The following is a 57,671-nucleotide window of genomic DNA, read 5'->3' as shown; positions in this document are numbered from 1 at the left end:
GCGATAATAACAAGGCTGACTGGCAATTACTTGCTATTCGTTCCCTGTTGCAGGAAGGGAAAGCCCCTCAGGCAAGCCAGCAGTTCAACGCGCTGCCAGAAAAATTGAGCGCGGCGCAAAAACAAGAACAGCAGCTCCTCAGTGCGGAACTGTCCATCGCCCAAAACACTATGGATGCGGCCAAGGCAGCACTGAGCCAGCTTGATGTGGGTGCGCTTTCCGATCAGCAGAAACAGCGTTACTACCAGGCGCAGATCAAAACCGCACAAGGGCGTCCTTCAATTGAGCTGCTGCGCGCCTACATCGCTCAGGAACCGCTGTTAAAAGGCGACGAGCATCAGGTCAATCTCGATCAGACCTGGCTGACGTTGACGCAAATGTCACCGCAGGAGTCCAGCTCGCTGCTGATTAATGCAAATGAAAATGTGCTGCAAGGCTGGGTCGATCTACTCAATAACTATCAGGACAACCGGACTTCCCCCGATCAGTTAAAGAGTGCGATTCAGGACTGGCAGACCCGTTACCCGCATCACCCTGCGGCGAAAACATTGCCTACGCAGTTGAATCAGGTACTTAACTACCAGCAGTCATCAGTGAACAGCATCGCGCTGCTGTTGCCACTTAACGGTCAGGCGCAGGTTTTCGCTAATGCCATTCAGCAAGGCTTTAACGCGGCCAAGAACGGTCAGATAGCCACCGCCCCCGTATCCGCGCCGACTGCACCTTCAGCGGACGCTGCGCAGGACGGACAGGTAACCCCATCATCCGATGGTCAGAATGCCCAATCGCCCGCGCCATACAGCAATCAGGCGGCAGCCTCTCCGGCATCCGCACCGGAATCACAGGCGACAAGCGCGGGGCTGTCCAGCTCGCTTCCGGTCAAAGTGTATGACACCTCTTCACAGCCGCTGGCGAATATCCTCACACAGGCACAGCAAGATGGTGCATCGCTGGTCATCGGTCCACTGCTGAAAAATGAAGTGGATCAGTTGGCAAACAGCCAATCACCGCTGAATATTTTGGCATTGAACCAGCCGGAACACGTCGAAAATAGCCCTAACATCTGCTATTTCGCGCTCTCTCCGGAAGATGAAGCCAGAGACGCCGCAAAATTCATCCATCAGCAGGGTAAACAGCAGCCGCTGGTCTTGGCTCCTCGCGGTGCACTGGGTGACCGTATCGTCAACGCATTTGCTCAGACCTGGAACCAGCAAAGCGGCACCAGCCCTCTGCAACAGCGTTTTGGCAACACTGCGGAGTTAAAACAGGCCATCAATAGCGGCGCAGGCTTAAGCCTGAGCGGCCAACCCGTTAACGTGTCGCAGCAGCAGGCACCGTCGGGCACCACCATCGGTGGCTTAACCATTCCGTCACAGGTTCAACCGACGGTCAGTTCATCCGTTAGTGGCAATATCGATGCGGTCTACATCATCGCAACGCCAGACGAGTTGGCGCTGATTAAGCCGATGATCGACATGCGTACCACCTCACGCGCACGTCCAGCGCTTTATGCCAGCTCACGTAGCTTCCAGGCCGGATTAGGCCCTGACTTCCGTCTCGAAATGGAAGGGTTGCAGTTCAGCGATATCCCGCTGTTAGCAGGCGCGAACCCGGCACTGATGCAGCAGGTCAGCAGCCAGTTTAAAAACGATTACTCGCTAGTCCGCCTGTATGCCATGGGGATGGATGCCTGGACGCTCGCCAGCCACTTTGGTGAAATGCGTCAGATTCCGGGTCACCAGATTCCCGGCGCGACAGGGATGTTAAGCTCAGGGCCGGATTGCACGATCAATCGGCAGTTAACCTGGCAGCAATATCGCCAGGGTCAGTTGGTACCGGTTCTCTGAATCAGCGGGCCGCTGGCGCAGTTTATGAACAACAGGCCCGTCGTTATCTTGAACGCGCGGGTCTGACCTTCGCCGCCGCAAATGTTACGCTACGCGGCGGTGAGCTGGACTTAATCATGCGTGACCGTCATATCTGGGTGTTTGTTGAAGTGCGCTATCGGCGCAACGCCCAGTTTGGCGATGCGGCAGCCAGCATCACCCGACGCAAACAGCAGCGGTTGCTGCATGCCGCCGCCGTGTGGTTGGCACAGCGAGGTGCCAGTTTTGACACGGTAGACTGCCGTTTTGACGTGCTGGCCATTACGGGCGACCAGTTCGACTGGTTACCGAACGCCTTTGCCGCTCAGGGATAATTCATCCTTATGAATTTTAATTTACGTAGGTTAACTCAACGTGCTGGATAGAATAAAAGTTTGTTTTACCGAGAGTATTCAAACGCAGATTGCAGCGGCAGAAGCCTTGCCTGACGCCATTTCCCGCGGCGCGATTGCGATGGTGCAGTCTCTGCTGAACGGCAACAAGATTCTGTGCTGTGGCAACGGAACATCGGCAGCCAATGCGCAGCATTTTGCCGCCAGCATGATTAACCGCTTCGAGGCGGAACGCCCTAGCTTACCGGCCATCGCACTTAATGCGGATAATGTGGTCTTAACTGCGATAGCAAATGACCGCTTGCATGAAGAAGTCTATGCCAAACAAGTCAGAGCATTAGGCCAGGCAGGCGACGTATTACTGGCGATATCAACCCGTGGCAATAGTCGCGATATTGTTAAAGCCGTAGAGTCTGCCGTTACCCGCGACATGACGATTGTCGCCCTGACTGGCTACGATGGCGGCGAACTGGCTGGGCTGCTCGGGCCACAGGATGTGGAGATTCGCATCCCGTCACACCGCAGCGCCCGTATTCAGGAAATGCACATGCTGACAGTAAATTGCCTGTGCGATTTGATTGATAACACACTTTTTCCACACCAGAACGATTGAAGGAGCACTACATGAGGATAAGTTCTGCATTTGCCGTGCTGTCTATCGCCCTGCTGCTACAAGGCTGTGTCGGGGTTGTTGCGGTTGGCAGTGCCGTGGCGACCAAAACAGCCACAGACCCGCGCACTGTTGGCACGCAGGTTGACGATGGCACACTGGAAGTCCGCGTGACGAATGCAATCAGCAAAGACGAGCAGCTGAAAAAAGAAGCCCGTATCATTGCGACGGCTTATCAGGGGAAAGTCTTGTTAACAGGGCAAGCTCCGAACACAGAAATGGCAAACCGGGCTAAGCAAATTGCCCTCGGCGTGGAAGGTGCAACCGAAGTCTACAATGAGATACGCCAGGGCAGTCCGGTTTCAATGGGAACCGCTTCCATGGATACCTGGATTACCACCAAGGTTCGCTCACAGATTCTGGCAAGCGACACGGTTAAATCCTCTAACGTAAAAGTCACAACGGAAAACAGCGAAGTCTTCCTGTTAGGCTTGGTAACACAGCGTGAAGGCACCTCCGCCGCAGAAATCGCCAGTAAGGTTGGCGGCGTGAAACACGTGACAACGGCCTTCACCTACCTGCAATAACGCTTATCTCTTTAATATTTTTGTCTTTTTAAAAACAAAAACCGCTGATGAAAACATCAGCGGTTTTTTTATCTCGATTCGACAGACGTGTACCGTCACCCGGTGGAATCAGGTACAACCAAATTACGGTGTAGCAGGATTCAGCAGCCAGAGCGCACGGCGGGTTTCTACGCTGACATGGCTTGGTTCTTTATCTCGCTCGCTAGCTGCACCAGTGAGTAGCTCCGCAAAGCCCGCCTGCCTGATTTGCGTCTGGTAACGCGGCGCTTTCAAACCGTGCTCCGCCTGCAATAACAGAGGAATGAGACGGCTGCTTTGCCTGTCCAGCGTCTTACGCGGCCACGCCTTGTTTTCATCCAGATACGGTGCCATGAAATCCAGCGCCTTTATCACACTACTGCCCTTCGGCGTGTGGTATTGCCAGATATTCTCCCCGACACGCGAAGCCAACATCGCCATATCCGTTATCGCCTGAAGGTTGAAGTAGCTGTAATGGAAAGAGCGAGTGCGCGCCAGCTCCTCAGGCTGAGAACCATCCGGTTGCAACTGGTGATCCAGTTTTTCACGCTGCAATTGCACCATAGACTTCACCACGTCGATTTTTCCCAAATACCAGGCAATTCCCGCTACCTGCACGGTATACCAGCTACCGTGGTTGTTCTGAGCTGTTGCCTCTTTTTTCCCCAGCTTACTGGTTTGCAGCCAGTGCAAATAATCGCTCATCCATTTCTGCATCTGTTGCTCATCCTGCGTCGTCCAGCCCGGAGCATGACGCAGCATAATCAGGGAATCGACAATACGGGTGGAAAAATAGCGTCCGTCCAAGACGCCCGCGCCTCTGCCCGGCGCAATGCCCGGCACGCCTTGCGCGAAATCGAGATTAGGGTTCATGCGCGTAGCGGGGTCGATAAACCAGGTACGGATCATCGAGATGGCCTTATCGGCATAAGCCTGTTTACCAGAGAAATACCACGCCAGCGTCAATGCCTGCGTTTGGGCGGTAAATTTTGCCAGTCTAACGCCGTCCGTCTCCTCATCCTTGCTAGCAGGGTTTACCTGCCCATCACGACGAATCCAGGGCAAACCATCAGCTTTGTCGGGATCGGGCCACCAGTAGGCGCTGAGGCTCAAATAATCATGCTTTGAACCGCTAGGAGGCGTGGATTTTTTTTCCGTCACGCTAGGGTTCTCAATTTTCAGTGCACGATCGGCTTCTGAAATGAGCTGCTCGTACGCCATGCGCGTCTGCGGCTTTTCCGTTTTCTGCTGTAGCTGCTGTTTTACCGAGGATAGCTGGGGCTGCTGCAAGAAGGCGTAGGGATTATCGAGGGGTGACGCTTTAGGCTCCGCATCCGCACGGGCAACGGAAGCCACACAACACAATGCAACCAGTAAACCTGACCAATAACGTAACCGCATACTTTCTCCTGATGTCGAAAACACGACCGTTAACGCAAAAATTTCTCGGTATACTAACGAACAACACTTATTAATTCAGATTGTTATCTCACAACAAATGATATCTCACAGCAGATCGTTATCTCGCAAAAATGCGTCGCCGCCCATCTGTCTCATCTGACGTAAAATCCACTGCTGGCGTTGAATAACATAGCCGGAGGGGGCATTCGCACGAAAGCGAATAGGGTTCGGTAACACCGCCGCCAGTAAGGCGGATTCGCTTGCTGTCAGCTTGCTAGCTGGCTTGTTGAAATAACGTCTGGCAGCGGCCTCTACGCCAAAGATACCGGGACCAAATTCGGCGATATTCAGATACACGGTAAGGATCCGCCGTTTTGTCCAGACCAGTTCCACCCCGGTGGTAATCCCCGCCTCAAGCCCCTTACGTACCCAGCTACGTCCATCCCACAGGAACAGATTCTTCACCATCTGCTGTGAGAGCGTAGAAGCACCGCGAATCCGCTGTGTATTGCGCTCGTTGTGCTTCAATGCCTGACCAATCGCATCCAGATCGAAGCCCCAATGCTGAGGGAATTTTTGGTCTTCCGCCGCTATCACCGCCAACGCCATTTCCGGTGCGATATCCGCCATCGAAACCCAGTCAGAATGGGCAACATAGGAGAATTCGCCTTTTAGCCATGCGCTGATTTGCCTGTCGACCATCACCGCAGAAAACGGCACAGGCAGGAAGGAAAACAGCAGGATGCCAGCCAGCCACGCACCGATGACGATCAGCATACTGCGAACAATCAGACGCTTCAGCCACGTTAGCACGCCTCCACGCCCTCTGCTCCACCTCATTCGGTGAGATCCAAAACGCGGGCTACGAGCTTATCAATGCCTTTTGCCGCTTCGCTGATGGAGTTAGCCAGCATGTAAGCCGGTGTCGTCACGATTTTATGTTCCGCATCAACCACGATGTCATCGACCGGACAAACAACATGGATACCGCCCATCTCTTCGACTGCCTCAGCGGTGTCAATATCGTTACCAATGGTTACGCGTACAGGTTCACCCAAAATCTTCGGCAACAGCGCAGGTGAGATGCAAATAAAACCAATTGGTTTATTTTGCTTATAAATTTCCTGTGTGAGCAATTGCAGTGTTTCATCAATCTGACAGGCCGTTCCCTGCATCGCAAAGTCACTTAAATTTTTCGCGGCGCCAAAACCACCCGGCACAATCAGCGCATCTAAATCTTGCGCATTCGCCGTAGAAAGCGGCTGGATTTTTCCTCTGGCGATCCGTGCCGATTCTGCTAAAACGTTGCGATTCTCACCAGTTACGTCACCCGTCAGGTGATTAACCACCTGTAATTGCGGCTTATCTGGTGCAAAGCAAACCGCTTGTGCACCCGCGCGATCCAACGCAAGTAACGTCAATACGGCTTCATGAATCTCGGAACCGTCATAAACACCACAGCCACTAAGGACAATGCCGACTCGTTTCATCATCTTTTCCTTCATTTCATTACATCAACTAATTGATTTTTTAATTGACAAACACTAATCTACATCACACATTTTAATGATTCTTGTAACAAAGATTTCTACATTTGCTATTTTGTTGCTTGATGAAGATGTACAGTAGTGAGGTTTTAATCACTGTTGTAAGATGTACTTAGAGACTAAGCTCTGCTTAGAAACATCGTTAAGTTAGAAACATAGTTAAGACACGAATATCCGCACTTGCGAGTTTACAAAACCTGAAATCTAAATGCAGGTGCATGTTTTCCTTGGTGTTGGCGCATAATTCGCGCACCCCGGCTTCGGCCGGGGTCATTTTTTTCTACCGTATGAAAACGTGCAAAACCCCGTATTCCCTACCTCTCTCCACCCGAACACCCTGCTCAATCTGCCGCCTTTTTGCATGATATCGCATGAGACGAAAAAAATTTTCTCGCTGTTTTACTCACCACGTCCCTGTGGCCACAACAAACCGTATCAGGATTCTTTTTCCGCTTTTGCCACCCAATCTCGCAGTACCTGAACATCATGACGCCAGTCGTGCTTAAGTTCATCGACCCATTCCTGCACGTTATCCCACCATGCCGGTAACGATGAGGTCTGAATCTGCTGGGCGACCTGCTGCAAATGCCGTAACCCGACAGAACCCGCCGCCCCTTTGATTTTGTGCCCTTCTTCCGTAATACCTTTCTGGTCACGCGCCGTCATGTTGGAATCCAGAATCGCCAGATAGCCCGGCATCATCTGTTCAAACATCTCCAGGCTCTGATGAATCAATTTCGGGCCCACTAAATCCAGATACTGTTCCAGCATCGGGATATCCAACAGATCTTCTTCTGCTTTTGCCATTTCATCACCTTCCTCCGCCGCCGGTTCTTCCGTCCACACCGTGTGAGTGTCCCAGAATTGTTTGATGACGGCCGTCAGCGCGGGCACCGATAGCGGCTTGCTGAGCACGTCATCCATCCCCGCATCCAGATATTCGCGTTTATCTTTCAGCACGTTCGCCGTCAACGCCACCAGCGGTGGCAGGCTGCGGTTGCCATAGCGCGAACGCAGCTGACGCGCGACGTCCAGCCCGGTCATATCCGGCAGTTGAATATCGAGCAGCACCAGATCGAACTCATCGGGATCGAACATATCCAGCGCTTCCTGTCCAGTCATGGCGACATCGACGCTATTACCCAATTTTTCCAACACGGAACGCGCGACCACCACGTTCAGTTCGATATCTTCCACCAACAGAACGTGCAGCGCCGGTAGCGGCAAATCATCGTCGTCGTCCAGACCGCTTCCCACTTCATCGACGCTCGGCGCAATGACCGTCAGGGTAAAGCAGGAACCTTTGCCCTGCGTGCTGGAAACCTGGATATCGCCCCCCATGTTCTGCGCCAGACGCTTCGACACGGCAAGACCGATTCCCGTCCCTGTCGCTGGCTTGCCGCCATGCTGGTCTTTGACCTGATAATACATGGCGAAGATTTTTTCCAGTTCATCCGCCGGAATGCCCATCCCGGAATCTTCCACTTCAAAGCGCAGACGATCGCCTTTTTCATGCCAGACGCGCACCACAATTTCACCTTTCGGTGTAAATTTCACCGCGTTACTCAGCAGGTTCCACAGAATCTGTCGCAGGCGTGTTCCATCGGTAATCACTTTCTGTGGCAGAGGCTGGTGCTGATCCATAATCAGCTTCAGGCCTTTCGGTTCCGCCAGCAGGCCGCCGAGGTTCTCCAAATCCACCAGGAAGCCGGTGAAATCGATCGGCTGGTTATCCAGTTGCACCTTGCGGCGCTCCTGTTTGTCCATCTCAATCACGTCGTTAAAGATATTGCCGAGCGTAATCGCGCTGACGTGGATGGTTTTCAGGTATTTTTGCTGTTCAGGGTCAAGTTGTGTATCTAGCAGGATGCGACTTAACCCGACAATGCCATTAAGCGGCGTACGAAGCTCGTGGCTGATTGTTGAGATGAAGGTAGTCTTCTCCCTACTGGCGTTCTCTAACGCGTCCTGGTAACGCTTACGCTCCGTTATATCGCGTCCAAATCCCATCAGCCCGTGACGTTTGCCCATCCGGTCATAAAATGGCACCTTACGCAGCTCAAAACAGGCTTTACGGCCATCGGGATAAACCAGCCACTGTTCATAGGTCAGAGAAACGTTATGACGGAACACTTTTTCGTCCGTCTCCATCACTTTCTCGGCAATATCGGGGGTGTAAACATCCTGCGGCGTCAGGCCAATGAGCTGCTTCTGACTTTTGCCCACCAGCAGTTCCATCGCGCGGTTACAGCCGGAGAACTCTTTATCTTCGTTACGGTAGTAAACCAAATCCGGTGAGGCATCGAGGAACGAACGCAGCAACGCCGACTGTTGCTCCAGTTCAATCTGCGCTTGTTCGCGGCGGGACATCTCGTCTTTCAGTCGGCTCATCACTAGCGCGCGAGCATCTTCTGCTTTGATACGGTCGGCGATTTCCTGATTGAGCTGTGCGATGTTCTCCTGAAGCTGCGCATTCAGCTCCAGATCCCGATGGCGCATTTCTTCCAGCTTCGCTACCAGCTTCGACAGCCGCTGGCGCGACTCTTCGAGCTGTTCCACTACCACAGAGAGAAAATAAACGGCCCAGGGCGTAATCAGCAGCCCGAAGAAAATAGAGCGGACAACGTCGATGTTCTCGACCTCTCCACTGAGCAACAGGGTGACCGCCATTTGCACCACCATCGCCAGCAGCACCAAGACTGAGGCCAGCAGCAGTGAAAAACGGACAAGCCCCAGTTTTACCATCAAATCAACATAGTACTGAGCCAACAGACGAATTTGCTTCATAGCGATTTCCCTTAGTCACCCACCCGCGCATCATAACGTAAAATGGGAGCTTATACGGTGCCGCCGCACAGATTCACGGCACGAAATACCCGCATCTTCTGACACGTCAGGGCCCATCGTAACGGTAAGGTGTGCCCAGCGCGGAACCTTGTACGCCATGCGTTTGCAGATAGCGATCCAGCTCTACCATGCCCGTCCAGCGGTTTTCACACCAGAGCGGAGCCAGTAAGGTCGGACGGCGCGCGCTGGCGGAAATGCGATGATAAATCACCTCCGGTGGCGTATGGCGAATCATCTCTCCCGCCGTCTCCACGTAGCGATCCAGCGCCAGCTCGGGGAGCCTTCCCGCTCGCCAGGCTTTCGCCATCGTGCTGCCTTCCACGATATGGAGCGGGTGCAGCTTAATGCCCTCCACGCCGGTCTCAACCACCTGCTCCAGCGTCGATAAGCAGCGCTGTGCGTCTTCTCCCGGTAAACCGACAATCAGATGGCTACACACCTTCAGACCACGCGCACGCGCGCGTCGGGTGGTTTCCTGATAGCAGGCGAAGTCATGTCCGCGATTAATCCGGTGCAGCGTTTTATCACTCGCGCTTTGCAGCCCTAGCTCCAGCCAAACCTCATAGCCCTGTTCGTGGTAGCGAGACAATAAATCCAGCACTGCATCAGGCACACAGTCGGGGCGCGTGCCCACACAAAGTCCCACCATTTCAGCCTGTTTCAGCGCTTCCTGATACATGCTTTCCAGCACCTGAACTTCAGCATAAGTGCTGGTGTACGCCTGAAAATACGCCAGATAACGTTTGGCGCGATTCACCTTTCCCGCCTGCGTTTCCAACTGCTGCGCAATACTGCGTTGTTGCATCTGTTCATCCGCAAACGAGGCCACATTGCAGAACGTACAGCCACCTCGCCCCAGCGTGCCATCGCGGTTTGGGCAATTAAACCCGCCGTGCAGCGTCAGTTTGTGGATCTTCTCGCCATAGCGACGCTGAAGATTTCCGCCAAACATATTGATTAATTTTTGCAATTGCATATTCTAACCTGCTCCCTTGAGGAACAGCAGACTACCTTTCTCTTGCCCCCTTCGCGATGACCGCGATCAATCACACACACCCAACGAAATGCATTTTTATTCGCTTTTAGTGAAAATAAACTCACGTCAGTGCTAATTAATTTTTCTTATCCCCTGTATGCGCTTGATGAAAAGATGAAGCAATACTTAAAAATAGTTTCATGAAATCTAAAAGTAGTCATATTCAGCATAATATGCTGAAACGCAGAAATAATGCAGCATGGATAAGGGTTCTCGCGCTTTTGTATAGTGATACAGCTCACACTTCAATTAAACGCCATAGTCATTTACCGAGATAGTTTTTCTAAAAAAATCATTATCTTTCATAGGTATAATTAAAAATTATCGTTTATCAGCACATTTTGCACTGGTATTTGACCTGAACAGGCTTTCTCGCTAATTTGGAAATCCGCTGGAAGCTTTCCTGACGGGTCCATGATTCGTCATATTTATGCAGTAAATGAAGACTCCCTCTAAAAACAAGTCATTTACCACTTGTGAGACCGTCACGAGAGGCCGAAGAAGAGAGCGTAATACTAGCCGCTCGACGCCACGGTGCTTTCTCGCAGTAGGTTGTGAGAGTCACACAGAGCCTGGGGAGGTTCACTAATATGTTGTACGATGCATCCCAAGAGAGAGATAACTGTGGTTTCGGATTAATCGCCCATATAGAAGGTGAGCCGAGCCACAAAGTAGTGCGTACCGCGATTCACGCGCTCGCACGTATGCAGCACCGTGGCGCAATCCTTGCTGACGGCAAGACTGGCGACGGCTGCGGTTTATTACTTCAGAAGCCCGATCGCTTCTTTCGTCTGGTGGCGGAAGAGCACGGCTGGCGTTTAGCCAAAAACTACGCCGTTGGCATGATGTTTCTCAATCAGGACGAAGATCTGGCTCGCGCCACCCGTCGGATTGTAGAAGAAGAGTTGCAGAACGAAACGCTGTCTGTATTAGGCTGGCGTGAAGTGCCGACCAACCCGGACGTACTGGGGGAAATCGCCCTGTCGTCCATGCCGCGTATTGAGCAAATTTTCGTTAACGCCCCGGCAGGCTGGCGTCAACGTGATATGGAACGCCGTCTGTTCATGGCGCGTCGCCGTATCGAAAAGCGTATCGAAGACAAAGAGTTCTACGTTTGTAGCTTCTCCAATTTGGTCACGATCTATAAAGGTCTGTGTATGCCGGCGGATCTGCCGCGCTTCTACCTCGATCTGGCCGATCTGCGTCTGGAATCCTCGATCTGTCTGTTCCACCAGCGTTTCTCAACCAACACGGTACCCCGCTGGCCGCTGGCGCAGCCGTTCCGCTATCTGGCACATAACGGTGAGATCAACACCATCGCTGGTAACCGCCAGTGGGCACGCGCGCGCGCTTACAAATTCAAAACCCCGCTGATCCCAGATTTGCAGGATGCCGCGCCGTTCGTCAACGAAACCGGTTCTGACTCTAGCTCGCTGGATAACATGCTGGAACTGTTCCTGAGCGGCGGGATGGATATCATCCGCGCGATGCGCCTGCTGGTTCCGCCAGCCTGGCAGAACAACCCGGATATGGATCCTGAACTGCGCGCCTTCTTCGACTTTAACTCCATGCACATGGAGCCGTGGGATGGCCCTGCCGGTATCGTCATGTCCGACGGGCGCTATGCCGCCTGTAACCTGGATCGTAACGGCCTGCGCCCTGCGCGCTACGTCATCACCAAAGACAAGCTGATCACCTGCGCGTCTGAAGTCGGTATCTGGGATTATCAGCCGGATGAAGTGGTTGAAAAAGGCCGCGTCGGTCCGGGTGAACTGATGGTCATCGACACCCGCAGTGGCCGTATCCTGCACTCTGCTGAAACCGATGACGATCTGAAAAGCCGCCACCCTTACAAAGAGTGGATGGAGAAAAACGTTAAGCGCCTCGTGCCGTTTGAAGAGTTGCCAGACGATCAGGTCGGCAGCCGTGAATTCGACGATGAACTGCTGGAGACCTTCCAGAAGCAGTACGGTTACAGCAGCGAAGAGTTGGATCAAATCATTCGCGTGCTGGGCGAAAATGGTCAGGAAGCCACGGGGTCGATGGGCGACGATACGCCGTTCGCCGTGCTATCCAGCCGTCCACGCATCATTTATGACTACTTCCGTCAGCAGTTCGCGCAGGTAACCAACCCGCCGATCGACCCGCTGCGTGAAGCCCATGTGATGTCGCTGGCGACCAGCATTGGTCGTGAAATGAACGTGTTCTGTGAAGCGGAAGGTCAGGCTCACCGCCTGAGCTTTAAATCGCCGATCCTGCTTTACTCCGACTTCACCCAGTTGACGTCGCAGGATGAGCTGCACTATCGCGCCGACACGCTGGATCTGACGTTTGATCCGTCACAGCAAACGCTGCAACAGACGATCGAGAAACTGTGTGACGAAGCAGAAAGCAAAGTCAGAGACGGTGCCGTTCTGCTGGTGCTGTCCGACCGCGGCATTAGCGAATCACGCTTGCCAGTCCCTGCGCCAATGGCCGTCGGTGCCGTTCAGCGCCGTCTGGTCGAAAAGAGCCTGCGTTGTGATGCCAACATCATTGTCGAAACTGCCAGCGCACGCGATCCGCACCACTTTGCCGTGTTGTTAGGCTTTGGTGCGACGGCTATCTACCCTTACCTCGCCTACGAAACGCTGGCGCGGATGGTGGATAACCACACGATCGACAAACCTTATCGTGCCGTGATGTTGAACTACCGTAACGGCATCAACAAAGGCCTGTATAAGATTATGTCCAAAATGGGCATATCGACGATTGCGTCTTACCGCTGCTCCAAGCTGTTTGAAGCCGTGGGCCTGCATAAAGATGTATCGACACAATGCTTCCTGGGTGTCGTCAGCCGCATTGGCGGGGCAAATTACAGCGACTTCGAACAGGATCTGCTGAACCTGTCCAAGCGCGCCTGGCTGAAACGCAAAACGCTGGAACAGGGCGGCCTGCTGAAATTTGTTCACGGCGGCGAATATCATGCTTACAACCCGGATGTCGTCACCACGCTGCAAACGGCGGTGAAAACCGGGGAATACAGCGATTACGAACAATACGCCAAACTGGTTAACGAGCGTCCGGCGGCTACATTACGTGACCTGCTGGCGTTGAAACCGCAGGAAGGCGCAGCCATCGCGCTCGACGACGTTGAACCTGCATCTGAAATGTTCAAACGCTTCGATACCGCGGCCATGTCCATCGGTGCACTCAGCCCCGAAGCCCATGAATCGCTGGCTGAAGCGATGAACGGACTGGGCGGCTTCTCCAACTCCGGTGAAGGCGGCGAAGACCCCGCGCGTTACGGTACCAATAAAGTTTCCCGTATCAAGCAGGTTGCTTCTGGTCGCTTTGGTGTGACGCCAGCCTATCTGGTTAACGCCGATGTGATTCAGATTAAAGTGGCGCAGGGCGCGAAGCCGGGCGAAGGCGGTCAGTTACCGGGTGATAAAGTCACACCGTACATTGCCCGTCTGCGCTATTCCGTGCCGGGCGTGACGCTGATTTCACCACCGCCGCACCACGACATTTACTCTATCGAAGATCTGGCTCAGCTGATTTTCGATCTGAAGCAGGTCAACCCGAAAGCGATGATTTCGGTAAAACTGGTGTCCGAACCGGGTGTCGGAACTATCGCTACAGGTGTTGCCAAGGCGTATGCCGACCTGATTACCATCGCTGGTTACGACGGCGGTACCGGTGCCAGCCCACTGTCTTCCGTGAAATACGCGGGCTGCCCGTGGGAACTGGGTCTGGTAGAAACACAGCAAGCTTTAGTATCCAACGGTTTGCGCCACAAAATCCGCCTTCAGGTGGACGGTGGCCTGAAAACCGGTTTGGATATCGTCAAAGCAGCGATTCTGGGTGCGGAAAGCTTCGGCTTCGGTACCGGGCCAATGGTCGCGCTGGGCTGTAAATACCTGCGTATCTGTCACCTGAACAACTGTGCGACCGGCGTTGCAACGCAGGATGAGAAACTGCGTCGCGATCACTACCACGGCCTGCCTGAGCGTGTAACCAACTACTTCCAGTTCATCGCACATGAAACTCGCGTGCTGATGGCAGAGCTGGGCGTCAGCCGTCTGGTCGATCTGATTGGTCGTACCGATTTGCTGGTTGAACTGGACGGTTTCAGCGCGAAACAGAACAAGCTGGATCTGTCGCCGCTGCTGCACGCTGCACAACCTCAGTCGGGCAAAGCGCTGTACTGCACGGAAAGCAACCTGTCGTTCGATAAGGGCTTGCTGAACAAAGAGCTGCTGGCACAGGCACAGCCGCACATCGATTCGAAACAGGGCAAAGCGCTCTACTTCGATATCCGCAACACCGATCGCTCTGTCGGCGCGACGTTGTCCGGTGCGATTGCCGAGAAACATGGCGATCAAGGGCTGGCTGGCGATCCGATCAAAGCCTACTTCTCTGGTACCGCAGGGCAGAGCTTTGGCGTCTGGAACGCCGGCGGCGTGGAACTGAAATTAACCGGCGATGCCAACGACTACGTGGGCAAAGGCATGGCGGGTGGCAGCATCTCCGTGCGTCCCCCGGTGGGTTCCGCCTTCCGCAGCCACGAAGCCAGCATCATCGGTAACACCTGTCTCTACGGTGCGACTGGCGGTAAGCTGTTTGCCGCAGGCCGTGCGGGTGAACGTTTCGCCGTACGTAACTCCGGCTGTATCACCGTAGTAGAAGGCATCGGCGATAATGGCTGTGAATACATGACGGGCGGTATCGTCTGCGTGCTGGGTCGTACTGGCGTGAACTTTGGCGCAGGCATGACCGGTGGATTCGCCTACGTGCTGGATGAAGACGGTGAATTCCGCAAACGCGTTAACCCGGAACTGGTGGAAGTGCTGGATGTGGAAGAGCTGGCTATTCATGAAGAGCATCTGCGTGGTCTGATCACCGAGCACGTACAGAATACCGGTTCACACCGCGGAGAAGAGATCCTCGCTAACTGGCCGACCTGGGCACCGAAGTTTGCTCTGGTGAAACCGAAGTCAAGTGATGTGAAGGCATTGTTGGGTCACCGTAGTCGTTCCGCAGCCGAGCTGCGGGTTCAGGCGCAGTAAGAGGTCATCATGAGTCAGAATGTTTACCAGTTTATCGACTTACAGCGCGTTGATCCGCCCAAGAAACCGCTAAAGATTCGTAAAATTGAATTTGTTGAGATCTACGAGCCGTTCTCAGAAAGCCAGTCCAAAGCTCAGGCAGATCGCTGCCTGTCCTGCGGTAACCCTTACTGTGAGTGGAAATGTCCGGTACACAACTACATCCCGAACTGGCTGAAGCTGGCGAACGAAGGCCGCATTATCGAAGCGGCTGAGTTATCGCACCAAACCAACAGCCTGCCGGAAGTCTGCGGTCGCGTGTGCCCGCAGGATCGTCTGTGTGAAGGTTCCTGTACGCTGAATGATGAGTTCGGCGCGGTCACCATCGGCAACATCGAGCGCTATATCAATGATAAAGCGATCGAAATGGGCTGGAAGCCAAGCGTTGCCAACGTCAAACCGACCGGCAAGCGCGTCGCCATCATTGGTGCTGGCCCGGCAGGGCTGGCCTGTGCCGACGTGCTGGCACGCAATGGCGTACAGGCCGTCGTTTTCGATCGTCATCCAGAGATCGGTGGCCTGCTGACCTTCGGTATCCCCTCTTTCAAGCTGGAAAAAGAGGTAATGGTGAAACGTCGTGAGATTTTCACCGAGATGGGCATCGAATTCCGCCTGAACACCGAAGTCGGCAAAGATGTGCAGATGAAAGCGCTGCTGGACGAATACGATGCCGTCTTCCTCGGCGTCGGCACCTATCAGTCTATGCGTGGCGGATTGGACAATGAAGACGCTCAGGGTGTCTACGATGCGCTGCCGTTCCTGATCGCCAACACCAAGCAGTTGATGGGCTTTGAAGCCGCAGCAGACGAACCTTACGTCAGCATGCAAGGGAAACGAGTAGTGGTGCTGGGCGGTGGTGACACCGCAATGGACTGCGTGCGCACCTCAATTCGTCAGGGTTCAACGCACGTGACCTGTGCCTATCGTCGCGATGAAGAGAACATGCCGGGTTCCAAACGCGAAGTGAAAAACGCGCGTGAAGAAGGCGTCGAGTTCAAATTCAACCTGCAACCGTTAAGCGTCGAGATCAACGGCGCTGGCAAAGTGTGCGGTGTGAAAATGGCGCGTACTGCACTGGGTGCACCAGATGCCAACGGGCGTCGCCGTCCTGAAATCGTAGAGGGTTCCGAACACGTTCTGGAAGCCGATGCGGTCATCATGGCGTTCGGCTTCCGTCCGCACAAAATGGCGTGGCTGGCAGAGCATGACGTCAAACTGGACGATCAAGGTCGCATTGTCGCACCAGAAAGCTGTGATAACGCCTTCCAGACCAGTAACCCGAAAATTTTTGCGGGCGGCGATGCGGTACGTGGTTCCGATCTGGTGGTCACCGCCATCGCAGAAGGCCGTAAAGCGGCTGATGGCATCATGAACTATCTGGAAGTGTAAGAACGACTCACTTCTCTTAAGGGCAGCACTGGCTGCCCTTTTCTTTTTCCGCCCTTACCTGAAATTTCGGTTAGCAGCCGATGACAATCAGCTCATCTCCCTGCGGAACATCACACCATAAAGTCCAATAAAACCTTTATCTTTCCACTTCTCCCTAAAGAACTTTTCGTAATAAATCCTGCAATATCACGTTAAAGGCCTACACTTACCTCCGGCATTTACTTGTCTTTATTGAGATTGGATTTCATTAAGGAGGAACTATGACAGTCGAAGTGGCCCTTGTAACAGGAGCCGGTCAAGGTATTGGCCGCGCTATTGCTCTCAGACTGGCGGCCGACGGTTTTGCCGTCGCCATCGTGGATTACAATCAGGAAACCGCGCGCAGCGTGGCGCAAGAAATCGAAAAAGCTGGCGGACAGGCTATCGCATTACAGGCAGACGTCGCGGATCGTGAGGCCGTTTTCGCAGCCGTTGCCGCAGCTAAAAAGCGCTTTGGTGACTTTAACGTCATCGTCAATAACGCTGGCGTTGCCCCTTCAACGCTGATTGAAGACATCACGCCGGAAGTCATCGATCGCGTTTATAACATCAACGTCAAAGGCGTTATCTGGGGGATTCAGGCTGCGCTCGACGCCTTTAAATCTCTGGGTCACGGCGGAAAAATCATCAACGCCTGTTCGCAGGCCGGACATGTGGGCAACCCTGAACTCGCCGTCTACAGCTCAAGTAAATTTGCGGTTCGTGGTCTGACGCAAACTGCCGCACGCGATTTAGCGCCGTTAGGCATCACGGTCAACGGTTACTGCCCGGGTATCGTAAAAACACCAATGTGGGATGAAATCGATCGGAAGATCTCTGAATCCGCAGGGAAACCGCGTGGCTATGCGACAGAAGAATTCGCCAAACGTATTACGCTGGGTCGCCTTTCTGAACCAGAAGATGTCGCTGCCTGCGTATCCTATCTGGCCAGCCACGATTCTGACTATATGACGGGGCAATCGCTATTGATTGATGGCGGAATGGTATTCAGTTAAGGGCAATTTCAGTTAACACTATTTTCAGCTAGCAACACGAAAAATAAGAAAGGGCACCGCAGTGGTGCCCTTGAAAGTGCATTATTTAACCACCCTCAGCGACGGTCTGCCACCTTTAGGCGGCTGTGGCGGTTCATCATCAGAACCGGAACCATCGTTAGGGGTTTCAGAATCAGGCGGACTCTCGACAATCGACATTACCGTCCCTGAAGAGGGGGCGCCTTCCTGGAAGTCTTCAAATTCACCTGCGGATTCTTCGTAAGCAGGCTCGGGCTCAAACATCGTTCCAGCCCCGTTCTCACGTGCATAAATCGCCATTACGGCCGCCATCGGCACGTAGACCTGACGCGGTACACCACCAAAACGGGCATTGAAACGAACGCTGTCATCAGCTAACTCAAGGCCGCCAACAGCGCGCGGTGCGATATTCAGCACGATCTGGCCGTCACGGGCGAACTCCATCGGCACCATAACACCCGGCAGAGTGACATCTACCACCAGGTGAGGTGTTAATTGGTTATCCAGCAACCAATCATAAAAAGCCCGCAATAAATACGGACGACGTGGAGACAGTTGAGACAACGCCATACAGTTTAACCTCGGGTTTGCAAACGCATTTCACGTTCCACTTCCGTCAGGGAAGCCAGGAACGCATCACGCTCAAAGACGCGTGTCATGTAGCCTTTCAACTCTTTCGCGCCCGAACCACTCAGCTCAATGCCTAACTGCGGCAAACGCCACAGCAGCGGGGCCAGATAGCAATCTACCAGGCTGAACTCTTCACTCATGAAATAAGGCGCTTCGTTGAACACCGGAGCGATGGCCAGCAGTTCTTCACGCAGTTGCTTACGCGCCGCGTCCGCTTCTTGCGCGCTGCCATGAGTAATTTTTTTCAGTAAAGAATACCAGTCGCTCTCAATGCGATGCATCATCAGGCGGCTATTACCGCGTGCAACCGGATAGACAGGCATTAGCGGAGGATGAGGAAAACGTTCATCCAGATACTCCATGATGATGCGTGATTCATAGAGCGTCAGTTCGCGATCGACCAGCGTTGGCACGGAACCGTAAGGATTGAGGTCAATAAGATCCTGAGGCAGATTATCCATGTCTACCTGCTCAATCTCGACACTCACACCTTTTTCCGCCAATACGATGCGTACCTGATGGCTAAAAATGTCGGATGGACCAGAAAACAGCGTCATTACCGAACGTTTGTTGGCAGCGACAGCCATGAAAACCTCCAAGTTTATCGAGAAAATATGGCGAATAACCGTGCAGTCAATAACCTGCAAACCGCTATTCGAAATGCTGCTCGCCAATGTGTGTAAACGTCACCGGACAAAATCCAGCGTTTTAAACCGCTACGTGATAGCTGGCACACAGGCATAAAATCGGCGAATAGCTTATCAGATTTTGTTCGTTTTGTGGGGATATAAGCGCAACTTCATCGCTAACATACGGAAAGTAAAGCGTATATTTCGAGGAAATTTATTTTCAGGCATAAAAAACCCGGTGACCAGCACCGGGTTTTTCGCATTGATTTCGCTGCAAAGCAGCAAGAAATTAACGCTTGGAGAACTGAGGACGACGACGTGCTTTACGCAGGCCGACTTTCTTACGTTCAACCTGACGAGCATCACGAGTAACGAAGCCTGCTTTACGCAGTTCGCTACGCAGAGACTCATCATACTCCATCAGAGCGCGGGTGATACCGTGACGGATCGCACCAGCCTGACCAGAGATACCACCACCTTTAACGGTGATGTACAGATCCAGTTTCTCAACCATGTCGACCAGTTCCAGCGGCTGGCGAACTACCATGCGGGCAGTTTCGCGACCGAAGTACTGTTCCAGACTACGCTGGTTGATAACGATGTTACCGTTGCCCGGTTTGATGAACACGCGAGCGGCGGAGCTTTTGCGGCGACCAGTGCCGTAGTATTGATTTTCAGCCATTGCCTATAATCCCGATTAAATGTCCAGAACTTGCGGTTGCTGTGCCGCGTGATTGTGCTCGGTGCCCGCGTAAACTTTCAGTTTACGGAACATAGCACGACCCAACGGGCCCTTCGGCAGCATGCCTTTAACCGCGATTTCAATCACACGCTCAGGACGGCGGGCAATCATCTCTTCAAAGGTCGCTTGTTTGATACCACCGATGTGGCCGGTGTGGTGATAATAAATCTTGTCGTTACGCTTGTTGCCAGTTACAGCAACTTTGTCAGCGTTCAGAACGATGATGTAATCACCTGTATCAACGTGCGGGGTGTATTCCGCTTTATGCTTGCCGCGCAGACGACGAGCCAGTTCAGTAGCGAGACGGCCTAAAGTTTTACCGTTCGCATCAACAACGTACCAGTCGCGTTTTACGGTTTCTGGTTTAGCTGTAAAAGTTTTCATTAAAAGCTTACCCAATAATTAGTTACACGTTGGTGAACACCCAAACGCTCAAAAACAGTTGAGGCTCACACGACCATCAAGTCCAGCAAACCTACCCCTTCGAATAGCCATTGCCGGCACTATAAAGTTTTTGGGAAAAAAACTTTGTTGTAACGTGGGGTCGCAAGATTATAGAGAAGTCATTCCCAAAGATCGACCTTTTTTCACTCGCAAATGACTAAAAAACCGCAGCCTGCGTTACGCCAAATGAGGCTGTCGTAAGTACTCTTCGCTTTGCATTTCCTGCAAACGGGATAGACAGCGCTGATATTCAAATTTCAGGTGTTCTCCCTGATAAATCTCAAACATGGATGCCTGCGCAGAAATAATCAATTTGATGCGGCGCTCGTAGCACTCGTCCACCAGCGCCAGAAAACGGCGGGCCGTGTTTTCTTCCTTCGTTTCCATCACCGTCACATTGTGCAGCAGCATCGTATGGTAGAGGCGCGAAAGCGCGATGTAATCATTTTGGCTGCGCGCTTCGGTGCACAGCGTGTGGAAATCCACCGCCAGCACGCCGTCACTCACGCCGAGCGTCGCCAACGGGCGATGATTGATTTCCAGCATCGGCCCCGGCGTCTGCCAACGTTTCCCTGTCAGGCGGGTAAACATCTGCTGCATCGTGACATCGGTTTCTTCATTCAGCGGAGACAGATAAAGGTGTGCCTGCGTCAGCGTGCGTAGACGATAATCGATACCCGCATCGACATTACGCACTTCACAGTGCTGTTTAATCAGCTCAATCGCAGGAAGAAAACGGGCGCGTTGTAGTCCATTGCGGTAGAGATCGTCCGGCGGAATATTCGATGTCGCCACCAGCGCAATACCGCGGGCAAACAACGCACGCAGTAGTTCAGCCAGCAGCATAGCGTCGGTAATATCAGAGACAAAAAACTCATCGAAGCACAGCACGTCGGTTTCGGCTTTAAAGCCATCTGCCACTTTTTCCAGTGGATTTTCCTGCCCCTGAAACTGGTTCAGTTCTTCATGCACTCGTAGCATAAAACGATGAAAATGCAGGCGCATCTTGCGCTCAGCAGGCAGGCTGTGAAAAAACATATCCATCAGCCAGGTTTTACCGCGCCCGACGCCGCCCCACATGTACAGCCCTTCGACTGGCGCAGATTCGCGTTTCTCATTCAGTCCCAGCCAGCTACGCCATTTCCCCACGCGGCCGGATGCCCCCGAGTGCTCATCAGTAGCACGTGCGCATAACGCCTGATGTATCGCTTCCAGACGCACAACCGTTTGCCGTTGCACCTCATCCGGTTGATATTCACCGGCGGAAAGCGCCTGCTGATAAAGTGCCAAGGGTGTTGTTTGCTGCTGTGTTATCTGTGGAGTAGCCATCGCAATCCCTGAGAAAAAAGTTAGCCGTGTTTTGCTGTGTGTTGCCGTCGATTTAAGCCGTAATCGTCGCAGTTGACAACCTTGATGTCTGCGGTGGGTCAACATTCCCTTCCGTCATCGAGCATCAGGATTCCACTCAGGCAAGGTTAACGGTTATAGTGACTATTATTAAGTGAAAAACCCTACGGGACAACGACGTCAAAATAGGAGCGATTATGACTTGGGAGTATGCGCTGATAGGTTTAGTTGTCGGTATTATTATTGGTGCTGTCGCCATGCGCTTTGGTAACCGTAAGCTGCGGCAACAGCAGGCATTGCAGAATGAGCTGGAGAAAAGCAAAACCGAACTGGAAGATTATCGTCAGGAACTGGTTGGTCACTTCGCCCGCAGTGCGGAGCTATTGGATAACATGGCGGATGACTATCGTCAGCTTTATCAGCACATGGCGAAAAGTTCCAGTAGCCTGTTGCCCCACGTTCCCGGCCAGGATAATCCGTTTAAATATCGTCTGACCGAATCAGAAGCGGATAACGATCAGGCACCGGTGAACATGCCACCGCGCGATTACTCTGATGGTGCATCAGGTCTGCTGCGTGGCGAACGCCCGATTCGCAAATAATTCTTTCACCTTCTTCAGCGTGAGGCTTCCTGGCCTCACGTTTTCCTCTCTCTTGTTCTACGCTTAAAGCGCTTGTACGTTTAAGACACGCACAGCAGGCTGCTATCGTTCGATGACACAGTATTTTCGATAACACCGGATTCCCACTAACGCGCTGTTTTTCTGCTAACACATTGTTTTTCTGCTAACACACTGCTTTTCTGCTAACACATTGTATAAAAGCGATAGTTACAATCTGTTGACGAAACAGCAGTGAACTTTACACATTGATCGCCAGTCTGACTCTTCACCGTGTCTTTAAGTTTATATATCATCGTTTTATTCATCCGCAGGCCGTGAGAGAGTTAATAACAATGAAAAAAACATCATTATTATTTAGTGCACTGGCAATGAGTATAGGTTTGACCCTGTCCACGCTTCCCGCAGCGCATGCTGCGCTGCCTGCCGTGGTACAAGGGCAACAGACGCCAAGCCTGGCCCCGATGCTGGAAAAAGTGTTGCCAGCCGTCGTCAGCGTGCATGTTGAAGGTACACAGGTACAGCGTCAGCGCGTACCGGAAGAGTTCAAGTTCTTCTTTGGTCCAAACTTCCCGTCGGACAAACAAAGCTCTCGTCCGTTTGAAGGGCTGGGCTCTGGCGTCATTATTGATGCCGCAAAAGGTTACGTGCTTACCAATAACCACGTGATCAATAACGCCGACAAAATTCGCGTCCAGCTTAATGACGGACGTGAATATGAAGCGAAACTGATTGGTCGCGACGAGCAGACCGATATCGCCCTGCTACAGCTGAATGACGCCAAGAATCTGGTTGCTGTGAAAATGGCTGATTCCGACCAACTCCGCGTCGGCGATTTCGCCGTTGCCGTGGGTAACCCGTTTGGTCTTGGTCAGACCGCGACCTCCGGTATTATTTCCGCGCTGGGACGTAGCGGGCTGAATCTGGAAGGGTTGGAAAACTTCATCCAGACCGATGCCTCCATCAACCGCGGCAACTCCGGCGGCGCGCTGGTTAACCTCAACGGTGAGCTGATCGGTATTAACACCGCGATCCTGGCGCCGGGCGGCGGGAATATCGGCATCGGTTTCGCTATCCCCAGCAACATGGCTCAGAATCTGGCACAGCAGCTGGTTGAATTTGGCGAAGTCAAACGCGGGCTGCTGGGTATTAAAGGCAGCGAAATGACGTCTGAGATGGCGAAAGCCTTCAACGTCGATGCACAGCGTGGTGCCTTCGTCAGCGAAGTCTTACCGAAATCTGCCGCCGCGAAAGCCGGTATCAAAGCAGGTGACGTGTTGACGACGCTGGATGGTAAACCGATCAGCAGCTTTGCGGAACTGCGGGCGAAAGTTGGCACCACCGCACCAGGTAAGACTGTGAAAATCGGCCTGCTGCGCGATGGCAAACCGCAGGAAGTGTCCGTCGTGTTGGATAACAGCTCATCGGCATCAACCAGCGCCGAAACGCTTTCGCCGTCATTACAGGGAGCTTCTCTGACCAATGGCCAACTGAAAGACGGCAGCAAAGGCGTACAGATTGATAGTGTCGCCAAAGACACGCCTGCGGCGCAGGTTGGTCTGCAAAAAGGCGATATCATCATCGGCGTAAACCGTGAGCGTATTGAAAACATCACACAGTTGCGCAAGCTGCTGGAAGCAAAACCTTCTGTTCTGGCGCTGAATATCGTCCGGGGCGAAGAAACGATTTATCTGCTGTTACGTTAATCACCTGTCGTCTTTTTCGGCAGCGTAACCAAGCAGAAAGCCGTTGATGTTAAAAAATTTCTGGGAGAAATTTTTAACGTTGTATCAGCAACGGCCCGTAAGGGTGGCGGCCAGGGATGGCACGCCATAAAAAAATCGGACACCGAATCATGCGGTGTCCGAACTTCTCGTGATATCCTCCCCCTACCTCTCTTTTTCACAGTAAATCACGGCCATGCTTGCTAAGTTATTACGTTCAGCACTCTTTGGTGCCCTCGTCGCCGGTATTATTCTGGCCGTCCTCCCATTCATTGGGTCTGGTACGTCGTTCCTGAAAAGCAGTGGCAGACAGACTGATGGTTCACCCGTCAGTTACCACCAAGGGGTAAGCCGTGCGGCGCCTGCTGTGGTTAATATTTACAACCGGGTTGCCAATCAAGAAAAGCCCAGTGAGGTCGCTATTCATCCTCTCGGATCTGGCGTCATCATGAATGAAAAAGGGTACATTTTAACCAACAAGCATGTGATTAATAACGTGCAGCAGATCCAGATAGAACTGTCAGACGGCAGGCTGTACGAAGCCCGCGTGATCGGTTCCGATTCTTTGACCGATCTGGCTGTGCTGCAAATTGATGGCGTCAACCTGCCCGTTATTCCGATTAATTCCGACCGTCTACCGCACGTTGGCGATGTCGTGATGGCAATCGGCAACCCTTATAATCTGGGGCAAACCGTCACGCAGGGTGTCATCAGTGCCACGGGGCGCGTCAGCCTAAGCGCTTATGGTCAGCAAAGAAGCCAGGTCGGACGCCAAAATTTACTGCAAACCGACGCCTCCATTAACCACGGGAATTCCGGCGGCGCGCTCGTCAATACACTGGGTGAACTGGTCGGTATCAATACCCTATCTTTTGATAAAAGCAGCAACGGCGAAACGCCGGAAGGCATTAGCTTCGCGATTCCCGTAGCGCTGGCGACTAAGGTGATGGGCAAGCTCATCCGCGATGGCCGCGTCGTGCGTGGCTATATTGGCGTCAATGGTGTACAGCTCGAAAACTTTGAGAACAGTACGTTGACCAACAGCCGTGATGCACAGGGGCGATTAACAGGCATTCTCGTTCAGACGATCGATCCGGGTGGACCAGCGGATAAAGCGGGCATCCACATTGAAGACGTCATCGTGAGCGTGAACAATAAGCCAGCGCGATCGATTATTGAAACCATGGAGCAAGTTTCAGAAATACGCCCCGGCACCGTCATTCCGGTCACTATTGAGCGCGATAATAAGCAAATCACACTACAAATGACGATTCAGGAATTTCCCAACCAATAGCGGTATTCAAAGCGCAAGTTGATAAAACACCATCAGCAGACAAACAAGAAACCGGGTGGGAACCCACCCGGCTAAAAAACATCATAGTGAAAACAAATAGAGAGTGAAGACAAATAACGGAAGCGATTACTCGTGTTCTTTAACGCGCTCGATATTTGCGCCTAATCCACGCAGCTTGTCTTCGATGCGATCATAGCCACGATCGATATGATAAATACGATCGACTATCGTCACGCCTTCCGCGATACAGCCCGCTAATACCAGACTGGCCGACGCACGTAAGTCGGTCGCCATCACCTGTGCGCCAGACAACTTATCGACGCCGTGGCAAATCACCGTATTACTCTCAATTTCCGCCTGCGCGCCCATGCGGATAAGCTCAGGCACATGCATGAAGCGGTTTTCGAAGATGGTTTCGGTAATCACGCCCGTTCCTTCCGCAACCAGATTCAACAGGCTGAACTGCGCCTGCATATCGGTCGGGAAGCCTGGGTGCGGTGACGTGCGAACGGTAACGGCTTTCGGACGCTTACCGTGCATATCCAGACTGATCCAGTCTTCGCCGATTTCGATCTCTGCGCCCGCTTCGCGCAGCTTCGCCAGTACCGCATCCAACGTATCAGGACGGGTATTGCGGCAGATAATCTGTCCACGAGATACTGCTGCCGCCACCAGGAATGTCCCGGTTTCAATGCGGTCAGGCACCACGCGGTACACGCCGCCGCCTAAACGCGCGACGCCTTCAATAGTAATTTTATCGCTGCCTGCACCGCTGATTTTCGCCCCCAGCGTGTTCAGGAAGTTTGCCGTATCGACAATCTCCGGCTCACGCGCGGCGTTCTCAATAATCGTGGTGCCTTCCGCCAACGTTGCAGCGCTCATGATGGTGACCGTGGCACCCACGCTTACTTTATCCATCACGATGTGTGCGCCTTTCAGGCGACCATCAACCGTCGCTTTGACGTAGCCTTCTTCCAGCACGATCTGCGCGCCAAGCTGCTCAAGACCATAAATGTGCAAATCTACCGGGCGGGCGCCAATCGCACAGCCGCCGGGCAGCGATACCTGACCTTGACCAAAACGCGCCACCAGCGGCCCCAGCGCCCAGATGGATGCACGCATGGTTTTCACCAGATCGTACGGCGCGCAGAATACGTTTACCTCGCTGGCATCCACATGAACGGAGCCGTTACGCTCAACGCGCGCCCCCAACTGACCAAGCAGCTTCATGGTGGTATCAATATCGCGCAGCTTCGGCACGTTTTGAATCTCTACCGGTTCTTCTGCGAGCAACGCAGCGAACAGGATGGGCAACGCAGCATTCTTGGCGCCGGAAATGGTCACTTCCCCCGCTAAGCGGGTTGGGCCCTGAACACGAAATTTATCCATAGTCTTTGTATCTCGATGTCTTAATTCAATATGTCGTCACACTGATACAGGCGATTTCTCTCTGCTCACACACGGAGCGTATTTAGAAGCCGTTCAGTTTACGGTCGCGTTGCCACTCTTCCGGCGTATAGGCCTTGATTGACAGTGCATGAATACGGTTATCCGCGATGTACTCCATCAGCGGCGCATAAACGGCCTGCTGTTTTTTGACTCGGCTCATTCCAGCAAAAAGTCCGCCCACTACGATGACCTGAAAATGGCTGCCATCACCAGAAACATGGGCTTCTTCCAGTGCTAATGCGTTCATCAGCACGTCTTTAATTTCGTTATTTTCCATCGCTCTCGATTTCTATGTCAGGGGGGATGATTTACAGGGAGGTATCTTAGATGAATATGGCGCTATCTTAAACAAAGAATGCGCCAATGCCTGAAGGGGAAATCAGGCATTGGCGCGACAGCTTAAGACACAGGAATGATTTCATTCAGGTTATAGAGCGCAATGAGCGTTTTTAGCCGATCGCTGGCACCGACAATCGTTATCTCTCCGCCTGAAGACGGCTGCTGATAAACGTGCATCAGCAATGCTAACCCGGCAGAATCAACGCGGTTTAATCCAGACACATCCAGCGTCGTTTTACCCGCCAGTAACGATTCACGCTGCTGCCAGAACGGTAACAGCGTTTCACGATCCAGATCGCCCGTTAACGCCAGCGTGGAGTCCTGCGCTTGCCAGTTCAATGCGTTCACCATGTTCACACCCAAATTACTTTTTCTGATCCAACGTGATGGTCTGCTTCGCCGAGGATTCCAGCTGTTGAGTCAGGCCATCAACGCCTTTCTGACGCAGGACTGCCGCCCACTCGTTCTGTTTAGTGGTGATCATACTGACACCTTCAGCAATCATGTCGAACGCCTGCCAGTGACCGGTTTGGCTGTTCTTACGCCATTGGAAGTCCAGACGTACCGGAGGACGGCCACCGTTATCAATGATGCTCACGCGAATGGATACGATATCGGCATTGCCCAGCGGCTGTCCCGACACAATTTGATAGGTTTGCCCGTTATACATCGCCAAAGCCTGCCCATAGGCCTGTTCCAAATAGGCTTCAAACGCTTTGAAATAGGCGTCACGCTGAGCCGGTGTCGAGTCTTTGTAGTAACGACCCAGCACCAACGCACCGGCGTATCTCACCTGAACATACGGCAGCAGCTCTTCACGTACGATAGTACGCAGATAGTCAGGATTTTGTTTGATCTTTGGCTGTTCGTTCTTCAAGCGGTTAAACGTTTTTTCCGCCGCTTCATTCATTAGACTGTAGGGATTCGTTTGGTCCGCCGCGTTGGCTAATGGCGCGACCACCAGTAAAGCCACCATCAGTAAACGTTTAAACATGCAGGTATCCTCTTAATTATGGATGTGAAGGAACAGGTTCGTTGTTGTGCTCTGGGGTTGCCGCAGGATTGGCACCCGGCTCCGTACCCGATTGACCGGCATTATCTTCGCTATTGCTGCCGCTCTTATATAGGAATTGACCGATGAGATCTTCAAGTACCATCGCTGACTTGGTGTCCTGAATCACACCTCCGTCTTTCAGGATCGCGGTGCCCATTTCTTCATCTTCAAACCCAATGTTCAGTGCCAGATACTGTTCGCCCAGCAAACCGGAGGTACGGATAGCCAGAGAACTGGTATCAGGAATATGATCGTAGCGCTGCTGAATATCCATCGCCACGCGCGGCAGGTAGGTTTTCTCGTCCAGCGAAATATCTGCCACGCGACCAATGACCACGCCGCCAATTCGGATCGGAGAACGCGCTTTCAGCCCGCCAATGTTGTCAAACGTCGCGTACAGACGATACGTCGGCTCACTCCCGATCGACTTGAGATCGGCCACTTTCAGGCATAAAAAAAGGATGGCAGCCAGCGCGATCAACATAAACACACCAACCCAGACTTCAGTTTTCTTTGTTTGCATCGACTCAGTTCCCAAACATCAGTGCTGTCAGCACAAAATCCAATCCCAATACCGCTAACGACGAGTGCACGACGGTTCGCGTCGTTGCACGGCTAATCCCTTCAGACGTCGGGATCGCGTCATAGCCGTTAAACAGTGCAATCCAGGTCACGGTAATCGCAAATACGACACTTTTAATCACGCAGTTCAAGACATCCTGACGCCAGTCAACCGCACCCTGCATGGCGGACCAGAAGAACCCGCTGTCGATGCCTTTCCAGTCCACACCGACTAACCCGCCTCCCCAGATCCCCACGGCGACAAAAATGATTGCCAGCAGCGGCATGCTGATTAGCCCAGCCCAAAAGCGCGGTGCAACAACGCGACGCAGCGGGTCGACCGCCATCATCTCCATGCTGGAGAGCTGTTCCGTTGCCTTCATTAGCCCGATTTCTGCCGTCAGCGCGGAACCTGCACGCCCGGCGAACAGCAGCGCCGTCACTACCGGACCAAGCTCACGCAGCAGCGACAGCGCCACCATCATGCCCAGACTGGCCTCGGCGCTGTAAGTCGTCAGAATGATAAAGCCCTGCAACCCCAGAACCATGCCGATGAACAGGCCGGAAACCATGATGATCAGCAGCGACTGCACGCCAACGCTGTAAAGCTGTTTCACCAACAGCGGCCACTGTTTTCTGAATTCGGGTTTCCCCACCAGCGCATTAAACAGCATCAATCCGGCGCGCCCAAACGCGGCACTGGTAGCGATGCCTTGACGCCCAAACGACGCCAACGTCCGTAATAACATGACTGCGTTAACCTCCTGAGCCTAGCAGTGACGTTTTATAGTCGCCCGCCGGAAAACGGAAAGGCACTGGCCCGTCGGCGATACCGTCCAGAAACTGACGAACCTGCGGGTCAGTGTTCGCTCTCAGTTCATCCGCCGTCCCTTCTGCCACCACGCGTTTGTCAGCCACGATATAGGCGTAATCGGCGATGCTCATCACTTCTGGCACATCGTGAGAAACGACAATGCAGGTCACGCCCAACGCATGGTTCAACTCATCAATGAGCTTCACCAGCGTCCCCAGCGTGATCGGATCCTGCCCGACAAAAGGCTCATCAAACATAATCAACTGCGGGTCAAGCGCAATGGCTCTCGCCAACGCCGCGCGCCGCGCCATACCGCCGGACAGTTCCGCAGGCATCAGTTCTGACGCACCACGCAACCCCACCGCCTCTAGCTTCATCATCACAATGCTACGCAGCAGCGATTCCGGCAGTTTAGTATGTTCACGCAGCGGCCAGGCGACATTATCAAACACGTTCAAATCGGTGAATAGCGCCCCGGACTGAAACAACATGCTCATTTTCTTGCGCGCGTTGTACAGTTCGCTACGCGACAGCGTGGGGATATTCTCGCCATCAAACCAGATCTCGCCACTGTCCGGCTGTAGCTGCCCGCCAATCAGGCGCAACAGCGTAGTTTTACCGATACCGGAAGGCCCCATGATCGCGGTGACCTTGCCTTTAGGAACATTCAGCGTGATGTCCGTAAAGATCTCTCGCTCCCCGCGACGAAAGCTCAGACCACGGATCTCAACCAGATTAGTTGCCTCATGGTGCATTATTTCCATTCCTTACCAATCAGTACGCCAGTCAGTACGTTTATGTAGCGTCTTTCACTCCAGCCTAACGGCTGACTTTCATCAAGGTGCGAGTTTTACAAAAACTTACCGTCAGTTCTTGTCCAAAATGGCGGCATAAACCGTTATCGGGTTTTACTTATCGCGACAGGTTTTACTTTTTCGCCTGGCACCGTCAGAATTAGCACTCATCACAGAAAAATGCTTTTTGTGCGAAAATCGTCCAGAAATGCTGACTTATTCGACAACAAGCCGGTGATTATACACTAAATAATTCGAGTTGCAGGAAGGCGGCAAGCGGGGGAATCCCGATGAGCTTACTCAAGTAATTGATTCAGATGAGTAAACGCAGCCAACACACATGCGGCTTGAAGTATGACGGGTATATATCCTATTAAAGGACGCTGCATGCTCTTTGCAACACTACTCTTGTTCGTTGGTTTGCTACTACTGGTTTACGGTGCCGATCGTCTTGTCTATGGCGCTGCCGTGCTTGCGCGTTCTCTTGGCTTACCTCCTTTCGTCATCGGCATCACCATTGTCGGCTTCGGCACCTCTCTCCCTGAGCTGATTGTTTCCGTTACCGCCGCCTTAAACAATCAGAACGATATGGCCGTCGGTAATGTTATCGGCTCTAATATCGCCAATATCTTACTCATTCTCGGCAGCGCAGCGCTTATCCGGCCGCTGACAGTACAGTCAGCCATCCTGCGTCGGGAATTGCCGCTCATGTTGTCCGTCACTTTATTGTGTGGCGTTTTACTGCATGATAGCTACCTGAGCCGCGCAGACGGCATGATGCTGCTCTTCGCCGCCGTTCTGTGTTTGGTGTTGATACTGCGTATGGCGCAGCAGGCACAGCGAGAAGGTGGCGATAGCCTGACCCGCGAACAGCTGGCGGAACTTCCGCAGGACGACAGCAATCAGATGGTGGCCGTGTTGTGGCTGATTCTCGGCCTGATTATTTTACCTATGGCTGCCCGCATGGTGGTGGACAACGCCACCGTCATTGCACGCTACTTCGACGTCAGTGAATTGACCATCGGGCTAACGATATTGGCGATCGGTACTAGCCTGCCTGAACTGGCGACCGCCATCGTCGGGACGTTGAAGAAAGAAGATGATATTGCGCTGGGCAACCTGATTGGCTCGAACATTTTTAATATCGCGATTGTTTTGGGCGTTCCCGCCCTGCTCTCGCCGGGCGCGCTGAATCCTCAGGTTTTTCAACGCGACTATTGGGTCATGCTGGCGGCGAGCGTGCTGTTAACCGCACTGTGCCTCAGTAAAAAACGCCGTATAGGACAAGGCGCAGGCGCATTATTATGCTGCGCGTTTATCGCCTATCTGACGGCCCTGTTTTGTTTTTCATAGAGACGTTTTGTTTTTCATAGAGAAGCTTTGCTTTTCATAAGACGCTCTGTTTTCCATCATAATCAGGACTATTGGTATGTCACAGTTTGAACAAGATGCTCGTCTAAAACAGCTGTCTGACCGTGCACTATCCGACCACGCACAACAAGCCGATCATACACGACAGGCCGATCATGGCTCGCAAGCTGGCCATAGGCTACAGCAGGCTCACGAACTACCGGCCGATTTCGACTTTCAGCAGGCGGGCAAGCAGGTACTGAGTATCGAACGCGATGGGCTTGCGCAATTAGACCAGTACATTGATGACAATTTTACCCTCGCCTGTAAAAAAATATTCCATTGCCAGGGCAAAGTCGTGGTGATGGGAATGGGCAAATCTGGTCACATTGGCTGCAAGATGGCCGCGACCTTCGCCAGTACCGGTACGCCTGCTTTTTTTGTTCATCCGGGCGAAGCCAGCCACGGTGACCTCGGTATGGTGACACCGCACGATATCGTGATCGCCATTTCCAACTCCGGCGAGTCCCATGAAATTCTGTCGCTGATCCCCGTCCTGAAACGCCAGAAAGTGTTCCTGATCTGTATGACCAGCGCGCCGGAAAGTACGATGGGTAAAGCGGCGGACATTCACCTGTGCGTCCACGTCCCGCAGGAAGCCTGCCCGCTTGGTCTCGCCCCCACTACCAGCACCACTGCGACGCTGGTCATGGGAGACGCGCTGGCCGTGGCTTTGCTACAGGCGCGTGGCTTTACCGCCGAAGATTTCGCCCTTTCTCACCCTGGTGGCGCACTCGGCCGCAAACTTTTACTGCGCGTCAGCGATATCATGCATTCAGGCGATGAGATCCCGCATGTCCCACACGATGCTTCACTGCGTGATGCGCTGGTGGAAATTACGCGCAAAAATCTGGGTATGACGGTAATCTGCGAAGCGGATATGAAAATTCAGGGCATCTTTACCGATGGCGACCTGCGCCGCATCTTCGACATGAATATTGACTTGAACAGCGCGCGCATTGCTGATGTGATGACCGCGGGCGGCATCCGGGTCGCACCGCAAACGCTGGCGGTGGATGCACTTAACCTGATGCAGTCGCGTCACATCACCTCGTTGCTGGTGGCAGAAAACGATCATCTGGTCGGTATTATCCATATGCACGATATGTTGCGAGCGGGTGTGGTTTAAAAAGAAAGGATAATTGTGAATGAGTGAAGTCAGGGCGCAAACCGATACCTGCTATGGGCCTGTCGATCAACAGGTACTGGATAAAGCCCGTGAAGTTCGCCTGTTAATCTGCGACGTTGACGGCGTGATGTCCGATGGTCTGATTTACATGGGCAACCACGGCGAAGAGCTGAAAGCCTTTAACGTCCGCGACGGCTATGGCATTCGCTGCTTACTGACGTCTGACATTGAGGTTGCCATTATCACCGGACGCTCAGCAAAATTGCTGGAAGATCGGTGTAAAACACTGGGCATTAACCATCTTTATCAGGGGCAATCGGATAAGGTTTTGGCCTTCAACGATCTGTTGGATAAACTATCAGTAACGGCAAATCAGGTCGCGTATATCGGCGACGATATGATCGACTGGCCAGTGATGGCAAAGGTCGGGTTGAGCGTTGCCGTGGCTGACGCTCACCCGTTGTTGTTACCACGCGCAGATTATGTCACTCGCCTTGCGGGCGGGCGTGGCGCAGTACGTGAGCTGTGTGATTTGATTCTGTTCTCGCAGGACAAGCTGGAGCATGCCAAAGGGTTGTCAATATGAGTAAAACCAAGCGTTGGCTCACCGCTTTTCTGGCCCTCTTGGTGCTTATCCTCATCGGCTGGAATATTGCGGATGACGACACGGTAGCGGCACCGGATGCAAGCGACCCCGCCGTGCCGGTTTATACCAGCGAGAAAACCAACACGCAGGTATACAGCCCTGCGGGTAAGCTGAGTTACAGACTGATTTCGGAAAAAGCGGAGTATTTCAACGACGAGCAGTTGAGTTGGTTTACCGCCCCCGTTGCCACCTTGTTCAACGAACAAGGGACGGCAACCTGGTCAGTCCGCGCCGACCGCGCCAAGCTGACAAAAGACAAGATGCTCTATCTGTACGGTCACGTCGAGGTGAATAGCCTGACGAAAGACGCACAGCTTCAGCGCATCACAACGAATAATGCCCAGGTGAATCTGGTGACGCAGGACGTTTCCTCCGATGATGAAGTCACCCTGTACGGCACCAGCTTTACCTCAAGCGGAATGAAAATGCGCGGAAATCTGCGTAACAAAACGGCCGAGTTGATCGAAAAGGTAAAAACCTCTTATGAAATCCAAAACCAATAATCCGATGCGTAACACCCTGATCGCCAGCTCGCTGTTCGCCGTCAGCGTTTCCGCCTTTGCCGTCACTGGCGATAGCAACCAACCGATTCGCATTGATTCCGCACAGCAGTCTCTGGACATGCAGGGCAACACGGTGACGTTCACCGGTAATGTTGTCGTGAAGCAAGGGACGATTGAAGTAAAAGCTGACAAGGTCGTCGTGACGCGCCCACAGGGCGCGCAAGGCAGTGAAGTGGTGGAAGGCTACGGTAACCCCGTGACGTTCTACCAGATGCAGGACAACGGCAAACCGGTTAAAGGCCACGCGCAGAAAATCCGCTACGAACTGGCCAAAGACTTTCTGGTGCTGACAGGCAATGCCTATCTGGAACAGCAGGATAGCAATGTAAAAGGCGATCGCATCACCTATCTGGTGAAACAGCAGCAGATGGAAGCGACCAGCGAAAAAGGAAAGCGCGTGACGACGGTGTTGGTTCCCTCTCAGCTTCAGGAGAAAGAGAACAAGAGCCAGCCTTCTCGTTCTCAACAACCGCAACCACGGGTCACTGAATAAGTTATGGCAACATTAACCGCAGAAAATCTGGCTAAGGCGTACAAAGGCCGTAAGGTCGTCGAAAACGTCAGCCTCACTGTCAATTCCGGTGAAATCGTCGGCCTGCTCGGGCCGAACGGTGCTGGTAAAACGACAACGTTCTACATGGTCGTGGGTATCGTCCCCCGTGATGAAGGGCGTATTGTCATCGACAACGACGACATCAGCCTGCTTCCCCTGCACGAACGTGCGCTGCGCGGCATCGGCTACCTGCCGCAGGAAGCCTCTATTTTTCGTCGCTTAAGCGTCTATGACAACCTGATGGCGGTGTTGCAGATCCGCAAAGATCTGACGACCGAGCAGCAGGAAGATCGTGCCAATGAGCTAATGGAAGAATTCCATATTATTCATTTGCGCGATAGTCTGGGACAATCGCTGTCCGGTGGGGAAAGACGCCGCGTAGAGATTGCGCGTGCGCTGGCGGCAAAGCCGAAGTTCATCCTGTTGGATGAACCGTTTGCGGGCGTAGACCCGATCTCCGTACTGGATATTAAAAAAATCATTGAACATCTGCGTGACAGCGGACTTGGCGTGTTGATTACCGATCATAACGTCCGCGAAACGCTCGATGTCTGTGAACGAGCCTATATCGTGAGTCAAGGCAACCTGATCGCCCACGGTTCACCGACCGATATTCTGGCCGACGAACAAGTGAAGCGCGTCTATCTGGGCGAAGGCTTCCGACTCTGATAGGGTACTATTTTCTCTTTGCAGCACTTATGGGACGTTAGCGCGATTTATGAAGCAAGGTTTGCAACTCAGGCTTAGCCAGCAACTGGCCATGACCCCACAGCTCCAACAGGCCATCCGCCTGTTGCAACTGTCCACGCTTGAATTGCAACAGGAAATTCAGCAGGCACTGGAAAGCAATCCGTTGCTCGAACAAACGGATCAGCACGACGAAATCGAGTCATTTGAAAAGGCAGACAGCGATTCACTGGATACCGGTGAAGCTCTGGAACAGAAGGACATGCCGGAAGAATTGCCGCTAGACGCCACCTGGGATGAGATTTACTCCGCAGGCACACCGTCAGGCACCGGCACCGACTATCGCGATGAAGAACTGCCAATTTACCAAGGCGAAACCACGCAAACGCTTCAGGATTACCTGATGTGGCAGGTCGAACTCACACCGTTTTCCGACACCGACGCCGCTATCGCGACCTCTATCGTTGATGCCGTGGACAACACAGGCTACCTGACCGTACCGCTGGAGGACATTCTTGACAGCATCGGCGACGACGATGTGACGTTGGAAGAAGTCGAAGCCGTACTCAAACGCGTGCAACGCTTTGATCCTGTTGGCGTCGCCGCTCGCGATCTGCGTGATTGCCTGCTGGTGCAGCTTTCCCAGTTTGCTGACAGCACGCCGCGTCTGGCCGAAGCCCGCCTGATCGTCAGCGATCATCTCGATCTGTTAGCCAACCATGATTTCCGTAGCCTGATCCGCATCACGCGTCTGAAAGAAGACGTGCTGAAAGAAGCGCTGGCGCTGATCCAGTCACTCGATCCACGGCCGGGGCAGTCGATCAACACTGGCGAATCTGAATACGTGATCCCTGACGTGCTGGTGCGCAAAGTCCAGGGCATTTGGGCCGTAGAACTCAATACCGACAGCATTCCCCGCCTACAGATTAACCAGCAGTACGCGGCACTGGGCAATAGCGCACGCAACGACAGCGACGGGCAATTTATCCGCAGTAATCTGCAAGAGGCGCGCTGGCTCATCAAAAGCCTGGAAAGTCGTAACGACACGCTGCTGAAAGTGACCCGCTGCATCGTCGAGCAGCAGCAGGATTTCTTCGAGCAGGGTGAAGAATTCATGAAACCTATGGTACTGGCAGATATCGCCCAGGCGGTGGATATGCATGAATCCACCATCTCACGCGTGACGACGCAGAAGTTCCTGCACAGTCCACGCGGCATTTTTGAACTAAAATATTTCTTCTCCAGCCATGTGAATACCGACAGCGGCGGAGAAGCCTCGTCAACGGCAATTCGCGCGCTGGTGAAGAAGCTGATTGCGGCGGAAAACCCCGTCAAACCACTAAGCGACAGCAAGCTGACGGCGCTGCTCTCCGATCAGGGCATCATCGTGGCGCGCCGTACCGTGGCAAAATACCGAGAGTCTTTATCTATCCCACCATCAAATCAGCGTAAACAACTGATTTGATCTCAACAGAGAAGGAAGACACTATGCAGCTCAACATTACCGGACACCACATCGAGATCACTGAACCGCTGCGTGATTTTGTGAATGGCAAGTTTGCCAAGTTAGAGCAGTATTTTGACCGGATTAATCAGGTCAATGTGGTATTGAGAGTGGAAAAAGTTCAGCAAATTGCCGAGGCCACGCTCCACGTGAACGGTGGCGAGCTGCATGCAACCTCAGAAGCGGAAGATATGTACGCCGCGATAGATTTATTGATTGATAAGCTGGCAAGACAGCTCAATAAGCATAAAGATAAACTCAAGCAGCACTAATTTTCTCCTTTGCCGTTTGGCAAAGGAACAAGCTCGGCCCATCCATCAGATGGGCCGGGATCACCAGAAGTGAAAGCGTCATTAAGTGAAAATAAAATGAGCCACGATCCCGTATTGCAACTCAGTAGCGTATTACGTCCTGAGTGCACCCGAAGCACTGTCCACTGCCAGAGTAAGAAGCGGGCATTGGAAATTATCAGTGAGCTGGCCGCCAGGCAGCTTAACATTCCTTCGCAGATTATCTTTGATGCCATCCTGACTCGGGAACGGATGGGCAGCACGGGAATCGGCGGCGGCATTGCCATTCCTCACGGCAAGCTGGAAGACGATAATGCGCTGGGTGCCATCGGTGTTTTCATCCAGTTAGAGCAACCGATCGCTTTCGATGCCATTGATAATCAGGCTGTTGATCTGCTTTTTGCCTTGCTGGTTCCGGCGGAACAATGTAAAACCCATTTGCATACCCTGTCGCTTGTTGCCAAGCGGCTGGCGGATAAAACGGTTTGCCGACGCCTGCGTGCGGCGCAAAGCGATGAAGAGCTGTACCAGATTATGACGGAAGCCGGTTAAGCCGGTCGATCGTCATGCTCACGATGACGGGCGATCCGCGTTGGGTTCAGAGAATGCTTGCAATCCCTACGCGAAGCCGTCATTTTTCTAGCTATACATCACTTTTTTATAAAAACAGTGGCAATGAGAATTCGCCGTCACGTTGCCAGAGGGGAGTCGTCAGATGGTGCTGATGATTGTCAGTGGTCGCTCAGGTTCAGGGAAATCTGTAGCCCTGCGCGCACTGGAAGATATGGGGTTCTACTGCGTAGATAACCTGCCTGTGGTTCTACTGCCAGAGCTGGCTAATACGCTTGCGGCACGTAACATTTCCACAGCAGTCAGTATTGACGTGCGCAATATGCCGGAATCGCCAGAGATCTTCGAGCATGCCATGGAGCAACTGCCGCCAAGCTTCTCGCCTCAATTGCTATTTCTGGATGCCGATCGCAATACATTAATCCGTCGCTACAGCGATACCCGTCGCCTGCATCCGCTCTCCAGTAAGAATCTGTCGCTGGAAAGCGCCATTGATGAAGAAAGCGATCTGCTGGAGCCGCTACGTTCACGCGCCGATCTGATTATCGACACCTCCGAGATGTCGGTACATGAACTGGCTGAGATGCTGCGTACCCGCCTGCTCGGCAAGCGGGAACGTGAGCTTACGATGGTGTTCGAGTCATTCGGTTTCAAGCACGGTATCCCCATCGATGCGGATTACGTCTTTGACGTGCGTTTCTTGCCGAACCCGCACTGGGATCCGAAACTGCGCCCGATGACCGGTCTGGATAAGCCCGTTGCGTCCTTCCTCGACAGGCATACGGAAGTTCACAATTTCATCTACCAGACCCGCAGCTATCTGGAACTGTGGCTGCCGATGCTGGAAACCAATAACCGCAGTTATCTGACTGTCGCCATTGGCTGTACCGGCGGTAAACACCGTTCCGTCTACGTCGCCGAGCAGTTGGCAGACTACTTCCGCTCACGCGGTAAGAACGTCCAGTCGCGCCACCGTACGCTGGAAAAGCGTAAACCCTCGTAATCGTTGGCAAACCAGTACAGCCAGGTAACCCATGACAGTCCGGCAAACGGTTGAAATCAAAAACAAGCTGGGCATGCACGCTCGCCCAGCGATGAAGTTGTTCGAGCTGGTGCAGAGCTTTGATGCAGAGGTAATGCTGCGCAATGACAGCGGCACCGAAGCCGAAGCCAGCAGCGTGATTGCCATGCTGATGCTGGACTCCGCCAAAGGACGGCTCATCGAGGTCGAAGCCACTGGTCCGGATGAAGTTCAAGCGCTTGCCGCCGTCATCGGGCTGTTTGAAGCCGGGTTCGACGAAGACTAGCGATTTCCTTAGCGGATCGCTTCACTTTCCCTCCCGAACCTCCTACTATCTATCTGCATAAATCATAATATTTTCTTATACCCCTGCTCCTTTGGGCGCGGGGGTTATTTTTATATCATCTGAAAATACCAACTGGAGAGGAGTATGACGAAACCTAACCTGACAATCAGTGAATTGGATGCAGAACGTCTGGATATGTTATTGGAGCAGCCCGCCTTTGCGGGCAGCGATATTGCACAGGCGTTGAATGAGGAACTGGATCGGGCGGACATTCTGCCTTCAGCATCGATTCCCTCACATGTCGTCACCATGAATAGTCGGGTGCGTTTCCGCGATCTGAATACCAACGAAGAGCACATCCGTACGCTGGTTTATCCGGCCGCGGTGAAGGACAGTCAAGAACCGCTGTCGGTGATGGCTCCGCTGGGCGCGGCACTATTGGGAATGCATGTGGGAAATTCGATCACCTGGCAGTTGCCAAACGGTGAAGAAACGCGAATTGAAGTGCTCGAACTACTCTATCAGCCTGAAGCCGCTGGCGAATACCACCGCTAAATACACCAACATTATTTGGAGGGATTGCAGGGCAATAAAAATAGCAGAGACGCTTTTTTAATGCCACCGGCAATCCCATATCCCATAGCCAACAGAGAGTTAACGCGATGTTGGCTTTACTCTATTATATGAATATATCAGCCGCATATCGTCCCTGCTCTTGTTCAAGCTTATCAGCCCAGAGAATAGCATCAGCCTCAGTACTCCCCGTTTCTTCGCAATAGATTCCCAGCAATGCAGCCCTCACTTCCGGAGCCATATGCAAACCATCACCGCAAACGAAAATAGATGCACCCTGGCAAAAGAGCGCTTTAAGCCGCTCCCTCTCAGCCCAGACCCGATGCTGGACATACTTGATATCACCGTCAGGTTTTCTGGAAAATGCAGTGAGCACCGTCACGATATTGTTTTTCTCCCAGTCGGCAAGCTCATCATGGTAAAGATAATCGACATCGGGATGATTAACTCCCAGGAATAGCAACGTCGGACCGACTTGGATCCCTGCCGCTTTTTGCTGTGCACGTTCCTGTAAAAAACCACGGAATGGCGCTACACCAGAACCCGCAGCGATCAAAATCAGCGGCGTGGCAGGGTCGTCTGGTAAATGGAAACCGGAAGGTCGCACCGCAACGGAAATACTGTCATTAGGAGATAATGTGGCAAGGTACGAGGATGCGACGCCACGATGGCGGCCTAAACCAGACAATGCGGGTGCATCAACTACCGCGATCGTTAGCGTCACATGATCGGGCTTCCACAAAGGTGATGATGAAATCGAGTATTGCCGTGTTTTCATCGGTGGCAACATTTTAAGATAGGTTGCAAAGTCAATTGGGCAAGACTGAAAACGGTACAGTAAATCCAGAACGCTAAACCGTTGCGCCAAAACTTCACTATCATAGTGTTCTGTCGCTAGCCTTTCGAGTTCAGCTTTTTCTGGCGGACAACGAGTTGCTGCGGCCATAACAGCAACATGTGCTCGTGTTGCTGGCTGAGACAGTTCAACATAGTTTCCCAGCAATTCAGCACAACTGATGGCTTGCCCAACGGGTAGCCCAGTTCCGCCGGGCGAACGGTTGATAACCAGCATCATATCTGAAGCCAGACCGAAACGTCGCAATACGCGGTTTACTTGCTCATCTGGATTTTGTGGCAATACCGCAAGGTAATCACCCGCTCTGTACGTCATCCCTTCCGGCAACCTGATTTCAATATGCCGTTTTGAACGCGCATACGGAGACGTCATATCGACAAGTTCGCGGTTTTCAGTCATCATGCCACGAACCATATCGCCCTGTTGCAGCACACTTTCACGCCCGACTTTGACAAATTCCAATTCAAGCGTATTCGCCTCGTCAGCAGATAATGCCTGTTTACCAAATGCCGTGGTCAATGTAGGCCAGAGGTTGCCATACCAGTCGTCGAAGCTACCGAAGAAGTCACCACCGGAATCGGCCTCGCCCCGCGCTTTGATACGTTGCGCTCCAGCCTTCTCAAGCGCAGCATCCACCCGTTTCGGGATCGCCTGATAAGTGCGCGCCCACTGTAAGTTGCCACAACCAAAAACGCAGAACTGCAACCCCGCAAGCGCTCCAGTCCCCAGATTCTCAACCCAGGGTACAAAACGGCGCGCATTATTTGGTGGTTGCCCTTCATAGGACGCCGTCACCACAACCAGTGCGCCAGTTTGCGGCAAATTCTCAGCATACTCGTCCAGTGACGCAAGTGTCGGTGCGAAACCGTATATCTTTGCATCTTCGGCGATACGAACAGCGAACATCTCTGAAGAACCGGTATTGCCTGCGTGAAGAACCAACAAAGGAGTCGCATCACTACCCACTAGTGTTGAACTCTCGGGAATGGGAGACGATGTGGTCGGGGCTCGGGGCACATTAACCGACACGCTGCGCGTCAGCGTAGTCGATGGTCGCCGAATCCGAGCTCGGATTTTCAGGTTCGCGGGTTTGACGGTTATCGTTTCTACCAGTTTGAGTTCATAGTTGGCATCAGCGAGTTCGAAGTCAAAGCGCTGTAGCAGCATTGCCAGAACCAGTTGCGCTTCCTGCATAGCAAAGGTTCTACCAATACAGGCTCGAGCACCTGTACCAAACGGTTTCCACGAGTTCGGTAAAATCGTACCCGCATTTTCCAGCGAAAAACGTTCCGGCCTAAATACTTCCGCATCTTCGCCCCATGCCGATTTGTCGCGGTGGAGCATAGGTTCAAACACGACAATAATATCCTGTGGTGTAAGCGGATATTTACCAGCAAGTAACGTATCCTTTATGGGTTTGAGAGCGAAAGCCCCTGCGGTCGGCCAAAGTCGCAAGCTTTCCATCAGCACTTGTTCCAAATAGCGCAATTGCGTGAGGTGCTCAATTCGGGGCGTCTCATCGCCCATAACCTCATCAACGATGGAGCGCGCTTTTCTCAATACATCTGGGTTGGTCAGTAACAAATACACCGTAAAAGACAACATACCGCTTGTGGTTTCATGCCCAGCAATCAGAAATGTCACCATCTGATAAGCGATGTTTTCATCGGAAAGTTTTTCCCCCGTCACCGGATCAACCCCGTTCAGCATACGGTGCAACAGGTCATCTTTTTCATTTCCCTTCGGATCTGCCTTCCGTTCAGAAACGACTTGTCGAGCAACCGAATGCATCAAATCAATATCAGTTCGATATTGATGATCTCTGGATATCAACAAAGTATTGAGAAATGCAGGACGTCTTGAGCGTGCGGCAGTTTCAAGTAGTGAAGCCACCATCGCATCAACAAACGGGTGCTGACCATCACGGTAAAAACTATTGAAACGGTAATCAAACCCGCATAGCGCAATAGTATCTAATGTCAGCCGAGTCATCTGATCGGCAACATCAATCGCCATATCAGGTCCGAAACGTTCCCAGCGCAGCAACATTTGTTCCGCGATGTCCAGCATCTTATCGAACATGCCACGAACGCCAATCGGGCCTAACGCAGGCATTAGAATACGGTGTGCTTTACCCCAGTTCGGTTCATGAGTATATGCGGTAAATAAGCCATCCCCGCCAATATTGCGCGACTCAATCAACTCACCATGAAGGCATTTCTCGAAACGACTCTCATCGCTCAGTTCATCTACAAGTTCTTGGGAAGAGGCAACGTAGAAAGTATCTTTAAGTATTTTCAGTTTAAAAAAAGGACCGTGTTTATTAACCAGCTTAGTTAAACTACCCTGACTATCATTAGGGTCAATATCGGTTAAATTACCAATAAACGGCTTAACGGGCGGCTGAGGGACAACGATTCTCTCGGACATAAAATTCCTCCATGAAAAAATAACACGTCAGCATCATGCTTAATGCGGTTCCGACAACCAATGCGATCGCGCAATTTGCGCTTCGGCGATAGCACCCAACGGCCGTTTTTCCTGATGTCATTACATGAAATAAGTCAGTTAAAATCTAAGACGACGTTGCTATTTGCACCGTAATAAATAAGAACAAATATCAAACGACTCAAAGTAAAAGTAGCAAGGGCATATAAAAAAGAGAATACTTTTACCAGTACGCAGCATTTATCGTCAAAAGCGGCATATCGGTATGCGCATTCTCAGTGAAACCACTGCGTTATCAGGCAAGAAAGAGAGCAATAGGAAGGTTAGCGCGGTACCCCCAGAGGAGTACCGCATAGAAGAGAACGACGAGTCGTTTACAACGGCAATGAGCGTGAATACTCTCTCTAATCAACGGTAATCACGCGCCCGCAATCTTCATGTCAGGCAGCAACACGGAACCACACTGGATATTGCTCCGGGTTTCGATATCGTTCCCCACCGTCACAATATTCCGCAGCATGTCTTTCAGGTTACCCGCGATCGTAATCTCACTGACTGGATACTGAATTTCACCGTTTTCAACCCAGAAGCCAGATGCGCCACGGGAATAATCTCCCGTCACACCACTCACGCCCTGCCCCATCAGTTCAGTCACCAGCAGGCCTTTGCCCATCTGTTTCAGCATGCCGTTGAAGTCCAGGCCCTGTCCGGCAATCCGCCAGTTATGAATCCCCCCCGCGTGACCGGTGCTCTTCATCCCCAGCTTGCGCGCGGAGTAGCTCGTCAGCAACCAGGTTTGCAGCACGCCTGCTTTCACAATTTCACGTGCCTGCGTCCGTACGCCTTCGCTGTCGAACGGCGTAGAAGCCAGCCCTTTAAGCAAGTGCGGCTGTTCCTCTATCGTCAGCCACTCTGGCAGAATCTGCTGACCGAGCTTATCCAGCAGGAAGGTCGATTTACGATAAACGCTACCGCCGCTGATTGCGCCAACCAGATGGCCAAACAGGCCGGTCGCCACTTCCGCAGAAAACATTACCGGTGCCTGCATGGTTGGTAGCTTGCGCGGTGACAGGCGGGATAACGTGCGGCGCGCGCACTCTGCACCCACCCACTCTGGGCTGCGCAAATCATCCAACGCACGGCCGACGGTATAGGCATAATCCCGTTCCATATCGCCATTCACTTCGGCAATCACGCAACTGGACATGGAATGACGGCTGGAGCAGTAGCTTTTCAGCAGGCCGTGACTATTGCCGAACACCTTGACGCCATAGTGACTATTAAAACTGCCGCCTTCGGTATTGGTGATACGTTTATCAGCCTGTAACGCCGCCTGCTCTGCGCGAGCCGCTAATTCAATGCCGCGATCCGCATCCAGCTCGGTCGGATGGAACAGATCGAGATCCGGTGCATCGAATGCCAGAAGATCCCGATCCGCCGGGCCAGCAAACGGATCGACAGAGGTATAGCGCGCAATATCCAGCGCAGCTTGTACGGTGCGCGCTATCGCATCCGGGCTGAGATCGGTAGACGATGCGCTGCCTTTACGCTGTTGATGATAAACTGTGATGCCCAGCGCACCATCGCTATTGAATTCAACATTTTCAACGTCACCATAACGGGTACTGACGCTAATGCCTGTCGTTTTTGTCACCGCGACTTCTGCCGCATCAGAACCGGCACGCGCCAGTTCCAGCGCCTGAGCCACCGCGAGCTCCAGCGCTTTACGCTGCTCTGCAACCTGAGTAGTTATCGTCATTGTTCTGCCATAATGAGTGGAAGAAAGCTCACCATCATCATCCCCGCAACGCGTACAAAAGGGGCGTATACTCTACCTACTTCGCGCAACCAACCCATCGGTCACGTGAGGTATGACGAGCATAAAATGGTGTAGCATAATGCTTTCTAGTCTAACAGGATCTACGGACAATTTCGCACAAAGCCCAAACCTGTTAGTATCAGCCTCTTTTTTTCTGGTGGGCACGCTGTTCACCATCCCGGAGCCGCTACGCGTAGCGTTACGAATTGCTCCTGGACACTTTTTAGGAGCCAACCATGAAGCAAAAGTACGAAGACTGGCTGAATGACGTCCCAGATAACCAAGAAGACGACGAAGATGATGAGATTATCTGGGTCAGTAAAAGCGAAATAAAGCGCGATGCCGAAGCGCTGAAAGATCTCGGCGCGGAACTGGTTGATCTGGGCAAAAATGCCCTGGAGAAGATCCCATTGGACGACGATCTGCGTGCAGCGGTAGAACTGGCACAGCGGATCAAGAAAGAAGGCCGTCGCCGTCAGCTACAGCTGATTGGTAAGATGTTGCGCGCCCGCGATCCTGAACCAATCCAAACGGCTCTGGATAAACTGAACAACCGTCATAATCAGCAGGTGGCACTGTTCCACAAACTGGAACAGCTGCGCGATCGTCTGATTGCCGAGGGTGACGATGTGGTTCCCGATATTCTGGCGCTGTATCCCCATGCAGACCGTCAGCAGTTGCGTTCTCTGGTGCGGAATGCGCAGAAAGAGAAAGCGGCGAACAAACCGCCGAAATCCGCCCGCCAGATCTTCCAGTATCTGCGTGAACTGGCTGAAACCACAGACTAATGTCAAAAGCGGGATGAGGAGTATATCTCACTCATCCCGTGCTTTATTACCCAATAATGGTAAAGTCAAAATGGTAGTTATGGACATCACGGAATATGAAAAACAGCAAGAAACGCTTGCCTTGCTGAAGCTGTTAGCTTTGGGGAGAAAAGCGTTTACAGAAGGCAAATATTCCGATGCAGAATCTTTTTTGGATGAAATGGACGACCGATAGCGATAAGAAAAATCAATAAACACCACTCATCACGTAGAGATCTTCCCGAATACCTCCCCTCAAAATCAGCGGCTCAGCGCATGCTGATAATCACGTAAGACCCCGGTCAATCGTCCTACTGGCGCAGTCACGCTCGGGGGAAGATGCTGTTCCGTCAGCATCTGCTGATAGCGTTCAAGCTCGTCTAACAGCTGCGTGAAATAGCGGCTACGCGTACTATCACGTCGAGCCAATATCACCTGCTCTGCCGTTGCGCGAATCTGACGATGAAAGGCCGACAGTGCCGCGTTTTGCGGAATATCCAGCGTTCTCAGACGCTGGTGCATGATGATCAGCCACAGTGCGAGGCGATACTTGGCAATATCGTCAGGAAAGCGATTCAACAGCAGGAACAACTGTTGGTACAACGCAGGCAGATGGTTTTCCTTGCGCCGCGCCGTGTTGGTCGTCAGCGCCGAAACCGCACCATACACAAAGCGGTTCAACAACGTTCTTCCCGTATGCGCCTTGGTGTTATCCCGGATCAGCAGGATCACCATCAGCGCCAGAAAACAGCCGATGATCTGGCCGATCGCGCTGTCCAGAAACTGGCTGATATGGAACGTCATCGGGTTATCCAGCACCAATATATTGATCGTACTGGCTAATGCACCCAGCGAACCGAGACGACGTTTTTGTACTTCAATCCCAAGAAAGAAGGCCATCGCCCCAAGACTCAGGCACAGTAGCAGCATACTTTGCTGCGTTGAGGGCATAATAAACATGAACATTATTGCCCCCAGCGGCAGCGCGTAGATCGTCCCGAACAGAAAATCCTTCGCCATCATCTGCGGATTCGGCAAACGCATGGCAAGCGATGTCACCACCGCAATCATCACCATACATACGCTGCCAGAGGTCCAGCCGGTGCTCAACCAGAACAAACAGCCCAGCGCAGTCGCCACGCCAGTACGTAAACCGTTGATCATGGCATGATGAGTTTCGGCTGATGGCGCTTTAATTTCCACCTCGCTGTTCAGCACGTCGGCTTCAATCGTCGTGATACGCCCGTTGGTCTGCACCCCTTTTGCCAACAGTAGATAGCGCGTCGCCGCCCCCACCCAGCTAACCAGCGTAGGCGGCACATCGCGGCTGTCAGCCGCAATCAGATGACGTAATGCTTTCACACGGCAATGCACATCGCGGAATGACTCAACGGGCTGAGCCAACACTAGTTTCAGGCTGCTTTTTACGGGAGTCGGAGCATCTTGCAACATCAGGTAGGTTTCACACGCCTGGGTAATCATCGTGAGGGATTGCGTATGCAGCGACGTTAAGCGGCGATTACTGTTCTGCCAGCGCGAGGATTCCAGCATCAGACTGCTATGCATGCCGTTTAGTGCGGTCGTTTTACGCACCAGCGCGTGCCATGCCGCATCGATGGCTTCTTTCTCCACGCCGTTCATGCTGAGTTGCAGTAAGCGATATTGATCCACCAACAGCTCACCAATGCTCCGGTCAACGTCCTGTTTGATCGAACGTGGCGAAAACAGTAAATCCGCCAGAATGGCACAGACGATGCCCAGTACAATCTCGCTACAGCGCTCCACGGCAAACTGCGGCGTCAGCAGCGGCGTGCCCTGCGTCGACACAATAATAATCAGCGCGGTGTAACCCGCCAGCCCGAACACATAGGCGTTTTCGACTTTAACCAGTGAGGAAACCCAAGTGCAAAGGCCTGCCCAAATACAGCACAGCATTAACATCACCACCGGTGCGCGAACAGTGGCAATAATGATGATAAGTGCACCGATACAGCCGATAAAGGTGCCAATAATACGCAGAATACCACGATGACGAATGGCACCGGAAAACGGCTCGCCGCCTGCGGCAAAAGCGGGGCCGGCAGCAACAATCGCCGCCGTCAGCACCGACCAGCGCGGGGTTTCCAACTGGAGATGAAACCCCAGAAACAGGGACAGTACAATCGCAAAACTTAGTTTGAAGGCAAAGCGCAAACGCGCAAACTTCGGTGTCGTAAAAAACACGGGGCCTGTCAACGACGGCGTTTTCATCATCGCCTCACTTAACCAAACTCACGCAGGCGATACAGTAGACGGATAAGCGGCGACGGCTTTTTGTCATTGTTGACCTGCTCACCGGTGATCACCACGGTTGCCGTCGTGCCAGCCGGATAGAGGCCGCCCATTTGACGATCGAGGCGAATTTTTACCGGCACACGCTGCGCCAGACGCACCCACTCCAGATTAGAATCCACATTCGCCAGGCCTTTATTGTTCGCGCTGCTGCTGCTGTTATTCACGCCCGCCGCCACGCTATCCACCGTGCCGTAAAATATCTTTTCACTGCCCAGCGGGGTGATTTCCGCGCGGTAGCCGCGGCGAACCCCTTCAAGCTTGGTTTCTTCCATGTACGCCAGCAGGTAGAACGAATCCTTCTTCACCAGCGCCACCGCCGTATTGCCGCGTTCGATGAACTCACCGCTCTGCACATGCAGGTTGGTCACCCAACCATCGGCAGGGGCGCGTACCACGGTGCGTTCCAGCTCCAACTGCGCCAGTGACAATACCGCCTGCGCTTTAGCAAGCTGGTGCGTGGCGGTTTCCAGCGCATTACTGGACTGATCGATATTTTCCTGCGACATCGCACTGATGCCCAGTCGCGCACGACGCCCTGATTCACGACGTTTTTCTGTTACCAGCGCCTGATAATAGGCGACATCGGCTTCCGCCTGCGCCACGGCCTGATGGTAGCGCGGCTGGTCGATGACAAACAGCACATCCCCTTTGTTCACCAGTTGATTGTCCGTGACGCGAACATCGCTCAACAACCCACTGACGTCCGGCGCAATGGCGACAACGTCCGCCGTAAATTTGGCATCGCGCGTCCAGGGTGATTCGGTATAAAACGCCCAGACACGGAAAATGGCGACAATCGCGCACAGCACAATCACCAGCGTAATAACCACGCGGCTCAGTTTTTTGATCAGCACGGCCTGCTGTCTAAACAAGGTTAAAAAGAACGCTTTCACAGACGCCTCACAGACCGTAACGGAAGAGTAAATAGAACAAACAGCAGAACAGCGCGCTGTTAAACAGCGCCGGATGCCAGACGAAGTCATAGATACCCGTCGGTTGCAGCAGGCGGTTCACGACAAAAAACAGAGTCAATGACACCAGCAGGACAAAAAATACGGGGGGAAATGACAACCCGAACAGCACCATAACCGGGAGTGAACTCATCCTCTTTTCCTTTTTTCTATTAGGTAGCGGTAGCGCGCAGGTTCGCTACCGGATGGTAAATGATGTCGTCTGATGCTGACGTTCAGCATAGACAAAAGCGCGTCATCCCGCAGGCTGTAGCCAGCGAATTAAATAGCGTTAAACTGATGAATAGCGATGCCAGCAGAGGCTGACTAGCGATGGGAAATCAGCGCACGATCTACATTGGGTAAATAAACACAACCATTGGTTAGCTCTGAGTGGTGAATAATCATGGACGACCACAGGGGCGATGTCTGTTCGCTTTCGCCTTCAGGCAACGCTGCCGCTTGAACGATGGCGGACAATGTTCCACTCAGCATCACCGGATAGGCTATATTATGGATGCTTATTATCACCTTATCTACATAGTGTGATCTAAATCACTTTTAAGCCAGAGTGAATAATGGAAAGACTAAAGAGTATGTCGGTGTTTGCCCGCGTGGTGGAATTTGGTTCTTTTACCGCGGCCGCCCGCCAGTTGCAGATGAGCGTATCCGCCGTCAGCCAAACCGTCACCAAGCTTGAAGATGAACTACAGATTAAGCTACTGAACCGCAGTACGCGCAGCATTGGACTGACGGAAGCGGGGAAAATTTACTATCACGGTTGTCGCCGCATGCTGCATGAGGCGCATGAGGTCCATGAGCAGCTCTACGCTTTCAACAATACGCCGATCGGCACACTGCGCATCGGCAGTTCTTCTACGATGGCGCAGAATGTGTTGTCCACCATGACTGCCGCGATGCTGAAGGAATATCCCGGCTTGTCCGTTAATCTGGTCACAGGAATTCCCGCTCCTGACCTGATTGCCGACGGGCTGGATATCGTTATCCGCGTCGGCGCGTTACAGGATTCCAGCCTTTTCTCGAAACGCTTAGGCTCGATGCCCATGGTCGTCTGTGCCGCCAAAAGCTATCTGGCACAGCACGGCACGCCGGATAAACCGGCAGATATGGTGAATTTTTCCTGGCTGGAATACAGCGTGCGTCCCGACAGCGAATTTGAGCTGATCGCCCCGGAAGGCATTTCAACCCGCGTCACGCCACAAGGACGCTTTGTCACCAACGATCCGCAAACGCTGGTGCGCTGGCTCAAGGCTGGCGCGGGTATCGCGTACGTGCCGCTCATGTGGATCGTGGATGAAATCAATCGCGGCGAAATTGAGATCTTATTTAACCGCTACCACTCCGATCCGCGCCCGGTCTATGCGCTCTACACCCGCAAAGACAACCTGCCGCTAAAAGTACAGGTCTGCATTAACTACATGACGGAATACTTCAAAAACGTCGCCCTGACGTATCAGGGCTACCGGCAGAATCATAGCGAGGAAAAAAAGTAGGATTTGCAAAGAGGAAAATGCGAGACACCTTCCTCTTTCATACAAAACACATCCCCATCCCACCATCCGTACGTTATATCTCTTTCCTTCGTTCAGGAAAGTAAAATCACATGGATAAAGTACGAATAAATTCGTACAATATAGGTGAAGGGATGGGTTTCAAGGATGCCAAAAAGCAGCTTATCGTCTGTTTGCAGTCGGGTACTGTGTTGCATGAAGCCAGAGGAAATATCAGTACAAAGAATTTGCTGGCAACCGGGCAAACATCAATAGCAGAACTCATTGATATTATTTATCAATCTTCGGGGACATCCTACTCTTCTTCACCCCATCATTTTGCAGCGCATATTGATGTTCATATCATCCGTTGCCGCCATCGGGGAATATCGTGGTATATCAGATGGTATTTTTCCGAGCCAAATTGTGTCTTTATTAGCGTCCACCATTGAGGCGATGACATGAAAATTTTCAAAGTCGGCGATACACAGTCCGCTCTCTGTAACACATGCCAGTCACCTGAAACTGCGACGTTTCAGCTTAGAGACGTCCCATTCAGCGATAACAGCGGCGTGGTGAGACAGGTTTTGGTTGGCGTTTGCAACCGCTGCGGGAATGTTGCCATCATTCCCCATCAATCTACGCCCATGATTAAGAAAGCGCTGGATGTACAGCGTAAGGCGCTAGAAAGCAGAGTCCCTGCGCACATGATAGATATCTTAAATCTGGCAAGCTGCGAATTAGGTGGGGAACCCGATTTTATTCCCACGCTGATGAAATACTATCTTCACACGCTGGCAGCCGATCGCGCAGCGGCACAAGATATCCCGCGTTTTCTGCAAAGTGATTTGGCAAAAGGCAAATCCGAGAAACGTCTTTCTCTTAAAGGAAGGCATGTCGCGACAGACATTGACGTACTAAAAACAACAACAAACATCTCCAGTACAACAGACCTATTAAAAGGCATTGTTCTCAAGATTAAGGAAGATGTCTTGGTACAGCGAGATGAAATACACATCAGGCAGCTCAAATCGATTATTGCAGCGGTTTCCTGACTTTTTACTCCATTACCTCTCAGCCCAATAAAAAAACCGCGCTAATAACGCGCGGTCTTAAAGGGAACTCAGGACTCAGAGCAAATTACGCGGTGCCGCCAACGGTCAGGCTTTCCAGCTTCAGCGTAGGCTGGCCAACGCCAACGGGCAGGCTTTGCCCTTCTTTACCGCACACCCCAACGCCTTTATCCAGCGCCAGATCGTTACCGACCATCGAGATCTGCTGCATTGCTTCAATACCGGAGCCAATCAACGTTGCACCTTTGACTGGCGTGGTGATACGACCTTTTTCGATCAGGTACGCTTCCGACGTCGAGAAGACGAACTTGCCAGAGGTGATATCAACCTGACCGCCGCCAAAGTTTGGCGCATACAGGCCGTATTCAACGCTGGAGATAATCTCTTCCGGCGTGGATTTCCCGGCCAGCATGTAGGTGTTCGTCATACGCGGCATCGGCAGGTGAGCATAAGACTCACGGCGACCGTTGCCTGTGGGTGCAACGCCCATCAGACGAGCGTTCAGCTTGTCCTGCATGTAGCCTTTCAGAATGCCGTTTTCGATCAGGACATTGTATTGCCCTGGCACGCCCTCATCGTCCATTGAGAGGGAGCCACGGCGTCCACTCAAGGTGCCATCATCGACCACCGTGCACAACTCTGATGCGACGAGTTTCCCCATCTGTCCGCTGAACACTGACGTACCGCGACGGTTAAAGTCGCCTTCCAAACCGTGGCCTACCGCTTCATGCAGGAGTACCCCCGGCCAGCCTGCGCCCAGCACTACAGGCATCGGCCCTGCGGGTGCGGCCACCGCCGACAGGTTTACCAGCGCCATACGCACGGCTTCTTTTGCCCAGGCGTCGACACGCGCTTCGCCGTCAGTCACTTCCCAAAAATAATCGTAACCACCACGCAGGCCGCCGCCGCTAGAACCACGCTCGCGTTTACCTTCAGATTCAACCAGCACGCTGATCGACAGGCGAACCAGCGGACGTACATCCGCCGCCAACGTGCCATCCGTCGCCGCCACCAGCACCAGTTCATACACGCCGGTCAGGCTGGCTGACACTTCCTGCACCCGCGCATCCGCAGCACGCGCGACCGTATCGGCACGCTGCAACAGCGCAATTTTGTCCTCACGCGTCAGGCTATCCAACGGATTCAACGTTGGATAAAGCGCATTATGCGATACCGCTCCCAACGTGTGCGCAGTCCCCGTGCCCTGTTCACGCACAATGCTGCGTGCAGCCTGCGCACTCTGGTGCAATGCATTCAGCGTGATCTGATCGGCATAAGCAAACCCGGTCTTTTCTCCGTCAATCGCACGGATACCCACGCCCTGATCGATATTGTAAGAACCGTCTTTAATGATACGGTCTTCCAGTACCCAGGATTCATGGTAGCTGGACTGGAAATAGAGATCGGCATAGTCCAGACGACGCTCATTAAGCGACCCCAGCACAGCAGCGAGATCGTCAAGATTCAATTTGTTAGCGGTGAGTAACTGCTCACTGACAAACGCAAGGCTCATAGTTTTTCACTCTTTATCAGATAATCGGTTGAGTACACTGCGCTGCCCTAACGGCATTATTCGCCTTTCTTTTTGTTCGGCTCACGCAGCACTTCCTGAATCTTTGGCTGATCGACGCTACCGGAAATCTGGTAACGAATCAGCGAAATCTTGTTCCATAGCGGTGCCAGCACTTTACTGGCAGCAAACACGGCAGCTCCCACAACCGGGTTGACGGCAAAGGCCGTCGCCACGCCCACCGTCGCGGAAATTTCTGGAGCAATCACCGCTTCCATGTTGACCTGGCGTTGAGCGAGGTCGAGATCGCCTTTCATTGCGATGTCCGCTTCAAGCCCGTCGATCAGCATATCATCAGTATGCAGCACGCCGTCTTTAATCCATGCGGTGCTGCGAATCGAATCGAAGTAAAATCCACGACCAAACGTATCACTAAAATCAAACCGCAGCTTACGCATCAACGCATCGAAGCTCAATAAACGCAGCAGTTGACCCGCCTGACCCGCACCGACTTCGGCAATTTCACCCTTACCAATACGCGTGTGCAATATTCCACTCAGGCTGGCAATATCCGGCGCCCAAGGTGTTCCACGCCAGTATAAATCGTAATCCACATCGAAAGTGCCAGCCTTGAGCGGTGAATCCACGCCGAACCAGCTCGCGTTCTGCTCCAGACTGTCTCCCGTCAGGCGGCCTTTTAGCGCGGTCCGCACACCTTCCGTATTTTCCTGCCAGGAACCGTTTACCGTCAGGCGGGCTTTACCCGTATCAATAATGCCGTCCGTCAGCGTTAGTTTTTCCTTTTCTGGCAGCAGCGTTCCCTGAATACTTCCCATATTCTGCCCGATAATCCAGCACTGGCGGCAGTTAACCGCCAGCGACGGCCAGTCTTCAAAACTAATGCTCGGGTCGTTCAGCGGCGATTTTTTCTCTGCTAACGCCACCGGGTTGGTCGCTTCATTCCCTTTCCACTGAGGATTGTAGTAGAGATAATTGATATCGCTGCGCCACATGCCACGATTCGGTATCTCAACCATTCCGTCAATTTCACGCCCTTTTGCCTGCACTTCACTGCCACCAAGCGTATTTTTGCGTGTGATTTCCAGATCGTGCCACTGCTGCCCTAGCAGTTGTAATTCAGACGTCCGCAACGTCACCGCTTCTGGAAAACGAAGGGAACTGTGTGCCTTTCTTCCTTCCGCTGATGTCGAGGCACGCAGCGATGGCAGGAGCCCCAACCAACTTTCTGCATCCAGCGGCGGAAGATCGAGCACCAGCGAGGAGTCTTCTGGTAGTGCAGGCGCTGCCGTTGCCCCGTTCTGCCAGCTTGCCCGCGCCAGCGTCACGATGTCGCCTTTCAGCAACCATTGGCTATTGAAGTGGTTATCTTTGCCCAGCCGTCCCTGCATCGTGAAGCCATTCAGGTCACCGCTGGCTTTCACCTCCAGCGGCAGGCTCTCGCCAGCAGGTTTACTTAGCGGATTAGGTAAGTGACTACTTACTTTGCTTAAATCGGCCTGTACATCAACATCGTAGGTTGTTTTACCAGAATGTGGCAGGTTGACGACCACCGTACTCTTCCAGCCTGCCGAACCGGACACGTCTTTGCTTGCCGATGCGGGTAAACCGGGCAAGCGCGCAGGCTGCCAGTCGCCCTGTAAGCCAACATTCACCAGAAAAGCCTTAGCCTGCTCTTCCGTCGTGAAATTGACCGTCATCGGCTGATTCATCCAGTTCGCCTGGAGCGTGTCACTACGTAAATTGCCGTTTTCATAGCGAAATTTACCCGTGAGATTCTTAATCGTGGTATCCAGCGGCTTGATATAGAGGCTGTTATTGTTCAGCGCGATGTCGCCACTGGCGCGAACATCGTCACCAGCAAGCGGAATATCCAGATGCAGCGTGCCTTTCACCGGCCCGCCAATTTTCAGTTCATCCAGCGCCGTACCCAACGACGATTTCAGCGGCGTCTGATTAAAATAGTTCCCCACTTCGAGCCCCGGACCTTCCAGCTCGCCATCAATGAGCAACATCTCTTTTTCATAATCGGGAATGACCGCGCTAATATTCTTGCCTTCCACCTTGCCCAGCCAGGTTTGCGGCGCAAACATCCACAGGCCGTTGTTGGCAAAATCCAGATTGATATCCAGCGGCGTCAGCGCAGGCCAGCCCGGCTCAAACTCGAAGGTGGCCTCTTTCACTGGCACCCAGACTTCAAACTGGCCTTCGTTGTGCGTATAGGGGAAATGCTGCGGATTACCGGCAAAAATCAGCGTCGCATTGTCAACACGGCCGCCCTTCAGCGCACCGCTCAGATAGTCCACCAGCTCGGTGCCCATAAACTGTTCAGGATAATAGCGCCAGGCGTCCGCCGCGTCGGTCAGTCGAATGCCCGCCAGAATATCCAGCTTCGGTTCCTGTTTAGCAGGCTGCTCGTAACGGAAATCGCCATTAGCCCATAGCGATTTCGCCTGTACGTCCAGCCCGTGGCTCCAGAGTGCCAGACCCTGTGCGTCATTACGCCAGTCAATCGTACCGCTGGCCTGCTTGATTTCCAGCGGCGCGCGGAACATATCGACATAGGGCAGCGTGCTCTGATCTAACGCGACGCTAACCTGACCACGTTCGGCGCTACCGCGGGCAGAGCCAGAGAAATGATTAACACCCGGCAGCAATTTCCACTGCTGCCAGCTCACATCCTGCCAATTGGCCTGAAAGCGGCTTCTCTCCGGCTGTTGCAGAGGAATATCGACCGCAACGGTATTCAATGTGCCCGTCGGTTGCAGTTCTGCCCAACGTTCTTTCAAGGCTGGCGTAGTCCCGGATAACAGCGGAAGCAGCGTGCTTACCCGTTCCAGCGCCAGATTACTGGCGCGAACGCGCAGTTCTTCCTGTCGATCGGGCCCTAACATGTGTTCATTTTTTGGCAGCCAGAGGGCAGAGAGCCGACCTTTTGGCCAGGCGACGCCATCCGTTGCCAGATTCAATTCAGGCACATCCACCTGCCAGCCATTTTCCTGACGGCTGACATGCAGTGTCATGTCATCGACATTCAGGCGATGTGCATCGCGGCCTTCACCCCAGTTGGCCGTCCCCTGATTAAGGAACACGTCACCGCTGTGGATATCACCTTCACGAACATTCAGCCAGGCCGCCAAACTAAAGTCGGCACTTTCCAACCCGGTCGTATTTTTCATCCAGCGGCTGAGCCAAGGCTTCATATCAATATTGTCAGCTTGCAGATAGAACGTACCGTTACTGAGCAGCCCCTGCTCATCGTGCAAGTCCATGCGCATCTGTACCACGCCGTGCTGACCATTAAAGCTCGACAGGCTGATCAAACCTTCCGCACGATGGCGTTTGTCGGAATTCAGCCAGGTCAGTTGCGGAATACTCAGCTCCGCGCGGGAACCGGAAGGCGTCAGGAAGGTAATGTGGCTATCACGCAGATCAAAGTGGTCAAACTGACGCAGGAAAAGATCGCTGACCTTTCCTGACTCCATCAATTTGCTATCCTGCTGCTGCCCGGTGAATTGGCTATTGAGATCAAGCTTTAGCTGGTGAAATGTGAGATCGCGGAACTGCCAGCGCCCATGCAGCAGCGACTGCCACACATCCAATGCCAGCGTAATGCGGTCAACCTGCCAGTTCGATTCCGGCAGGGAGGTACGAAATTTTTCAATTTCCAGCGTGGGGCCAAAGGACTCCCAGCGCCCCGTCATCGAACCGATTTCTAACGGAACACCGGCCGCAGACTGCGCCCAGGCCACCAGCTGTGGCCGGAAGTGATCGAGCTGTGGCAGTACCAGTCTTAAGCCGCTGACTAACAGCGCAACCATCACGACAAGAGTGGCACCCGTGATGACGAGTATTCCGGGCAGTCGCCTCACTAATCTCTCCTTCTTTCGTCGCCGACGACGAGCGCACGAATTTACATCATTACGACGTCAAACTGCTCCTGGCTATACAGGGGTTCGATTTGTACTTTGACCTGTTTGCCGACGAAAATTTCAACCTCAGCTAACGCGTGCGATTCTTCGCTTCTCAGCGCTTCCCCGACAGCCGGTGAGGCATAAACCAGAAAACGATCGGTGTCATACGCGTGGTGGACACGCACGATTTCACGCATGATTTCATAGCAGACGCTTTCTACCGTCTTCACGGTACCGCGACCGTGGCAAGTCGGGCATTCATGGCAAAGCACGTGTTCAATACTCTCACGCGTGCGTTTACGCGTCATCTCTACTAATCCTAGTTGAGAGAAACCATTAATACTGGTTTTGACCCGATCTTTACTGAGCGCCTGCTCCAGTGAATGCAGCACCCGCCGACGGTGATCTTCGTTATTCATATCGATGAAGTCGATAATGATAATGCCGCCGAGGTTACGCAGACGCAGCTGCCGCGCAATCGCCTGCGTGGCCTCCGTGTTGGTATTGAAAATGGTCTCATCCAGATTACGGTGGCCGACAAACGCCCCCGTATTGATGTCGATGGTCGTCATGGCTTCAGTCTGATCGATGATCAAATAGCCGCCGGATTTCAGTTCAACCTTTCTGTCCAGCGAACGCTGGATCTCATTTTCCACATCAAACAGATCAAAAATTGGCTGTTTACCCGCATAGTGTTCGAGTTTACGGGTCATTTCCGGGATATATTCGGAGGTAAATTCCAGCAGCGCTTCATAGGTCAGCCGGGAGTCAATCCGAATGCGATCCAACGCCGCACCAGCAAAATCACGCAAAATACGCTGAGCGAGCGCCACTTCACCGTAGAGCTTGCATTTGGTCTGGTTGCGTTTTTTGCGTTGCATCACCTTGCCCCACAGGCGCTTCAAAAACGCCGCATCCTGCGAAAGCTCTTCTTCACCGATCCCTTCTGCTGCGGTACGAATGA

General features: G+C 52.8%; 52 protein-coding genes (2 of these 52 only partly in view). 27 read left to right on the top strand and 25 right to left on the bottom strand.

Annotated features, from left to right (window positions below; all coding sequences use genetic code 11):
- The 4 genes in view from LCF41_RS01570 to dolP are tightly spaced (at most 40 nt apart) and all read left to right on the top strand, a layout consistent with a single transcriptional unit that may run on beyond the window.
- A protein-coding gene (locus LCF41_RS01570) for a penicillin-binding protein activator (RefSeq protein WP_225086599.1) crosses the window boundary here: on the top strand, positions 1–1,847 show its 3' portion. The gene continues 172 nt to the left of window position 1, outside the view; 1,847 of the gene's 2,019 nt are visible here — the last part of the coding sequence; the start codon falls outside the window, past its left edge; the stop codon is at positions 1,845–1,847.
- Positions 1,844–2,200 carry a YraN family protein gene (locus LCF41_RS01565; RefSeq protein WP_225088074.1) on the top strand — a complete coding sequence of 119 codons (357 nt, stop codon included), beginning with the start codon at positions 1,844–1,846 and terminating at the stop codon, positions 2,198–2,200. The genes LCF41_RS01570 and LCF41_RS01565 overlap by 4 nt, the downstream gene beginning before the upstream one ends.
- A 40-nt stretch (positions 2,201–2,240) precedes the next feature.
- Positions 2,241–2,831 (top strand): DnaA initiator-associating protein DiaA, encoded by a 591-nt coding sequence (gene diaA / locus LCF41_RS01560; RefSeq protein ID WP_012773024.1) that lies wholly within the window; start codon positions 2,241–2,243, stop codon positions 2,829–2,831.
- 11 nt (positions 2,832–2,842) lie between these two features.
- Positions 2,843–3,415: a division/outer membrane stress-associated lipid-binding lipoprotein gene (gene dolP, locus LCF41_RS01555; RefSeq protein WP_225086598.1), complete on the top strand. Its 573-nt coding sequence runs from the start codon at positions 2,843–2,845 to the stop codon at positions 3,413–3,415.
- Positions 3,416–3,538: 123 nt separating this feature from the next.
- Here the strand turns inward: dolP and LCF41_RS01550 are convergent, their stop codons facing one another.
- From LCF41_RS01550 to mnmL, 5 genes are all read right to left on the bottom strand, one after another.
- On the bottom strand, positions 3,539–4,834 hold the full coding sequence (locus LCF41_RS01550) for an alginate lyase family protein (RefSeq protein WP_225086597.1): 1,296 nt from the start codon (positions 4,832–4,834) through the stop codon (positions 3,539–3,541).
- 105 nt (positions 4,835–4,939) lie between these two features.
- Positions 4,940–5,674, bottom strand: a complete 735-nt coding sequence (gene mtgA, locus LCF41_RS01545; RefSeq protein ID WP_225086596.1) for a monofunctional biosynthetic peptidoglycan transglycosylase — start codon at positions 5,672–5,674, stop codon at positions 4,940–4,942.
- Entirely contained in the window at positions 5,671–6,324 is a 654-nt protein-coding gene (elbB, locus tag LCF41_RS01540; protein WP_180743627.1) for an isoprenoid biosynthesis glyoxalase ElbB, read from the bottom strand. Before elbB ends, mtgA begins: the two co-directional genes overlap by 4 nt.
- Before the next feature lie 492 nt (positions 6,325–6,816).
- Positions 6,817–9,168 (bottom strand): aerobic respiration two-component sensor histidine kinase ArcB, encoded by a 2,352-nt coding sequence (gene arcB, locus LCF41_RS01535; RefSeq protein WP_225086595.1) that lies wholly within the window; start codon positions 9,166–9,168, stop codon positions 6,817–6,819.
- A gap of 106 nt (positions 9,169–9,274) precedes the next feature.
- Positions 9,275–10,204, bottom strand: a complete 930-nt coding sequence (gene mnmL, locus LCF41_RS01530) for a tRNA modification radical SAM protein MnmL/YtqA (RefSeq protein WP_225086594.1) — start codon at positions 10,202–10,204, stop codon at positions 9,275–9,277.
- Positions 10,205–10,854: 650 nt separating this feature from the next.
- Between mnmL and gltB the strand changes: the two genes are divergently transcribed.
- From gltB to LCF41_RS01515, 3 genes are all read left to right on the top strand, one after another.
- Complete coding sequence (gltB, locus tag LCF41_RS01525; RefSeq protein WP_225086593.1) at positions 10,855–15,315, top strand: glutamate synthase large subunit; 4,461 nt, start codon at positions 10,855–10,857, stop codon at positions 15,313–15,315.
- 9 nt (positions 15,316–15,324) lie between these two features.
- Complete coding sequence (locus LCF41_RS01520) at positions 15,325–16,743, top strand: glutamate synthase small subunit (protein ID WP_225086592.1); 1,419 nt, start codon at positions 15,325–15,327, stop codon at positions 16,741–16,743.
- Between the two features lie 260 nt (positions 16,744–17,003).
- Complete coding sequence (locus tag LCF41_RS01515) at positions 17,004–17,777, top strand: (S)-acetoin forming diacetyl reductase (RefSeq protein ID WP_225086591.1); 774 nt, start codon at positions 17,004–17,006, stop codon at positions 17,775–17,777.
- An 81-nt stretch (positions 17,778–17,858) separates the two neighbouring features.
- Here the strand turns inward: LCF41_RS01515 and sspB are convergent, their stop codons facing one another.
- The 5 genes from sspB to zapE form a co-directional block, all read right to left on the bottom strand.
- Positions 17,859–18,365, bottom strand: a complete 507-nt coding sequence (gene sspB, locus LCF41_RS01510) for a ClpXP protease specificity-enhancing factor (RefSeq protein WP_225086590.1) — start codon at positions 18,363–18,365, stop codon at positions 17,859–17,861.
- A 5-nt stretch (positions 18,366–18,370) separates the two neighbouring features.
- Positions 18,371–19,012 (bottom strand): stringent starvation protein SspA, encoded by a 642-nt coding sequence (sspA, locus tag LCF41_RS01505; protein WP_005975503.1) that lies wholly within the window; start codon positions 19,010–19,012, stop codon positions 18,371–18,373.
- A 331-nt stretch (positions 19,013–19,343) separates the two neighbouring features.
- Entirely contained in the window at positions 19,344–19,736 is a 393-nt protein-coding gene (gene rpsI, locus LCF41_RS01500) for a 30S ribosomal protein S9 (protein ID WP_039346610.1), read from the bottom strand.
- Between the two features lie 15 nt (positions 19,737–19,751).
- Positions 19,752–20,180: a 50S ribosomal protein L13 gene (gene rplM / locus LCF41_RS01495; RefSeq protein ID WP_012773011.1), complete on the bottom strand. Its 429-nt coding sequence runs from the start codon at positions 20,178–20,180 to the stop codon at positions 19,752–19,754.
- Between the two features lie 237 nt (positions 20,181–20,417).
- The gene (gene zapE / locus LCF41_RS01490) at positions 20,418–21,569 is read right to left on the bottom strand and encodes a cell division protein ZapE (protein ID WP_225086589.1); all 1,152 of its coding nucleotides are present in this window, start codon (positions 21,567–21,569) and stop codon (positions 20,418–20,420) included.
- Between the two features lie 215 nt (positions 21,570–21,784).
- Between zapE and zapG the strand changes: the two genes are divergently transcribed.
- The 3 genes from zapG to degS all read left to right on the top strand — a co-directional run bounded on the left by zapG (position 21,785) and on the right by degS (position 25,225).
- Positions 21,785–22,189 carry a Z-ring associated protein ZapG gene (gene zapG / locus LCF41_RS01485; protein WP_225086588.1) on the top strand — a complete coding sequence of 135 codons (405 nt, stop codon included), beginning with the start codon at positions 21,785–21,787 and terminating at the stop codon, positions 22,187–22,189.
- A 353-nt stretch (positions 22,190–22,542) separates the two neighbouring features.
- Positions 22,543–23,913, top strand: coding sequence for a serine endoprotease DegQ (gene degQ / locus LCF41_RS01480; protein WP_225086587.1), 1,371 nt, complete (start codon positions 22,543–22,545; stop codon positions 23,911–23,913).
- A gap of 214 nt (positions 23,914–24,127) precedes the next feature.
- On the top strand, positions 24,128–25,225 hold the full coding sequence (degS, locus tag LCF41_RS01475; RefSeq protein ID WP_225086586.1) for an outer membrane-stress sensor serine endopeptidase DegS: 1,098 nt from the start codon (positions 24,128–24,130) through the stop codon (positions 25,223–25,225).
- A gap of 126 nt (positions 25,226–25,351) precedes the next feature.
- Here the strand turns inward: degS and murA are convergent, their stop codons facing one another.
- From murA to mlaF, 7 genes are all read right to left on the bottom strand, one after another.
- Positions 25,352–26,614, bottom strand: a complete 1,263-nt coding sequence (gene murA, locus LCF41_RS01470; RefSeq protein ID WP_225086585.1) for a UDP-N-acetylglucosamine 1-carboxyvinyltransferase — start codon at positions 26,612–26,614, stop codon at positions 25,352–25,354.
- 82 nt (positions 26,615–26,696) lie between these two features.
- Entirely contained in the window at positions 26,697–26,951 is a 255-nt protein-coding gene (gene ibaG / locus LCF41_RS01465) for a BolA family iron metabolism protein IbaG (RefSeq protein WP_010280170.1), read from the bottom strand.
- A 122-nt stretch (positions 26,952–27,073) separates the two neighbouring features.
- Positions 27,074–27,364, bottom strand: coding sequence for a lipid asymmetry maintenance protein MlaB (gene mlaB, locus LCF41_RS01460; RefSeq protein ID WP_205554168.1), 291 nt, complete (start codon positions 27,362–27,364; stop codon positions 27,074–27,076).
- 13 nt (positions 27,365–27,377) lie between these two features.
- On the bottom strand, positions 27,378–28,007 hold the full coding sequence (gene mlaC, locus LCF41_RS01455) for a phospholipid-binding protein MlaC (protein WP_225086584.1): 630 nt from the start codon (positions 28,005–28,007) through the stop codon (positions 27,378–27,380).
- Positions 28,008–28,023: 16 nt separating this feature from the next.
- Positions 28,024–28,590, bottom strand: a complete 567-nt coding sequence (gene mlaD / locus LCF41_RS01450; RefSeq protein ID WP_225086583.1) for an outer membrane lipid asymmetry maintenance protein MlaD — start codon at positions 28,588–28,590, stop codon at positions 28,024–28,026.
- A gap of 4 nt (positions 28,591–28,594) precedes the next feature.
- A complete protein-coding gene (gene mlaE / locus LCF41_RS01445; RefSeq protein ID WP_225086582.1) occupies positions 28,595–29,377 on the bottom strand; it encodes a lipid asymmetry maintenance ABC transporter permease subunit MlaE in 783 nt (260 codons plus the stop codon).
- Positions 29,378–29,384: 7 nt separating this feature from the next.
- Positions 29,385–30,197, bottom strand: a complete 813-nt coding sequence (mlaF, locus tag LCF41_RS01440; RefSeq protein ID WP_225086581.1) for a phospholipid ABC transporter ATP-binding protein MlaF — start codon at positions 30,195–30,197, stop codon at positions 29,385–29,387.
- Positions 30,198–30,623: 426 nt separating this feature from the next.
- Here mlaF and LCF41_RS01435 point away from each other — a divergent pair, with 426 nt between their 5' ends.
- From LCF41_RS01435 to rnk, 12 genes are all read left to right on the top strand, one after another.
- Positions 30,624–31,589 (top strand): calcium/sodium antiporter, encoded by a 966-nt coding sequence (locus LCF41_RS01435; RefSeq protein WP_225086580.1) that lies wholly within the window; start codon positions 30,624–30,626, stop codon positions 31,587–31,589.
- A 76-nt stretch (positions 31,590–31,665) separates the two neighbouring features.
- Positions 31,666–32,775 (top strand): arabinose-5-phosphate isomerase KdsD, encoded by a 1,110-nt coding sequence (gene kdsD / locus LCF41_RS01430; protein WP_225086579.1) that lies wholly within the window; start codon positions 31,666–31,668, stop codon positions 32,773–32,775.
- 19 nt (positions 32,776–32,794) lie between these two features.
- A complete protein-coding gene (gene kdsC / locus LCF41_RS01425) occupies positions 32,795–33,361 on the top strand; it encodes a 3-deoxy-manno-octulosonate-8-phosphatase KdsC (RefSeq protein ID WP_225086578.1) in 567 nt (188 codons plus the stop codon).
- Positions 33,358–33,924 carry an LPS export ABC transporter periplasmic protein LptC gene (lptC, locus tag LCF41_RS01420; protein ID WP_225086577.1) on the top strand — a complete coding sequence of 189 codons (567 nt, stop codon included), beginning with the start codon at positions 33,358–33,360 and terminating at the stop codon, positions 33,922–33,924. Before kdsC ends, lptC begins: the two co-directional genes overlap by 4 nt.
- Complete coding sequence (gene lptA / locus LCF41_RS01415) at positions 33,905–34,477, top strand: lipopolysaccharide ABC transporter substrate-binding protein LptA (protein ID WP_225086576.1); 573 nt, start codon at positions 33,905–33,907, stop codon at positions 34,475–34,477. The genes lptC and lptA overlap by 20 nt, the downstream gene beginning before the upstream one ends.
- 3 nt (positions 34,478–34,480) lie before the next feature.
- Positions 34,481–35,206 (top strand): LPS export ABC transporter ATP-binding protein, encoded by a 726-nt coding sequence (gene lptB, locus LCF41_RS01410; RefSeq protein ID WP_225086575.1) that lies wholly within the window; start codon positions 34,481–34,483, stop codon positions 35,204–35,206.
- Between the two features lie 49 nt (positions 35,207–35,255).
- Positions 35,256–36,689, top strand: coding sequence for an RNA polymerase factor sigma-54 (gene rpoN, locus LCF41_RS01405; protein ID WP_225086574.1), 1,434 nt, complete (start codon positions 35,256–35,258; stop codon positions 36,687–36,689).
- A gap of 23 nt (positions 36,690–36,712) precedes the next feature.
- The gene (gene hpf, locus LCF41_RS01400) at positions 36,713–37,000 is read left to right on the top strand and encodes a ribosome hibernation promoting factor (protein ID WP_011091920.1); all 288 of its coding nucleotides are present in this window, start codon (positions 36,713–36,715) and stop codon (positions 36,998–37,000) included.
- 96 nt (positions 37,001–37,096) lie between these two features.
- Positions 37,097–37,570, top strand: a complete 474-nt coding sequence (gene ptsN, locus LCF41_RS01395; RefSeq protein ID WP_225086573.1) for a PTS IIA-like nitrogen regulatory protein PtsN — start codon at positions 37,097–37,099, stop codon at positions 37,568–37,570.
- Between the two features lie 163 nt (positions 37,571–37,733).
- Positions 37,734–38,591 (top strand): RNase adapter RapZ, encoded by an 858-nt coding sequence (rapZ, locus tag LCF41_RS01390; RefSeq protein WP_225086572.1) that lies wholly within the window; start codon positions 37,734–37,736, stop codon positions 38,589–38,591.
- Between the two features lie 31 nt (positions 38,592–38,622).
- Positions 38,623–38,895: a PTS phosphocarrier protein NPr gene (npr, locus tag LCF41_RS01385; protein WP_225086571.1), complete on the top strand. Its 273-nt coding sequence runs from the start codon at positions 38,623–38,625 to the stop codon at positions 38,893–38,895.
- A 144-nt stretch (positions 38,896–39,039) separates the two neighbouring features.
- Positions 39,040–39,450 (top strand): nucleoside diphosphate kinase regulator, encoded by a 411-nt coding sequence (gene rnk / locus LCF41_RS01380; protein WP_225086570.1) that lies wholly within the window; start codon positions 39,040–39,042, stop codon positions 39,448–39,450.
- A 124-nt stretch (positions 39,451–39,574) separates the two neighbouring features.
- Here the strand turns inward: rnk and LCF41_RS01375 are convergent, their stop codons facing one another.
- Both LCF41_RS01375 and pmbA read right to left on the bottom strand, forming a co-directional pair.
- The gene (locus LCF41_RS01375; RefSeq protein WP_225086569.1) at positions 39,575–42,754 is read right to left on the bottom strand and encodes a bifunctional cytochrome P450/NADPH--P450 reductase; all 3,180 of its coding nucleotides are present in this window, start codon (positions 42,752–42,754) and stop codon (positions 39,575–39,577) included.
- 436 nt (positions 42,755–43,190) lie between these two features.
- A complete protein-coding gene (gene pmbA / locus LCF41_RS01370) occupies positions 43,191–44,531 on the bottom strand; it encodes a metalloprotease PmbA (RefSeq protein WP_225086568.1) in 1,341 nt (446 codons plus the stop codon).
- Positions 44,532–44,827: 296 nt separating this feature from the next.
- Between pmbA and yjgA the strand changes: the two genes are divergently transcribed.
- Together yjgA and LCF41_RS01360 are read left to right on the top strand one after the other, a co-directional pair.
- Positions 44,828–45,379: a ribosome biogenesis factor YjgA gene (yjgA, locus tag LCF41_RS01365; protein WP_225086567.1), complete on the top strand. Its 552-nt coding sequence runs from the start codon at positions 44,828–44,830 to the stop codon at positions 45,377–45,379.
- Complete coding sequence (locus LCF41_RS01360; protein WP_225088256.1) at positions 45,354–45,593, top strand: hypothetical protein; 240 nt, start codon at positions 45,354–45,356, stop codon at positions 45,591–45,593. The genes yjgA and LCF41_RS01360 overlap by 26 nt, the downstream gene beginning before the upstream one ends.
- Positions 45,594–45,658: 65 nt before the next feature.
- Here LCF41_RS01360 and aaeB read toward each other — a convergent pair whose 3' ends face one another.
- From aaeB to aaeX, 3 genes are read right to left on the bottom strand one after another with little or no spacing between them, the layout of a single operon-like run.
- The gene (gene aaeB, locus LCF41_RS01355; protein ID WP_225088073.1) at positions 45,659–47,647 is read right to left on the bottom strand and encodes a p-hydroxybenzoic acid efflux pump subunit AaeB; all 1,989 of its coding nucleotides are present in this window, start codon (positions 47,645–47,647) and stop codon (positions 45,659–45,661) included.
- Between the two features lie 11 nt (positions 47,648–47,658).
- Entirely contained in the window at positions 47,659–48,624 is a 966-nt protein-coding gene (gene aaeA / locus LCF41_RS01350) for a p-hydroxybenzoic acid efflux pump subunit AaeA (RefSeq protein ID WP_225086566.1), read from the bottom strand.
- Positions 48,625–48,631: 7 nt separating this feature from the next.
- The gene (gene aaeX, locus LCF41_RS01345; RefSeq protein ID WP_005975424.1) at positions 48,632–48,835 is read right to left on the bottom strand and encodes a p-hydroxybenzoic acid efflux pump operon protein AaeX; all 204 of its coding nucleotides are present in this window, start codon (positions 48,833–48,835) and stop codon (positions 48,632–48,634) included.
- 424 nt (positions 48,836–49,259) lie between these two features.
- On the opposite strand from aaeX, the gene aaeR reads away from it, so the two are divergent.
- The 3 genes from aaeR (at position 49,260) to LCF41_RS01330 (ending at position 51,247) form a co-directional block, all read left to right on the top strand.
- Positions 49,260–50,195, top strand: coding sequence for an HTH-type transcriptional activator AaeR (gene aaeR / locus LCF41_RS01340; RefSeq protein ID WP_039493083.1), 936 nt, complete (start codon positions 49,260–49,262; stop codon positions 50,193–50,195).
- Between the two features lie 110 nt (positions 50,196–50,305).
- A complete protein-coding gene (locus LCF41_RS01335; RefSeq protein ID WP_225086565.1) occupies positions 50,306–50,644 on the top strand; it encodes a hypothetical protein in 339 nt (112 codons plus the stop codon).
- Positions 50,645–50,653: 9 nt separating this feature from the next.
- Entirely contained in the window at positions 50,654–51,247 is a 594-nt protein-coding gene (locus LCF41_RS01330; protein WP_225086564.1) for a hypothetical protein, read from the top strand.
- Between the two features lie 85 nt (positions 51,248–51,332).
- Here the strand turns inward: LCF41_RS01330 and tldD are convergent, their stop codons facing one another.
- The 3 genes in view from tldD to rng are tightly spaced (at most 56 nt apart) and all read right to left on the bottom strand, a layout consistent with a single transcriptional unit that may run on beyond the window.
- Positions 51,333–52,778: a metalloprotease TldD gene (tldD, locus tag LCF41_RS01325; protein WP_225086563.1), complete on the bottom strand. Its 1,446-nt coding sequence runs from the start codon at positions 52,776–52,778 to the stop codon at positions 51,333–51,335.
- A gap of 56 nt (positions 52,779–52,834) precedes the next feature.
- Positions 52,835–56,665 carry an AsmA2 domain-containing protein YhdP gene (yhdP, locus tag LCF41_RS01320; RefSeq protein ID WP_225086562.1) on the bottom strand — a complete coding sequence of 1,277 codons (3,831 nt, stop codon included), beginning with the start codon at positions 56,663–56,665 and terminating at the stop codon, positions 52,835–52,837.
- A gap of 41 nt (positions 56,666–56,706) precedes the next feature.
- Positions 56,707–57,671, bottom strand: partial view of a ribonuclease G gene (gene rng, locus LCF41_RS01315; RefSeq protein ID WP_225086561.1) — the 3' portion only. Its footprint extends 505 nt past the window's final position; only the last 965 of its 1,470 coding nucleotides appear in the window; the start codon falls outside the window, past its right edge — the gene reads right to left on this strand; its stop codon occupies positions 56,707–56,709.

The sequence above is a fragment of the Pectobacterium colocasium genome (assembly GCF_020181655.1).
GTDB classification, from domain to species: Bacteria; Pseudomonadota; Gammaproteobacteria; order Enterobacterales; family Enterobacteriaceae; genus Pectobacterium; species Pectobacterium colocasium.
This window is presented reverse-complemented; position numbering and strand designations above follow the sequence as displayed.

Excerpts from the sequence above, each read along its gene's own strand:
- LCF41_RS01375 (WP_225086569.1), bottom strand. The coding sequence starts at position 42,754 with ATGTCCGAGAGAATCGTTGTCCCTCAGCCGCCCGTTAAGCCGTTTATT.
- LCF41_RS01435 (WP_225086580.1), top strand. The coding sequence starts at position 30,624 with ATGCTCTTTGCAACACTACTCTTGTTCGTTGGTTTGCTACTACTGGTT.
- mtgA (WP_225086596.1), bottom strand. The coding sequence starts at position 5,674 with ATGAGGTGGAGCAGAGGGCGTGGAGGCGTGCTAACGTGGCTGAAGCGT.
- tldD (WP_225086563.1), bottom strand. The coding sequence starts at position 52,778 with ATGAGCCTTGCGTTTGTCAGTGAGCAGTTACTCACCGCTAACAAATTG.
- kdsC (WP_225086578.1), top strand. The coding sequence starts at position 32,795 with ATGAGTGAAGTCAGGGCGCAAACCGATACCTGCTATGGGCCTGTCGAT.
- rpsI (WP_039346610.1), bottom strand. The coding sequence starts at position 19,736 with ATGGCTGAAAATCAATACTACGGCACTGGTCGCCGCAAAAGCTCCGCC.
- ibaG (WP_010280170.1), bottom strand. The coding sequence starts at position 26,951 with ATGGAAAATAACGAAATTAAAGACGTGCTGATGAACGCATTAGCACTG.
- aaeB (WP_225088073.1), bottom strand. The coding sequence starts at position 47,647 with ATGAAAACGCCGTCGTTGACAGGCCCCGTGTTTTTTACGACACCGAAG.
- hpf (WP_011091920.1), top strand. The coding sequence starts at position 36,713 with ATGCAGCTCAACATTACCGGACACCACATCGAGATCACTGAACCGCTG.
- degS (WP_225086586.1), top strand. The coding sequence starts at position 24,128 with ATGCTTGCTAAGTTATTACGTTCAGCACTCTTTGGTGCCCTCGTCGCC.
- LCF41_RS01515 (WP_225086591.1), top strand. The coding sequence starts at position 17,004 with ATGACAGTCGAAGTGGCCCTTGTAACAGGAGCCGGTCAAGGTATTGGC.
- LCF41_RS01335 (WP_225086565.1), top strand. The coding sequence starts at position 50,306 with ATGGATAAAGTACGAATAAATTCGTACAATATAGGTGAAGGGATGGGT.
- mlaE (WP_225086582.1), bottom strand. The coding sequence starts at position 29,377 with ATGTTATTACGGACGTTGGCGTCGTTTGGGCGTCAAGGCATCGCTACC.
- aaeX (WP_005975424.1), bottom strand. The coding sequence starts at position 48,835 with ATGAGTTCACTCCCGGTTATGGTGCTGTTCGGGTTGTCATTTCCCCCC.
- zapG (WP_225086588.1), top strand. The coding sequence starts at position 21,785 with ATGACTTGGGAGTATGCGCTGATAGGTTTAGTTGTCGGTATTATTATT.
- yjgA (WP_225086567.1), top strand. The coding sequence starts at position 44,828 with ATGAAGCAAAAGTACGAAGACTGGCTGAATGACGTCCCAGATAACCAA.
- lptC (WP_225086577.1), top strand. The coding sequence starts at position 33,358 with ATGAGTAAAACCAAGCGTTGGCTCACCGCTTTTCTGGCCCTCTTGGTG.
- rapZ (WP_225086572.1), top strand. The coding sequence starts at position 37,734 with ATGGTGCTGATGATTGTCAGTGGTCGCTCAGGTTCAGGGAAATCTGTA.
- sspB (WP_225086590.1), bottom strand. The coding sequence starts at position 18,365 with ATGGCGTTGTCTCAACTGTCTCCACGTCGTCCGTATTTATTGCGGGCT.
- gltB (WP_225086593.1), top strand. The coding sequence starts at position 10,855 with ATGTTGTACGATGCATCCCAAGAGAGAGATAACTGTGGTTTCGGATTA.
- murA (WP_225086585.1), bottom strand. The coding sequence starts at position 26,614 with ATGGATAAATTTCGTGTTCAGGGCCCAACCCGCTTAGCGGGGGAAGTG.
- LCF41_RS01330 (WP_225086564.1), top strand. The coding sequence starts at position 50,654 with ATGAAAATTTTCAAAGTCGGCGATACACAGTCCGCTCTCTGTAACACA.
- mlaB (WP_205554168.1), bottom strand. The coding sequence starts at position 27,364 with ATGGTGAACGCATTGAACTGGCAAGCGCAGGACTCCACGCTGGCGTTA.
- rnk (WP_225086570.1), top strand. The coding sequence starts at position 39,040 with ATGACGAAACCTAACCTGACAATCAGTGAATTGGATGCAGAACGTCTG.
- ptsN (WP_225086573.1), top strand. The coding sequence starts at position 37,097 with ATGAGCCACGATCCCGTATTGCAACTCAGTAGCGTATTACGTCCTGAG.
- npr (WP_225086571.1), top strand. The coding sequence starts at position 38,623 with ATGACAGTCCGGCAAACGGTTGAAATCAAAAACAAGCTGGGCATGCAC.
- mnmL (WP_225086594.1), bottom strand. The coding sequence starts at position 10,204 with ATGCAATTGCAAAAATTAATCAATATGTTTGGCGGAAATCTTCAGCGT.
- degQ (WP_225086587.1), top strand. The coding sequence starts at position 22,543 with ATGAAAAAAACATCATTATTATTTAGTGCACTGGCAATGAGTATAGGT.
- kdsD (WP_225086579.1), top strand. The coding sequence starts at position 31,666 with ATGTCACAGTTTGAACAAGATGCTCGTCTAAAACAGCTGTCTGACCGT.
- lptA (WP_225086576.1), top strand. The coding sequence starts at position 33,905 with ATGAAATCCAAAACCAATAATCCGATGCGTAACACCCTGATCGCCAGC.
- lptB (WP_225086575.1), top strand. The coding sequence starts at position 34,481 with ATGGCAACATTAACCGCAGAAAATCTGGCTAAGGCGTACAAAGGCCGT.
- aaeR (WP_039493083.1), top strand. The coding sequence starts at position 49,260 with ATGGAAAGACTAAAGAGTATGTCGGTGTTTGCCCGCGTGGTGGAATTT.
- LCF41_RS01520 (WP_225086592.1), top strand. The coding sequence starts at position 15,325 with ATGAGTCAGAATGTTTACCAGTTTATCGACTTACAGCGCGTTGATCCG.
- LCF41_RS01550 (WP_225086597.1), bottom strand. The coding sequence starts at position 4,834 with ATGCGGTTACGTTATTGGTCAGGTTTACTGGTTGCATTGTGTTGTGTG.
- rpoN (WP_225086574.1), top strand. The coding sequence starts at position 35,256 with ATGAAGCAAGGTTTGCAACTCAGGCTTAGCCAGCAACTGGCCATGACC.
- sspA (WP_005975503.1), bottom strand. The coding sequence starts at position 19,012 with ATGGCTGTCGCTGCCAACAAACGTTCGGTAATGACGCTGTTTTCTGGT.
- mlaC (WP_225086584.1), bottom strand. The coding sequence starts at position 28,007 with ATGTTTAAACGTTTACTGATGGTGGCTTTACTGGTGGTCGCGCCATTA.
- rplM (WP_012773011.1), bottom strand. The coding sequence starts at position 20,180 with ATGAAAACTTTTACAGCTAAACCAGAAACCGTAAAACGCGACTGGTAC.
- arcB (WP_225086595.1), bottom strand. The coding sequence starts at position 9,168 with ATGAAGCAAATTCGTCTGTTGGCTCAGTACTATGTTGATTTGATGGTA.
- zapE (WP_225086589.1), bottom strand. The coding sequence starts at position 21,569 with ATGGCTACTCCACAGATAACACAGCAGCAAACAACACCCTTGGCACTT.
- pmbA (WP_225086568.1), bottom strand. The coding sequence starts at position 44,531 with ATGACGATAACTACTCAGGTTGCAGAGCAGCGTAAAGCGCTGGAGCTC.
- dolP (WP_225086598.1), top strand. The coding sequence starts at position 2,843 with ATGAGGATAAGTTCTGCATTTGCCGTGCTGTCTATCGCCCTGCTGCTA.
- mlaD (WP_225086583.1), bottom strand. The coding sequence starts at position 28,590 with ATGCAAACAAAGAAAACTGAAGTCTGGGTTGGTGTGTTTATGTTGATC.
- elbB (WP_180743627.1), bottom strand. The coding sequence starts at position 6,324 with ATGAAACGAGTCGGCATTGTCCTTAGTGGCTGTGGTGTTTATGACGGT.
- mlaF (WP_225086581.1), bottom strand. The coding sequence starts at position 30,197 with ATGCACCATGAGGCAACTAATCTGGTTGAGATCCGTGGTCTGAGCTTT.